This is a genomic window from Bacillus sp. FSL R5-0712, from assembly GCF_038593285.1.
Classification (GTDB): Bacteria; Bacillota; Bacilli; order Bacillales; family Bacillaceae; genus Bacillus; species Bacillus safensis.
Window position 1 is genome coordinate 3,216,634 of sequence record NZ_CP151981.1, and the last position, 57,671, is coordinate 3,274,304.

The 57,671-nt window shown below is 41.8% G+C and carries 55 protein-coding genes and 1 tRNA gene (2 of these 56 only partly in view); 17 read left to right on the top strand and 39 right to left on the bottom strand.

The genetic code is table 11. From position 1 onward, the window contains the following. Positions 1-298, bottom strand: partial view of a macrolide family glycosyltransferase gene (locus NSU11_RS16670; RefSeq protein ID WP_342493679.1) — the 5' end (the start) only. 872 nt of this gene lie to the left of the window's left edge; the window shows 298 of its 1,170 coding nt (coding positions 1-298); its start codon is at positions 296-298; its stop codon lies off the left edge, out of view. A 599-nt stretch (positions 299-897) separates the two neighbouring features. After that, a tRNA-Arg gene (locus NSU11_RS16675) sits at positions 898-973 on the bottom strand. Between the two features lie 253 nt (positions 974-1,226). On the opposite strand from NSU11_RS16675, the gene clpP reads away from it, so the two are divergent. Then, positions 1,227-1,823: an ATP-dependent Clp endopeptidase proteolytic subunit ClpP gene (clpP, locus tag NSU11_RS16680; protein ID WP_024427684.1), complete on the top strand. Its 597-nt coding sequence runs from the start codon at positions 1,227-1,229 to the stop codon at positions 1,821-1,823. A gap of 60 nt (positions 1,824-1,883) precedes the next feature. Here the strand turns inward: clpP and NSU11_RS16685 are convergent, their stop codons facing one another. Further along, positions 1,884-2,462: a TIGR00730 family Rossman fold protein gene (locus tag NSU11_RS16685; RefSeq protein ID WP_149126253.1), complete on the bottom strand. Its 579-nt coding sequence runs from the start codon at positions 2,460-2,462 to the stop codon at positions 1,884-1,886. A 137-nt stretch (positions 2,463-2,599) separates the two neighbouring features. On the opposite strand from NSU11_RS16685, the gene NSU11_RS16690 reads away from it, so the two are divergent. After that, complete coding sequence (locus NSU11_RS16690; protein ID WP_149126252.1) at positions 2,600-2,941, top strand: MazG-like family protein; 342 nt, start codon at positions 2,600-2,602, stop codon at positions 2,939-2,941. A 26-nt stretch (positions 2,942-2,967) separates the two neighbouring features. Here the strand turns inward: NSU11_RS16690 and NSU11_RS16695 are convergent, their stop codons facing one another. Both NSU11_RS16695 and NSU11_RS16700 read right to left on the bottom strand, forming a co-directional pair. After that, a complete protein-coding gene (locus NSU11_RS16695) occupies positions 2,968-4,590 on the bottom strand; it encodes a SulP family inorganic anion transporter (protein WP_024423544.1) in 1,623 nt (540 codons plus the stop codon). A 37-nt stretch (positions 4,591-4,627) separates the two neighbouring features. Beyond that, a complete protein-coding gene (locus tag NSU11_RS16700) occupies positions 4,628-5,209 on the bottom strand; it encodes a carbonic anhydrase (protein ID WP_024423545.1) in 582 nt (193 codons plus the stop codon). Between the two features lie 553 nt (positions 5,210-5,762). On the opposite strand from NSU11_RS16700, the gene NSU11_RS16705 reads away from it, so the two are divergent. Further along, on the top strand, positions 5,763-6,740 hold the full coding sequence (locus NSU11_RS16705; protein WP_151862869.1) for a D-glycerate dehydrogenase: 978 nt from the start codon (positions 5,763-5,765) through the stop codon (positions 6,738-6,740). Between the two features lie 177 nt (positions 6,741-6,917). After that, a complete protein-coding gene (locus tag NSU11_RS16710; protein ID WP_024423547.1) occupies positions 6,918-7,406 on the top strand; it encodes a ribonuclease in 489 nt (162 codons plus the stop codon). Between the two features lie 53 nt (positions 7,407-7,459). On the opposite strand, the gene NSU11_RS16715 is transcribed toward NSU11_RS16710, so the two are convergent. The 17 genes from NSU11_RS16715 to NSU11_RS16795 form a co-directional block, all read right to left on the bottom strand. After that, positions 7,460-8,203 carry an arylamine N-acetyltransferase gene (locus tag NSU11_RS16715; RefSeq protein ID WP_024423548.1) on the bottom strand — a complete coding sequence of 248 codons (744 nt, stop codon included), beginning with the start codon at positions 8,201-8,203 and terminating at the stop codon, positions 7,460-7,462. Between the two features lie 38 nt (positions 8,204-8,241). After that, positions 8,242-8,499 (bottom strand): HPr family phosphocarrier protein, encoded by a 258-nt coding sequence (locus tag NSU11_RS16720; protein ID WP_024423549.1) that lies wholly within the window; start codon positions 8,497-8,499, stop codon positions 8,242-8,244. Between the two features lie 26 nt (positions 8,500-8,525). After that, positions 8,526-9,476, bottom strand: coding sequence for a DNA-binding protein WhiA (whiA, locus tag NSU11_RS16725; RefSeq protein ID WP_024423550.1), 951 nt, complete (start codon positions 9,474-9,476; stop codon positions 8,526-8,528). Between the two features lie 17 nt (positions 9,477-9,493). Continuing rightward, entirely contained in the window at positions 9,494-10,453 is a 960-nt protein-coding gene (locus tag NSU11_RS16730; protein WP_024427676.1) for a YvcK family protein, read from the bottom strand. Next, positions 10,454-11,341 carry an RNase adapter RapZ gene (rapZ, locus tag NSU11_RS16735; RefSeq protein ID WP_024423552.1) on the bottom strand — a complete coding sequence of 296 codons (888 nt, stop codon included), beginning with the start codon at positions 11,339-11,341 and terminating at the stop codon, positions 10,454-10,456. Positions 11,342-11,380: 39 nt separating this feature from the next. After that, complete coding sequence (locus tag NSU11_RS16740) at positions 11,381-11,845, bottom strand: 8-oxo-dGTP diphosphatase (protein WP_024423553.1); 465 nt, start codon at positions 11,843-11,845, stop codon at positions 11,381-11,383. Between the two features lie 361 nt (positions 11,846-12,206). Continuing rightward, positions 12,207-13,157: a thioredoxin-disulfide reductase gene (trxB, locus tag NSU11_RS16745; RefSeq protein WP_024427675.1), complete on the bottom strand. Its 951-nt coding sequence runs from the start codon at positions 13,155-13,157 to the stop codon at positions 12,207-12,209. A 234-nt stretch (positions 13,158-13,391) separates the two neighbouring features. Further along, positions 13,392-14,780: a C40 family peptidase gene (locus NSU11_RS16750; RefSeq protein WP_098677520.1), complete on the bottom strand. Its 1,389-nt coding sequence runs from the start codon at positions 14,778-14,780 to the stop codon at positions 13,392-13,394. Positions 14,781-15,144: 364 nt separating this feature from the next. Then, on the bottom strand, positions 15,145-16,602 hold the full coding sequence (locus NSU11_RS16755) for a tetratricopeptide repeat protein (RefSeq protein ID WP_024423555.1): 1,458 nt from the start codon (positions 16,600-16,602) through the stop codon (positions 15,145-15,147). Between the two features lie 131 nt (positions 16,603-16,733). Beyond that, positions 16,734-17,363: a bifunctional phosphoribosyl-AMP cyclohydrolase/phosphoribosyl-ATP diphosphatase HisIE gene (gene hisIE / locus NSU11_RS16760; protein WP_024423556.1), complete on the bottom strand. Its 630-nt coding sequence runs from the start codon at positions 17,361-17,363 to the stop codon at positions 16,734-16,736. Next, positions 17,360-18,118, bottom strand: a complete 759-nt coding sequence (hisF, locus tag NSU11_RS16765) for an imidazole glycerol phosphate synthase subunit HisF (RefSeq protein ID WP_024423557.1) — start codon at positions 18,116-18,118, stop codon at positions 17,360-17,362. The genes hisIE and hisF overlap by 4 nt, the downstream gene beginning before the upstream one ends. Continuing rightward, a complete protein-coding gene (gene hisA, locus NSU11_RS16770) occupies positions 18,115-18,852 on the bottom strand; it encodes a 1-(5-phosphoribosyl)-5-[(5-phosphoribosylamino)methylideneamino]imidazole-4-carboxamide isomerase (protein WP_149126247.1) in 738 nt (245 codons plus the stop codon). Before hisA ends, hisF begins: the two co-directional genes overlap by 4 nt. Continuing rightward, positions 18,849-19,487 carry an imidazole glycerol phosphate synthase subunit HisH gene (gene hisH, locus NSU11_RS16775; RefSeq protein ID WP_149126246.1) on the bottom strand — a complete coding sequence of 213 codons (639 nt, stop codon included), beginning with the start codon at positions 19,485-19,487 and terminating at the stop codon, positions 18,849-18,851. The genes hisA and hisH overlap by 4 nt, the downstream gene beginning before the upstream one ends. After that, entirely contained in the window at positions 19,487-20,071 is a 585-nt protein-coding gene (gene hisB / locus NSU11_RS16780) for an imidazoleglycerol-phosphate dehydratase HisB (protein ID WP_122631966.1), read from the bottom strand. Before hisB ends, hisH begins: the two co-directional genes overlap by 1 nt. Continuing rightward, a complete protein-coding gene (gene hisD, locus NSU11_RS16785) occupies positions 20,071-21,357 on the bottom strand; it encodes a histidinol dehydrogenase (protein ID WP_024427669.1) in 1,287 nt (428 codons plus the stop codon). The genes hisB and hisD overlap by 1 nt, the downstream gene beginning before the upstream one ends. Further along, a complete protein-coding gene (gene hisG, locus NSU11_RS16790) occupies positions 21,354-21,998 on the bottom strand; it encodes an ATP phosphoribosyltransferase (RefSeq protein ID WP_024427668.1) in 645 nt (214 codons plus the stop codon). The genes hisD and hisG overlap by 4 nt, the downstream gene beginning before the upstream one ends. Continuing rightward, positions 21,991-23,166 carry an ATP phosphoribosyltransferase regulatory subunit gene (locus NSU11_RS16795; RefSeq protein ID WP_044334248.1) on the bottom strand — a complete coding sequence of 392 codons (1,176 nt, stop codon included), beginning with the start codon at positions 23,164-23,166 and terminating at the stop codon, positions 21,991-21,993. Before NSU11_RS16795 ends, hisG begins: the two co-directional genes overlap by 8 nt. 234 nt (positions 23,167-23,400) lie before the next feature. Between NSU11_RS16795 and NSU11_RS16800 the strand changes: the two genes are divergently transcribed. Beyond that, complete coding sequence (locus NSU11_RS16800) at positions 23,401-24,189, top strand: C39 family peptidase (protein WP_024427666.1); 789 nt, start codon at positions 23,401-23,403, stop codon at positions 24,187-24,189. A gap of 40 nt (positions 24,190-24,229) precedes the next feature. Here NSU11_RS16800 and NSU11_RS16805 read toward each other — a convergent pair whose 3' ends face one another. The 8 genes from NSU11_RS16805 to hprK form a co-directional block, all read right to left on the bottom strand. Next, positions 24,230-24,862 (bottom strand): DsbA family protein, encoded by a 633-nt coding sequence (locus tag NSU11_RS16805; RefSeq protein WP_044334247.1) that lies wholly within the window; start codon positions 24,860-24,862, stop codon positions 24,230-24,232. Between the two features lie 45 nt (positions 24,863-24,907). Continuing rightward, on the bottom strand, positions 24,908-25,549 hold the full coding sequence (locus NSU11_RS16810; protein ID WP_206534292.1) for an NAD(P)-dependent oxidoreductase: 642 nt from the start codon (positions 25,547-25,549) through the stop codon (positions 24,908-24,910). An 87-nt stretch (positions 25,550-25,636) separates the two neighbouring features. Continuing rightward, on the bottom strand, positions 25,637-26,065 hold the full coding sequence (locus tag NSU11_RS16815; protein WP_024423567.1) for an Rrf2 family transcriptional regulator: 429 nt from the start codon (positions 26,063-26,065) through the stop codon (positions 25,637-25,639). A 69-nt stretch (positions 26,066-26,134) separates the two neighbouring features. Then, complete coding sequence (locus tag NSU11_RS16820) at positions 26,135-26,653, bottom strand: acyltransferase (RefSeq protein ID WP_024423568.1); 519 nt, start codon at positions 26,651-26,653, stop codon at positions 26,135-26,137. A 1-nt stretch (position 26,654) separates the two neighbouring features. Further along, a complete protein-coding gene (gene ppaX / locus NSU11_RS16825; protein WP_024423569.1) occupies positions 26,655-27,305 on the bottom strand; it encodes a pyrophosphatase PpaX in 651 nt (216 codons plus the stop codon). After that, on the bottom strand, positions 27,302-28,246 hold the full coding sequence (locus NSU11_RS16830) for a nucleoside recognition domain-containing protein (protein ID WP_024423570.1): 945 nt from the start codon (positions 28,244-28,246) through the stop codon (positions 27,302-27,304). Before NSU11_RS16830 ends, ppaX begins: the two co-directional genes overlap by 4 nt. A 20-nt stretch (positions 28,247-28,266) precedes the next feature. Next, a complete protein-coding gene (lgt, locus tag NSU11_RS16835) occupies positions 28,267-29,091 on the bottom strand; it encodes a prolipoprotein diacylglyceryl transferase (RefSeq protein ID WP_103131662.1) in 825 nt (274 codons plus the stop codon). An 11-nt stretch (positions 29,092-29,102) separates the two neighbouring features. Further along, entirely contained in the window at positions 29,103-30,035 is a 933-nt protein-coding gene (gene hprK / locus NSU11_RS16840; protein WP_024423572.1) for an HPr(Ser) kinase/phosphatase, read from the bottom strand. A gap of 177 nt (positions 30,036-30,212) precedes the next feature. On the opposite strand from hprK, the gene nagA reads away from it, so the two are divergent. The 3 genes from nagA to NSU11_RS16855 are packed head-to-tail and all read left to right on the top strand — an operon-like array spanning position 30,213 to position 32,872. Then, a complete protein-coding gene (gene nagA, locus NSU11_RS16845) occupies positions 30,213-31,403 on the top strand; it encodes an N-acetylglucosamine-6-phosphate deacetylase (protein ID WP_171464713.1) in 1,191 nt (396 codons plus the stop codon). Further along, positions 31,403-32,128 (top strand): glucosamine-6-phosphate deaminase, encoded by a 726-nt coding sequence (gene nagB, locus NSU11_RS16850; RefSeq protein ID WP_171464714.1) that lies wholly within the window; start codon positions 31,403-31,405, stop codon positions 32,126-32,128. Before nagA ends, nagB begins: the two co-directional genes overlap by 1 nt. Positions 32,129-32,146: 18 nt before the next feature. Further along, complete coding sequence (locus NSU11_RS16855; RefSeq protein WP_171464715.1) at positions 32,147-32,872, top strand: GntR family transcriptional regulator; 726 nt, start codon at positions 32,147-32,149, stop codon at positions 32,870-32,872. Positions 32,873-32,902: 30 nt separating this feature from the next. On the opposite strand, the gene NSU11_RS16860 is transcribed toward NSU11_RS16855, so the two are convergent. The 5 genes from NSU11_RS16860 to NSU11_RS16880 form a co-directional block, all read right to left on the bottom strand. Further along, entirely contained in the window at positions 32,903-36,757 is a 3,855-nt protein-coding gene (locus NSU11_RS16860) for a metallophosphoesterase (RefSeq protein ID WP_342493680.1), read from the bottom strand. A 94-nt stretch (positions 36,758-36,851) separates the two neighbouring features. Further along, complete coding sequence (locus NSU11_RS16865) at positions 36,852-37,238, bottom strand: phage holin family protein (protein WP_024423577.1); 387 nt, start codon at positions 37,236-37,238, stop codon at positions 36,852-36,854. Beyond that, entirely contained in the window at positions 37,239-37,433 is a 195-nt protein-coding gene (locus NSU11_RS16870; protein WP_024423578.1) for a PspC domain-containing protein, read from the bottom strand. A gap of 6 nt (positions 37,434-37,439) precedes the next feature. Next, complete coding sequence (locus tag NSU11_RS16875) at positions 37,440-38,531, bottom strand: DUF4097 domain-containing protein (RefSeq protein ID WP_024423579.1); 1,092 nt, start codon at positions 38,529-38,531, stop codon at positions 37,440-37,442. Between the two features lie 11 nt (positions 38,532-38,542). After that, a complete protein-coding gene (locus NSU11_RS16880) occupies positions 38,543-38,878 on the bottom strand; it encodes a hypothetical protein (protein ID WP_342493681.1) in 336 nt (111 codons plus the stop codon). 197 nt (positions 38,879-39,075) lie between these two features. Here NSU11_RS16880 and NSU11_RS16885 point away from each other — a divergent pair, with 197 nt between their 5' ends. Beyond that, positions 39,076-39,306: a hypothetical protein gene (locus NSU11_RS16885; protein WP_024423581.1), complete on the top strand. Its 231-nt coding sequence runs from the start codon at positions 39,076-39,078 to the stop codon at positions 39,304-39,306. A gap of 230 nt (positions 39,307-39,536) precedes the next feature. On the opposite strand, the gene uvrA is transcribed toward NSU11_RS16885, so the two are convergent. The 3 genes from uvrA to NSU11_RS16900 form a co-directional block, all read right to left on the bottom strand. After that, positions 39,537-42,413 (bottom strand): excinuclease ABC subunit UvrA, encoded by a 2,877-nt coding sequence (gene uvrA, locus NSU11_RS16890; RefSeq protein ID WP_224426740.1) that lies wholly within the window; start codon positions 42,411-42,413, stop codon positions 39,537-39,539. Between the two features lie 7 nt (positions 42,414-42,420). Beyond that, complete coding sequence (uvrB, locus tag NSU11_RS16895; protein WP_024423583.1) at positions 42,421-44,406, bottom strand: excinuclease ABC subunit UvrB; 1,986 nt, start codon at positions 44,404-44,406, stop codon at positions 42,421-42,423. A 279-nt stretch (positions 44,407-44,685) separates the two neighbouring features. Then, entirely contained in the window at positions 44,686-44,931 is a 246-nt protein-coding gene (locus tag NSU11_RS16900) for a CsbA family protein (RefSeq protein ID WP_025093987.1), read from the bottom strand. A gap of 281 nt (positions 44,932-45,212) precedes the next feature. Here NSU11_RS16900 and NSU11_RS16905 point away from each other — a divergent pair, with 281 nt between their 5' ends. The 8 genes from NSU11_RS16905 (at position 45,213) to NSU11_RS16940 (ending at position 56,478) form a co-directional block, all read left to right on the top strand. Continuing rightward, complete coding sequence (locus NSU11_RS16905; protein ID WP_342493682.1) at positions 45,213-47,744, top strand: PEP/pyruvate-binding domain-containing protein; 2,532 nt, start codon at positions 45,213-45,215, stop codon at positions 47,742-47,744. Between the two features lie 90 nt (positions 47,745-47,834). Continuing rightward, the gene (locus NSU11_RS16910; RefSeq protein WP_151039854.1) at positions 47,835-48,407 is read left to right on the top strand and encodes a TetR/AcrR family transcriptional regulator; all 573 of its coding nucleotides are present in this window, start codon (positions 47,835-47,837) and stop codon (positions 48,405-48,407) included. 40 nt (positions 48,408-48,447) lie between these two features. Further along, positions 48,448-49,782 carry an MFS transporter gene (locus tag NSU11_RS16915; protein ID WP_044334231.1) on the top strand — a complete coding sequence of 445 codons (1,335 nt, stop codon included), beginning with the start codon at positions 48,448-48,450 and terminating at the stop codon, positions 49,780-49,782. A 272-nt stretch (positions 49,783-50,054) separates the two neighbouring features. Next, entirely contained in the window at positions 50,055-51,038 is a 984-nt protein-coding gene (locus NSU11_RS16920) for a YncE family protein (protein ID WP_171464718.1), read from the top strand. Further along, complete coding sequence (locus NSU11_RS16925; RefSeq protein ID WP_024423590.1) at positions 51,035-51,721, top strand: response regulator transcription factor; 687 nt, start codon at positions 51,035-51,037, stop codon at positions 51,719-51,721. Before NSU11_RS16920 ends, NSU11_RS16925 begins: the two co-directional genes overlap by 4 nt. Further along, the gene (locus tag NSU11_RS16930; protein ID WP_185853877.1) at positions 51,718-53,133 is read left to right on the top strand and encodes a HAMP domain-containing sensor histidine kinase; all 1,416 of its coding nucleotides are present in this window, start codon (positions 51,718-51,720) and stop codon (positions 53,131-53,133) included. The genes NSU11_RS16925 and NSU11_RS16930 overlap by 4 nt, the downstream gene beginning before the upstream one ends. A gap of 206 nt (positions 53,134-53,339) precedes the next feature. Continuing rightward, the gene (locus NSU11_RS16935) at positions 53,340-55,454 is read left to right on the top strand and encodes a glycosyltransferase family 39 protein (RefSeq protein WP_342493683.1); all 2,115 of its coding nucleotides are present in this window, start codon (positions 53,340-53,342) and stop codon (positions 55,452-55,454) included. A 31-nt stretch (positions 55,455-55,485) separates the two neighbouring features. Further along, positions 55,486-56,478, top strand: a complete 993-nt coding sequence (locus tag NSU11_RS16940) for a glycosyltransferase family 2 protein (RefSeq protein ID WP_216099898.1) — start codon at positions 55,486-55,488, stop codon at positions 56,476-56,478. A 44-nt stretch (positions 56,479-56,522) separates the two neighbouring features. On the opposite strand, the gene NSU11_RS16945 is transcribed toward NSU11_RS16940, so the two are convergent. Next, a protein-coding gene (locus NSU11_RS16945) for an amino acid permease (RefSeq protein WP_342493684.1) crosses the window boundary here: on the bottom strand, positions 56,523-57,671 show its 3' portion. Its footprint extends 201 nt past the window's final position; the window shows 1,149 of its 1,350 coding nt (coding positions 202-1,350); its start codon lies off the right edge, out of view; it ends in the stop codon at positions 56,523-56,525.

Here is a 57,671-nt window from a genome sequence, read left to right on the forward strand (position 1 = left end):
AATCAAATGAATGCTTCTCGGAAAGTGTTTCCACCACCTCTAAAATATCATAGGATGTTTGCAGCATGGCATGAAAGAACGGCTGCATAGAATCTAAATTTCCTTCTTCCACATGTAATGTCCGAATATAGTCTGGATGTATATGTACGTGAGCGCCTAAGCGTTTGATCCGTTCCTCATAATGTACAGTTGTGACCGCATGCACTTCATCGCCTCGATCCGCCCATGCTTTGATCATTCCTAACATAGGGTTCACATGTCCTTCAGCTGGAAACGTAATCAATAAAATCTTCGCCACAAGAAATTCCTCCTCATTGTCAATTCCCTTCCATGTTAATCATATACAGCGAACTGGCTCAACAAATACGCCTGAAAAGGGAAGAAATGAGTCTTACGTCCAGTATTTCATGGAGGGACATGAACATAACGCCTTCTCACGAGCAAACATCCAATATTTTTGTATAATTAGTCATAATATTATTTTCAGCTTCATATTGGAGGGATATTTTATGAAAGTCTTGGAGAAATACAGTTATTTAATTATCATTCTTTGTCTAGCGGCAATGATCGTGACAAACTTCACTGTGAATGACAATACAATAAAAAATACTGTATCCGTGATTGGATTTATCATTGTTCTCCTTACAATTATACCTGCGGCTATTTACAGGAAAGGCCAGAAAGGCAGATAACTCCTTTATAGCAATAACCCCCACTCTTATGTTAAGAATGGGGGTTATTTTATTATATTCGGATAGATGTTGCTGGCTTGCAACCAGATCATTTTTTCACTTCCCTCACCCTAGTGAACGATAAACCCGAATGAACACAAAAAACCCCTCTCCATATGAAGAGGGGTTCATGACAGACCTTTAACATCGTAAGCAAGGTCAGATACGCGCTCGGAGGGATTCGAACCCCCGGCAGACGTGGTACCGGAAACCACCGCTCTATCCAACTGAGCTACGAGCGCACGATATGTTTTTTGAACGTCAGCAAATCAAATTATAAGGGAAATGCTGCAAGAAAGCAATGATTAATCATTCGTCATGATGATGTATTTTCTTACTTTGTATTCATACACTAATATGATGGTTTGAAGTGGAATGATTTTGGGGAAAATGGATAGGGGTATTTGAATTTAGGTCAGCGTTTTGTTTGACCTTTATTGACCAAAAATGTATCATTGAATTACATACTTACCTAAAAGGTGAAGGAGGAACATTATGAATTTAATACCTACAGTCATTGAGCAAACAAATCGTGGGGAAAGAGCTTACGACATTTATTCTCGTCTTTTAAAAGACCGTATTATCATGCTTGGTTCTGCGATCGATGACAATGTTGCCAACTCCATCGTGTCACAGTTGCTTTTCTTAGAAGCTGAAGATCCAGAAAAAGATATTTCTATCTACATTAACAGCCCTGGCGGTTCAATCACAGCTGGTATGGCCATTTACGATACGATGCAATTTATTAAACCAAAGGTATCAACTATTTGCATTGGTATGGCTGCATCTATGGGTGCGTTCCTGCTTGCTGCTGGAGAAAAAGGTAAGCGTTATGCTCTTCCAAACAGTGAAGTCATGATTCACCAACCACTCGGTGGTGCCCAAGGTCAAGCAACAGAAATTGAAATTGCGGCAAAACGAATCCTTTCTTTACGCGATAAACTGAACCAAGTACTTGCTGAACGTACTGGTCAGCCAATTGAAGTCATTGAGCGCGATACAGATCGTGACAACTTCAAAACAGCGGAAGAAGCACTTCAATACGGACTCATTGACAAAGTCTTGACCCGTAATACAGAAGACCAAAAATAATGATCACAACACAAACCGTCTGTTCCTTGAACAGACGGTTTTTTGTCATTGACATATACTTTAAGACAGCTCCGTCCATTTCTGCTGAAGAGACGGTGTTTGATAAGAAGTCATCTGCGTGATTAATTCCTCCGGTTCACTCGAAGCATGTAACAATTGAAGGTGTGATTCATTCGAAAAACCTTCTTGTATACTAAATTTCACCATGTCTATGAGCGGGTTGAAGTAATCATTTACTTGATACAATCCAATCGGCTTTTGATGGATGCCGATTTGTGCCCAGCACAGCACCTCAAATAATTCTTCATATGTACCAAAGCCGCCTGGCATCGCAATAAACCCATCGGCCAGCTCGCTCATTTTTGCTTTTCGTTCATGCATGCCTGTTACCTCAATTAGCTCTGTCAGCTCTTGATGCACGACTTCTCCTCTAAAAAGTCCCTTAGGCATGACCCCGATCACTTGCCCGCCATGTCTCATGACCTCATCGGCAATTGCGCCCATTAACCCAATACGCGATCCGCCGTAAACAAGACGAATGCCCTGCTTCGCCATATAAGCACCCAGCTCTACAGCCTTTTGTTTATAGACATCATTTACACCTGGATTCGAACCAGCAAACACACAAATCGTTTTCATCAAAACAGCCCCATCTCTCTCTATGATTTCTTCACCCACTCATTCTACTATAATGATTTGTAAAGAAACAGCCGTTTCTTCTATATATAGTGTAAAATCAAAAGAGTGAACACCATATAAGGAGCTGTATAGAGAGAATGCAAACAACTGAGATGGAGAAGTGGATCAAAAATTTTTATCAAACGAGAAATTGGACAGAATATGGACCGTTTATCCGGTTAGGCTTCTTAATGGAAGAAACGGGAGAACTCGCTCGAGCTGTTAGAGCAATAGAAATCGGACGAGACCGGCCTGATGAGCAGAGACAGGAATCATCTGAGCTGAAGAAAGAACTCATTGAAGAAATGGGAGATGTTTTAGCAAATCTCCTCATTTTAGCGGATCAATATGATGTCACAGTAGAAGAGGTCTTCAGCGCTCATCAACAAAAACTCACAAAGCGTTTTTCTGGAGAAAAAGAGCCAGTAAAAAACACGTGACCAAGCTGTCACGTGTTTTTTACGCCTTAAAGATGCTGTGGTGAAATGTCATCCGTTCGTTCAAAGAAATGCTGTTTTCCGATATGATGGAATAGTCCCGTTCGATGCAAAAGCTCCTTAGGCTGTGATTGAAGTCCAACGATCATCAGCTTTCCATTATGATGCTTTAACCGATTGGAGATATTCATGAGAACCGCTTCTGCCGATGTGTCCATGTAATTGACTTTATTCATAAGCAGAATGAGCGTTTTCGGTTTTGTTTGAACATGATCCAATATCGAATTTTCTAATGAATCTGTTGTGCCGAAAAAGAGCGGCCCTTCAATGGAATACATACTGATCCCTTTCTCCTCTGTCTGTTTTTCTAAAGCAGCTGCTGTTTCCATTTGAGGAACGGCGACATTTGTATGGATATTGGTCGTCTGGCTCATTTTTTTGATAAAGGCGATAAACGCTAAAATGAGACCAGCAGTGACGCCAATAATCAAATCACCGATCACTGTGAGCAGGAAAGTCACGACCAGTACAAGCGAATCAGCATTTTTCACTTTCAAAATATTGATAAACTCTTTTCTCTCACTCATATTCCAAGCAACAAACATTAAAATCGGTGCCATAGCAGCAAGTGGAATCATCGACGCATACGGCGCAAATACCATTAAGATCAGCAAGACGACAACGCCATGCACCACACCAGAAATCGGACTTGCCCCGCCATTTTTTATGTTCGTGGCCGTTCGGGCAATAGCTCCCGTCGCTGGAATTCCTCCGAAAAGCGGTGCCGCCATATTGGCAATTCCTTGCCCCACAAGCTCTTTATTGCTGTCATGCTTAGAGCCTTTCATATTATCAGCGACCATTGCGGACAAAATCGATTCCACGCCGCCTAAAAGCGCAATGACAATTGCTGGAGGCAGGAGGTATATCATTTTTTCAATCGTCAATTCAGGAAAAGCGAAGGTTGGCAGCTGACGAGGGATTTCACCATATGCAGAGCCAATCGTTTCAACTTGTCCTTGAAAAAAGAGAACGGCTAGAAACGTAGAAGCCAATAAACCTAATAGAGCACCAGGTATTTTGGGAATGTATTTTTGTGCCGCCAAAATCACGATGAGCCCGATGACGGCTGTGATAATGGCGAGACTGTTTGTGGTACCAAGATGGACCACGATTTCTCTCATATTGAGGAAAAAGCTTTCATGTTTTTCAACACCCTTTAATCCGAGGAAGTTGGCAATCTGTCCTGAAAAAATAATGACAGCAATGCCAGCAGTAAAACCGATGATAACCGGACGAGGAATAAATTTCATGAGCTTTCCTAGTTTGAATATTCCGAATAATACAAGCATACAGCCTGCCATAAAACCGGCAATGAGCAAGTTTTCAATACCGTACTGGCTGACGATCCCGAATAAAATTGGAACAAACGCCCCGGTCGGCCCGCCGATCTGATACTTTGAACCACCAAACAATGAAATCAAAATGCCGGCAACGATGACTGTGTATAATCCATATTCTGGTCCGACACCAGATGCAATGGCAAATGCCATGCCTAAAGGAATTGCCACAACGCCCACGACAAGCCCAGCGATTAAATCGCGTCTAAACTTTGATGAATTGTACCCTTCAAATCTTCCATAAAAACGCATGGTATGTGTTGGCCTCCTTCAAGTATGTGTAGATGATTTAGGTATACTGTGGGTCAATTTGTTTGTCTTTCACTACGACATCCAGCTTTCCTGTCGCTGGGTGAATCACCAGTCCATGAACTGCCACATCACTTGGCATCAGTGGATGCTCTTTCACTAATTTCACACTTTGGGCCACGCTTTCTTCAACTGAATCAAAGCCTGTCAGCCAGCCCTTTAAATCAACTCCTGAGTTTTTCACAATGCTTAAGCATTTCTCTTCGATTCCGCGTGCTTTCGCCTTTTCAAGTAAAGGGTCCGCCGCAAGACCTGCCATTCCGCATTCATGATGCCCTACAATGCATACTTCCTCTGCCTTTAGTTCATAGATAGCTAGCAGGATACTCCGCATCACACTGCCGAACGGATGTGTCACGATGGCGCCTGCATTCTTAATGATTTTTGCATCCCCATTGCGCAGACCCATAGATTGCGGCAATAATTCCAAAAGACGGGTATCCATGCACGTTAAAATAACCAGTTTTTTCTCAGGAAATTTACCCGCTTTGTAAGGCTCATAATGTCTCTCATTCACAAACTCTGAATTGTGCTGAAGAATCTGTTCTAATTTTGACTCCATTTTGCCATCTCCCATCTTTTTTTAAGTAACGTAAGCTCGTGTCTGTCCTCCTTTTCTTTCTTGTGTTCTCAAGAATAGAGAAGAAAAATGATAGAAAAAAAAGAAAAAAATGAGAAAACGATGAGAAGAAATATCATCATTTTCTCTATTTTACGCTGCATCCCAACGGCTTCGCGGGTTTGTTTTCAATCTATTGTTCTCATCACACCAAAAGACAATAAAATGGTTTAGTAGAAAATGATCATCCCGTTTAATACATTTCAAATATAATAAATTTTCTATCAAAAAGTCTCGATCTATTTTCCAGTTTGTCAGATAATCTCTCGTAAATTTTTGCAATTTCACATGTCTCATCTACTATCAGCTTATTTTTATATAGATAAAAAATGCATCAGATGGCATAAGAATCTACTTTTTCACTAAGAAAACGTCTTTCTTTACCGTTATTTCAGTATATTAAATATTGAGCTGCTAACATTCAAACGTGTTCTGCCGAAATCGTTGCTTTATAATAAAAGGAGTAAGATGACCAAGTGAAAGGAGCGAATTGACTGTGACACCACACATTTTTGTCGCCAAACCCTTGCCTGCCTCTTTTGAGGAAATGCTAAAGGAACATTGTACATACGAGGTTTGGCAATCCAAAGACCCTATTCCAAGAGACATGTTGTTTGAGAAGCTGCAGCACGCTGATGGTCTTTTAACGTCTGGAACAAAAATCGATCAAGAGCTGTTAGATCACGCACCAAAACTCAAGGTGGTGAGCAATAACTCTGTCGGCTATGACAATTTTGATATAGAAGCGATGAGGCAAAGAGGCGTGATTGGTACGCATACTCCTTATACGCTCGATCATACCGTGGCTGACCTTGCCTTTTCGCTCATTCTCTCCTCTGCACGAAGAATCGCCGAGCTTGACCGTTTTATCCGTGAAGGAAAATGGACGAAATTCGTACAGGAAGAAGAGATCTTTGGCATCGACGTCCATCACCAAACGCTCGGTATTATTGGCATGGGACGTATCGGAGAACAAGTGGCCAAACGGGCAGCACATGGTTTTGATATGAACGTTCTTTATCATAACCGAAGCCGGAATGAAAAGGCTGAATCGGCGTATGGCGCTGTCTATTGTGCACTTGATGATCTTTTAAAACAAGCTGATATCATCGTGTTGATTACACCGCTGACCGAGGAAACATATCATATGATTGGGGAACGAGAATTGAAGTTAATGAAGCAAACGGCTTTATTTGTAAACATTTCCCGCGGGAAAACAGTGGATGAAAAAAGCCTCATTCAAGCACTTCAGGAGGGATGGATCAAAGGTGCTGGTCTTGATGTGTATGAGCAGGAACCGCTTCAAGAGGATCATCCTTTCAAAGAGATGAACAATGTCACCCTAGCTCCTCACATCGGTTCCGCTACTGAAACAACAAGGGATCTCATGCTGAAACGAGCCATTCATAATGTGATTCATGGAATAGATGGGAAGGCGCCTGTTGATGTTGTGAAGGAGCTTGCTTCATCTTGAACTGAAAAGACGCAGAAACTGCGTCTTTTTATTTATTTCTTCAGTAGACATCAGGAGAAAAGACTCATTTTAGCAAAGATCCTGATTCTTTACATTTCCTTCATGTTCGGGTGCTATAATATGAGCTAGACAAGCATCAAGTGGACGGCATCCGATTTCCTTAATAGGAGGATGAAGATGAAAAGATTGAGTTCGGTTTTTACTATGTTCGCTCTGATCGCTGCTATTCTGTTTTCTGGATTTGTCCCGCAGCAAGCTCATGCAGAAACACCTCTTACACCAACAGCCACAACTGAAACTGCTTCTATTCAGCTCACGCCAGATGTGCGCACCCTTGCCGTCATTAATACGTTTGATGGTGTAGCAGATTATTTAATTCGCTACAAACGACTGCCTGATAACTACATTACGAAATCACAAGCAAGTGCTCTCGGATGGGTGGCATCTAAGGGAAATCTAGCAGAGGTGGCGCCAGGTAAAAGCATTGGTGGAGATATTTTCTCAAACCGGGAGGGACGTCTTCCTTCAGCAAGCGGCCGAACATGGCGTGAGGCAGACATCAACTACGTTTCAGGCTTCCGCAATGCAGACCGTCTTGTGTATTCAAGCGACTGGCTCATTTACAAAACAACAGACCATTATGCGACTTTCACACGTATTCGATAATCAATAAAAAAGACAGCCCTATTTGATCTGGGGCTGTCTTTTCTTATGGTGGTTTACGGTATAAGCTTTTTTACGTAATCCTCAAAAGGAAGCGGCAGCGGCTTTTTCGACACTTCTTCGTGTTCATGTGTGGTGACATGATCCTCAGTAACGATCACACGTCCTGTTGGCGTGAGCTTTGACGCAAGCGGTCTTTTGTTAAATGGAGAGGATTCATTTTCATAAATCTCGTGTCTCATTTGGGCTAATACAGACTCGTCCACCTCGTTCAATGTGAAAGCATAGCCTGTTTCAGCGCCATCTCCCTTATCTAATTGGAACAGATGTGTCCCTTTTTCGGTTTCCTCAGCTTTGACGCGAAACCTCATTGACGCTCCTTCCACCCAATCTCCTGTAAAAGGCACAGGCTGAAGAGGTAAATTCACACCAAATCCCGCATCAATGAGGAAGCGTTCGTTGTGATGCTTCAACATGATGGCTACGTGCGTGCCATCAATTGCCCACGTATCCGCTTCTTTGTTATACACTGTGCCTTGAAGAAGCTGTACAGAGAGCCCTGCCTCTTTTAACACATAGTATAAGAGAGGATTGAGATCGTAACAAAGACCTCCTCTGTTTTCTTCAAGAAGATGCTGCTTCAATCCTTCTTGATTCAAAGCGTAGGATTGTTTGTTCAAAACAGATCTATTTTCGAATGGAAAGGTATAGGCCATTTTTTTTAATAATACAGGCAAGTCTTTAAAGGTGATGGACTGGCCTTCATATCCGACCTTCTGTAAAAAAGCTGATTGAATCATGACATTCCCTCCTAAAAAAACTGAGCCTTTGAAGAGACTCAGTTTTCTTGATTGATAAAATCTGTTAACGCCTCAATGGCTTCTTGTTCATCTGCACCATCTGCAATCAGTGTGACAGTAACCCCAGAGCTGATCGCAAGACTCATGAGACCCATAATGCTTTTCGCATTGACTTTTTTCCCATCTTTCTCTAGAAAAATATCAGCACCAAAGCGATTGGCTTCTTGTACGAACAAAGCAGCTGGACGTGCCTGCAAGCCTGTTTTCAGCTGGATGGTGACCGTTTTTTCCACCATATGATCTGCCTCCCTTTTTCATTCTCCTATTTGAGTGTAACAGCTTGTCCGTTTCGTAATTGTTCTGCGATTTGATCTAGCTTTCTTAAACGGTGGTTAATCCCTGACTTGCTGATCTTGCCGCTTTCCACCATTTCTCCAAGTTCCTTCAGCGTGACCTCTTGATAGTCGACTCGCAGTTTGGCAATTTCACGAAGCTTTTCCGGCAGGGCATCAAGCCCAATTTTTTCATCAATGAATTGAATGTTCTCGACCTGACGCAGTGATGCACCTATCGTTTTATTCAAGTTTGCTGTTTCACAATTGACGAGCCGGTTGACGGAGTTCCGCATATCTCGGACGATCCGCACATCTTCAAAGCGAAGCAGTGAGTTATGAGCACCCACAACGCTTAAGAATTCCGTGATTTTTTCTGCTTCCTTCATGTACGTAATGTACCCTTTTTTGCGCTCAAGTGTTTTACTATTGAGATGAAATTGATTCATCAGCTCACAAAGGGCATCATTATGTTCTTTATATAGTGAAAAAATCTCAAGGTGATAGGAGGACGTTTCTGGGTTATTCACAGAACCGCCTGCTAAAAAAGCACCTCTCATATAGGAGCGCTTGCAGCATCTTTTCTTCACAAGTTCTTCTGAAATATTGCGCTCAAATACAAATTGCTCACCTAATATTTTTAAATCCTCTAAAATGGTTTTCGCTCGTTCTACCAGTCTGACAATATACACGTTATTCTTTTTCAATCTCATTTTTTTACGGACGAGCAGTTCGACTGTCACATCGTATTTCTTTTTGAGCAGCGTATAAATCCGTCTTGCAATGGCTGCGTTCTCTGTCTGTATATCTAAAATCAATTTTCGATTAGAGAAAGATAATGAACCGTTCATACGGATGAGGGCAGAAAGCTCTGCTTTTGTGCAGCAGTCCTTCACGTCCAGATTAGTCAGCTCTTTTTTTGTTTCGGATGCAAATGACATCCTTGCCACCCCCATTCCTATTTTTTCTGTTGCAGCAGATCGACAAGCAGCGAGGCTACTTTCAGCGTGTCATGACGAATGACATGCTGGTCATATGTAATGATTTCTCCAGGAATCACTTCTAGTCCCATTGCTTTTAGTGCATCTGTGTCGAATTGGACAGGCTGTGCCTGTTCTTCTGCATATTTTGCTTTGATTTCTTCTGGAATTTCTTTATTGTTCACAAAAATCGTATCGATAAATGGACGATCCATATGATCATTTAATGCCTGCACATGATCAGCTGCACTGTAGGAAAGCGTTTCCCCCGGCTGCGTCATGACATTGCATATATACACTTTTTTCGCCTTAGAGCGAATCACTTCTTCTCCAATATGCGGGACAAGCAAGTTTGGCAAAATACTCGTATACAGGCTGCCAGGCCCAATGACGATTAAATCCGCCTCACGAATGACTTGAATGGATTCTGGCAGCGGTTCAATCGTATCGGGTGTGAGGAACACTCGTTTAATTCGCTTACCATAGGTAGGAATTTTCGATTCTCCTGTCACCATTTGCCCATTTTCTAATTCCGCATGAAGAACAACACTTGAGTTCGCTGCTGGCAATACTTTTCCTCTCACATTTAAAACCTTGCTCATTTCAGTGACGGCATGAAAAAAATCACCGGTTATATTTGTCATGGCCGCAAGAATGAGGTTGCCGAGTGAGTGGCCTGTTAAGTCATTCCCTTTGTTAAAACGGTGCTGAAATAAATCTTCTACAAGCGGTTCAACATCAGAGAGAGCCGCAAGGACATTTCGAATATCACCTGGAGGGGGAATATTCAAATCATGCCGCAGTCTGCCTGAGCTGCCTCCGTCGTCAGCAACCGTTACTATAGCGGTAATGTCCACCGGCTTCGTTTTAAGCCCTCTGAGCAAAACAGATAAGCCAGTGCCGCCGCCAAGAATGACCACCTTTGGTAGTGTCGTCATCTATTTTCTGCTTCTCTTTTCAATGTCCCGGTGAGTGACATGTGTATAGTAATCGTTTTTAAAATACTCCGATAAATAGTTGGCCAGTGTCACAGATCGATGCTGTCCGCCTGTACAGCCGATGGCAATCACAAGCTGGCTTTTTCCTTCTCGTTTATAGGACGGAAGCATAAAGCTGAGGAGATCGATTAATTTCTCTGTGAATTTTTGTGTTTCAGTCCATTTCATCACATAGGAGCGCACTTCTTCATCGTTTCCAGTCTGTGGACGCATGCTCTCAATATAGTAAGGATTCGGCAGGAATCTCACGTCAAAGACAAGATCAGCATCAATCGGCAGACCGTATTTAAAGCCAAAGGACATCACGTTTACTGTAAACACCTGCCCTTGATTCGTGGCAAAGTGCGTGACAATTTTTTCTCGCAGCTGTTTTGGTTTTAAATCCGATGTATCAAAAATCATTTGAGACCGGCCTTTTAACTCCTCTAACAGCTCGCGCTCCATTGCAATTCCTTCAAGCGGCAAACCTGTTGTCGCAAGGGGATGCGAACGTCTCGTTTCTTTGTATCTTGAGACAAGTACCTTATCATTTGCATCTAAAAATAGAATCCTTGGCGTGATCCAGTCAAGATCACTCATTTCATCTAACGCGGCAATTAAGCTGTCAAAAAATTCGCGTCCGCGTAAATCCATCACAAGAGCGACCTTGCTCATCTTGGAATTCGATTCCTTCATGAGCTCTAGGAACTTCGGTAAAAGTGATGGCGGCAGGTTATCAACACAAAAGTAGCCTAAATCTTCAAAGCTTTGAATGGCGACGGTTTTCCCCGCACCTGACATTCCTGTAATAATCACAAGCTGAATATCTTCTTGTTTGTGTGTATTCATGCCTGCTTCCTCTCCTTCTTTATGAAAACGGTTCATGTATTATTCTCCCTGAGGATCTAACCGATAAGCAATCAGCTCAAAATCGGGTGTATACGTAAAAGTGCCGTGCAGAAGTCCTTTTCCTTTAAGCATGAAATCAAGAATATGGGAATCTCCTGGGGCCATCGGCAAATGAGGCACATCCTTTACGTCATGCCACTTTAAAATACCTTCCTCTGACTCTGTTACGTTTTTTCCGGTAAATGAATCTGCCATAAAGGTGAACATCATCCACTCTTGAACGATTTGATCGCCTTCTTTTATGATAAAGGTAAAAACACCTTTCAGCTGCGGATTTAAAATATAAATACCTGTTTCTTCTCTATATTCTCGAACGACTGAATCCTTGACCGATTCTCCGCTTTCCATTTTGCCGCCCGGTGCTACCCACCAGCCCCGTCTTGGCTTTTGCAGCAAGAGAACTTGATCTTCGTGATGCAGCACACAATTCGTTACTCGTTGCATCAGCTGTCACCTACTCTTTTATGTCTTTAACTTATTATACAGGTTCAACCTGACTCCCACAATGAACATGCCCGTTCTTCCCCGAAAACAGACCGGTTTTCGTTTGAATCGTGTAACGGGCAATTTCTCTACTCTTTATTTTACAGCATCTAACGGTTCTCCATGCGTCATTTGTGAACATCTCGTGAATTTCTGATTTTAGGCAAAAAAAAGGACACGGATTCATTCACATCCGTGCCAAACATGTATTCCTTATAAAAGGGGGTCAATTACTAGTTTCATCATAACGGAAAATTATTTCACCCGTGTTACATTCCAGTTAAAAGCCCATGACGCTATATTAAGGATTTACGACAGCCTTTTATTTCGTTGCTTTGAGTTTTTCAGCAAGCTCTTCTACATAATGCTGTGCGCTTTGTGCTGCAATACTTCCGTCACCTGTTGCTGTCACAATTTGACGAAGTGTTTTTTCTCGAATGTCACCAGCGGCAAAAATACCTTCCACTCTTGTTTCCATTCTTTCGTTTGTCTCGATGTAGCCTTCTTTATTTGTAATGCCGAGATTTTCAAATGGTTTAGACAGTGGCAGCATGCCGATATAGATAAAGGCACCGTCTGTTTTAAAGTCTTCTTCTTCACCAGTCACCGTATCAACCAATGTCACACTGCCGACTTTCCCGTTTTCTTCATTGATCTGTTTGACGGTTTTGTTCCACTTGAAGTCAATTTTTTCATTATCAAAGGCACGTGCTTGTAAAATGCTTTGTGCACGAAGTTTATCGCGTCTATGGATAATCGTTACTTTAGAAGCGAAGCGTGTGAGATACACACCCTCTTCTACCGCAGAATCACCGCCGCCGATGACGACAAGCTCTTTGTTTTTAAAGAAAGCCCCGTCACATACTGCACAATATGATACGCCGCGGCCGCCAAGTTCTTTTTCACCTGGTGCACCGATTTTTTTGTATTCAGCCCCTGCCGCGATAATGACAGAGCGTCCTTTATATTCTTTTGAGCCGGCTTTAACGATTTTATATTCTTCACCGTTCACGATTTCTTTAATATCGCCATATGCATACTCTGCACCGAATTTCTTCGCATGCTCAAACATTTTATTTGAAAGTTCCGGCCCTAAAATACTTTCAAAGCCAGGATAGTTCTCGACATCTTCCGTATTCGCCATTTGTCCGCCTGGAATTCCTCTTTCAATCATTAATGTTGAAAGATTTCCCCGTGATGTATAAACAGCGGCTGTCATTCCGGCAGGACCCGCTCCAATGATGATCGTATCGTAGATTTTTTCTTCTGACACAACTGTCACTCCCTCTTCAATTGCTGCTCGCATTTCTTATTAGAATGCCCTTGGGTGATGCTTCCATTCATGACAGATAGCATCATTTCCACTCTTAGCTTTTATTCCTTACCCATATCCTATTAAATCTGCGGGGAATAAGCGAATCATTTGCTCATATCTTCAAAAAAAGAAAAAGCTTCCTTAAACTGCTGTTTAAGGAAGCCTGTTTACGGTTATATAAAAAGTAATGATTTATTCAACGACTCTTCTTACAACGCCATTGAAAGCTTTTTTCCAGTATACGTTGTTCATTGAGTCAACTGAAACACCGCGAGAGCTGTTATCGTTCAAGAATGAACCGTTTCCTAAGTAAATACCAACGTGTCCATTTACTTTATACGTATCAAAGAACACAAGGTCTCCGCGTTTCATGTCAGATGCACTTACAGCTCTTCCTTTACCTACAAGCGTATCTGTTGTTGTACCGCCAACTGGTCCAAGGTTGATGCCTGCTGATGCAAATGCCCAGCGAACGAATGAAGAACAGTCAAAACGACGTGCGTCAATATCGGCTTGTGATCTGCCGCCGCCCCATTTATATGGAGATTGTCCAACAATCGTAGAACCTGTGCTGATTGCACCTTCAATTCCGCCTACGTTACTGCTGACAGGTGATCCACCGCCAGAAGATGGCTTCTTGCTTGGTGCACTGCTGTTGCTGTTATTGTTGTCATTAGAAGGTGATCCACTATTACTTGAAGACGGGCTGCTATCGTTATTTGAGCTGTTGTCTTCCGCTTGGACACTAGCTTGACGCTGCTGCTGTTGTCTTTGCGCTTTTTCTTCTTTTGCTTTTTGAGCTGCTTCTCTTGCTTCTTTTTCAGCTTGTTTTTGTGCAGCGATTGTTGCGTCTTTTTCAGATGCAATGCTGTTAGCCTCACTGTTTAACTCGCTGATTTCAGAAAAAGCACTTCCTTTTTGCTTTTTCACTTGCTTGAATAGCTTGTCTTTTTCATCAAGCTGTTTATTCAAGTCTGATTGAAGCGTTTCAAGCTTTGCAAGTGTGTTTTGCACATTTTCAAGCTTTGTGTTTAATTCGTTTTCAGACTTTTGAAGTTCTGCTTTGTCTTTTTCCTGCTCTTTAATGATTTCACTGTCTGCGTTGATCAGTGTAGATACTGCACCTGCACGGCTGATGAAATCGCTAAAGCTTTTTGCTCCTAGTAATACATCTATGTATTTCGTAGAACCGCCGCTCTCTTGAAGGGCACGTACACGCTTTTTCAAGAACTCGTTTCTTTCTTCAATACGTTTTTCTGTATCAGCAATTTCTTTTTTCAGTGCTTTGATTTCTTTTTTTGTTTTTTCATTTTCTTTTTGTTTTTCTTCGATTTGATCACTTGTTTTTAAAGCTTTCTCATCAATATCTTTAAGCTTTTGAGCAAGTGCCTCTTGTTTTGCTTCAAGCTTTGAAAGCTCTTCTTTTTTCTTTTGAAGATTCTTGTTTACCTCAGATTGCTTGCTGTCTAGTTCTTGTTTCTTTTGTTCAAAGTTCTGTGCGTTTGCTTCATGCGTAAATGGAATAAATAAACCGCTCGCTCCGATCACCGAAGCTAAACCGAAAGTAATAAACTTTTTCACGAATAGTTCCTCCTTTGACAATTTCCCAAGCGACATTAGAAAGCAGCAAATTCTCTGCGATCAATCTGTGCTCTCTATGTCTTTCTTCCTGATTGTTCAGTCAGTTGTTGACCAGATTGTTTCTATCACTAGGTGTTTCATTATGTATAGTAAAATATTTAAATATCTATCTTTATTTTAATCCACGAGTTTCATTATACATGAGACATCGACAAAATGAGCTAATATTTTTATTACATTTATGTTTCAAAAACATGTCGTGATTGTCATACTTCGCCAATTCCTTGCAAATCCCACCTTTTTATCCAAGAAAAAAGCATGACCTTTTCGGCCATGCTCGGATGTTCTGAATCTATTTACCTATTTAATCGATTAACGTACAGATCTCGCGTTCGTATTTAGACAGTGTTTGAACACTGATCTGAAAAGCGGACGCAACATCTTTTTTGCTGACAGCTGCTTCTTGTTCATTCATCCATAGATAATAAGATGCTGCTGCCCAGGCAGGTGCATTTTTCTTATCAATACCAGAAGCACGTGCCTGCTGAATAATATGGAATAACCAAAAATAAGGCATATGGCTGTCAGGCTGAACCGCTTCCTCCAGACTAGATGCCGCCTGTTTTGCAAAAACTGCATCTTCTGAAAAAGACTTTTCTTTCATTTCATCTTCATATAAAAGCAGTTCTATGAATTGCTGTTCAAAGGCCGTTTTCGCTGCGCGTGCATCAAGGACAGACTGCAGAACGTCACGTTCCCCTTTTTGTTTACTGACATAGTACGCAGTCAGCCGTTCCTCAATCGAGACCATTGGCTCAGTCACCTCAGGTTTATCCTGCCACGGCTTGATTTCATCTGCATCGATATCTTCTTCGACCATCTTATCCCAAACCGTTTGGGCGAGCGTCTTGTGGCCTGTATGATAGGCTGCGCTTGCAAGCCAGTATAAAAATGTACTATCTCCTTGAAAACCTGTTTTGTACAAAGAATAAAGCCATTTAAAGGCCCATTCAAATTCTCCCACAAGGGCAAATGTTGCACCAAGCTTATAACGCTGTTCACTTAGTATTGGATACACGTGCGTTAATTGCTTTGCTAACACATTGACCTTTTCTTCTTCTTTTTCATAATGGTAGAAGACTAGCTGGTTGCAAAGGGCATGCAGATTACCGGGATTTTCATGAAGGACCCGGTTCAACATTTCTTTCGCCTGATGGATTCGGCCAGAATAAAAATAGGCCAAAGCGAGATTATTATACGCCGACCAAAATTCTGGATACTCAACAATCATCTGCTCCAGCATCTCAATGGCTTCATCGAGTCTGCCGCTTTCTAGCAAATGGTTTGCTTGATCCTGCTTCACAATCAGGTCATCCTGATCATAAGGAAAATCTTCGTCCTCTTCGTCGCTCATGTCGAGCAGGTCAAGAAGGTCGTCATTTTCATCCGCAAATTCCCCGTTCTCTTCCAGCGCGGCATAAGCAGTAGCTGATTTATATGCCTCTTGAAACAGTCCGAGATTCGCATAATTATTGGCTTTAAAATAGTGGCACTCAGACATGTTTTCATCGATGTGTTCAAGGATGAAATCAAGCAGTTCGTTTGATTGCTGGTAATGACCCATTTCAGTATAAATAATGGCAAGCTGTGACAGCATTTCTACATTTTCAGGCTCAAGTACGATGGCCCGCTGTATCAGCTTACTTGCCCTAGACAGATTTCTTTCTCTATATGCTTTAAGACCTTTATGAAAAAAGTAATGCCCATCTTGAAATAGCTGGACGACTTGTGTGTGATTATTTTGAGAAGTGTATTTACTCACCGATACCCTCCATTTCGAACAGTGTACCGTGTGTAGTATAACATACTTCACCAGTCGTCACATAGAACAAAAGGAAAGGAAGGATTTGTTTTTCATTTAAAAATAAAAAGCCTGGGATATCCCCCGGCTTTTCATTCACCTTGATGACGTTTTTTTAATACCTTTAATACATCATCAAGCGGCAATTGCTGTTCGCGTAATAATACAAGAAGATGATAGAGGAGGTCGGCAGTTTCCCATTTCAATTCTTCTTGATCCCGATTTTTCGCTGCAATGATCACCTCAGACGCCTCTTCCCCTACCTTTTTCAGGATTTTATCGACCCCTTTTTCAAATAGATAGGTTGTATAAGCCCCTTCTGGCATTTCCGCCTGACGCTTTGCAATGACCTGTTCAAGTTCATTTAATATTGCAAAACGTTCCTGCTCTTCGCTCAGGCGTTTCACGCCTTCTTCCGAAAAACAGCTATAGCTGCCAGTATGGCAGGCTGGGCCGCTTGGCGCGACAAGGACAAGCAGAGCGTCCTTGTCACAGTCATATCGAATAGAAATCACTTGCTGGGTATGTCCAGAGGTGGCGCCTTTGTGCCAAAGCTCGTTTCTCGACCGGCTATAAAACCATGTTTCACCGGTCTCCAGCGTTTTTTCATAGGATTCTTGATTCATATATGCAAGCGTCAATACTTCCTTACTTTGAGCATCCTGTACAATCGCAGGAATCAGGCCTGCTTCATTAAAGGTTAATTCATTTGCCTGTTTCATCTGACCTTCACCCCGTATTCTCTCAAATATGTCTTCACCTCTTGAATGGAGGTTTCTTTATAATGGAAAATAGATGCTGCTAATGCTGCATCAGCTTCTCCTTTTGTAAAGGCCTCGAGCATATGCTGAGCATTGCCAGCGCCGCCAGAAGCGATCACTGGCACATTGACCGCCTCTGATACAAGCTTTGTCAATCGATGATCAAAGCCTGTCTTTTCACCATCAGCATCCATACTTGTCAGCAAAATCTCTCCTGCCCCTCTCTGCACAGCTTCCTTCGCCCAGTCGCTGACCTCTAAATCTGTTTGACGGCGTCCTCCGTGTGTATAGACCATGTATGCTTTTTTCTCTTCATCGTATTTTGCATCAATTGCAACAACGATACACTGGGAGCCAAAAAAGTCAGCACCTTCTGAAATCAGTTCCGGTCTTAACACAGCTGCTGTGTTGACAGATACTTTGTCTGCACCCGCTCTTAATATACGCTTCATGTCATCAAGGTGGTTAATCCCGCCTCCCACTGTAAATGGTATCGCAAGCGTAGACGCGACTTGTTTGACTACATCCACCATCGTTTTCCGGCCTTCATGAGAAGCAGATATATCAAGAAAGACGAGTTCATCCGCCCCTTCTTCATCATAGATCTGCGCCAATTCAACCGGATCACCAGCATCTTTTAAGCCAAGGAATTGCACCCCTTTGACAACACGACCTTCCTTCACATCAAGACATGGGATGATTCGTTTTGTCATCATATACGGTCAAGCCCTTCAAATGCTTCTGCTAAAGTAAACTGGTTTGTGTAAAGTGCCTTTCCAACGATCGCACCAGACACACCAGACTGTTTTTGCGCTGACAGCTTTTGAAGATCAGCTACTGCGCTGACACCACCTGAAGCAATCACTTGTTTGCCGGTTGCTTCTGCTAAGCGAACCGTGCTTTCTACATTGGGACCAGACAGCATGCCATCCATTTGAATATCGGTGAAAATAAAGACCTCTGCGCCTTCCTTTGCCAATTCCCTGCCGAGTTCCTCTGCCTTCACTTTAGACGTTTCAAGCCATCCTTCAGTCGATACAAAGCCGTTTCGCGCATCAATCCCAATTGCGATTTTCTCTCCATATTGCGCCAGCATTTTTTTCACAAAGGCTGGGTTAGATACAGCTGAGCTGCCGAGAATCACTCTATCTACGCCGCTCTTTAAATAAAAGGCAACGTCTTCTTCTGTCCGAATACCGCCGCCGATTTGTACCTTCACATCTAAAGAAGAAGCAATCGCCAGCACATGCTCATGATTGACACGTTTCCCTGCTTTTGCACCATCTAGATCCACAAGATGAATCCATGCTGCTCCATCCTTCGCAAATTGCGCGGCCATGTCGAGCGGTGAATCTCCATAAATGGTTTCTTGATCATAATCTCCTTGCACAAGACGTACACATTTGCCATTTCTCATATCAATCGCTGGATATAATGTAAACTCACTCATTTGCTCACCCTCTGTTCGTTTGCTAATTGAATAAATTGTTTGAGCAGCGCCATTCCCGTTGTACTGCTTTTTTCAGGGTGAAACTGTGCTCCAAGCACATTTCCCTTGCCAACAACAGCTGGTACTTGAACACCATAGTCCGCGCTTGCTAATTGCTCATCTGGATTCATATCGCTCACATAATACGAGTGAACAAAGTACGCAAATCCTTCTGGTACACCGTCAAATAATGGGGAGGGCTGATGAAATGTGAGCTCATTCCATCCCATATGAGGTACCTTCAGCCTTTGCCCGTCCTGATCACGGTCCTTTAAAAGAACGACACGCCCTTTTAACAGCCCCAATCCTTTTGTGAGGCCTGCCTCTTCACTTTCTTCAAATAACAGCTGCATGCCAAGGCAAATGCCGAATAACAGCTTTCCTTCCTGCACGACTTGGTGAATAAACGCCTCAAGTCCAGTCTCTTTTAACAGCTCCATTGCATCACGAAACGAACCTACTCCGGGCAATATATAAGCATCTGCTTTTTTCAGCTCCTCCACATCAGAGGAGACGATATAGCGGGCACCTGCTCGTTCCAGTGCTTTTGATACGCTGAACAAATTTCCCATTCCGTAATCAATAACTCCGATCATTAGAGCATCCCCTTTGTTGAAGGAATTCCTTTCACACGTGGATCAATGGTTGTTGCTTCATCTAAGGCACGTGCCATCGCTTTAAAAATGGCTTCAATCATATGGTGTGTATTGGTTCCGTAGTGAACAATGACATGAAGGTTGATCCGGGCTTCAAGTGCAAATTTCCACAGAAACTCATGTACTAGCTCTGTATCAAAGGTACCAACCTTTTGACTCGGAAAAGCCGCTCTCATTTCCAAATGAGGACGGTTACTTAAGTCGACCACGACCTGGGCAAGTGTTTCATCCATCGGAACAAAGCTGGAGCCATACCGCTTAATCCCTTTTTTATCGCCTAACGCTTCCTTAAACATTTGCCCAAGTACAATGCCGATATCTTCTGTTGTGTGGTGATCATCAACATCCGTATCTCCTTTCGCATCGACGGTCAAATTAAAGTGTCCATGCTTCGTAAATAAATCAAGCATGTGCGTCATGAAAGGGACATCTGTTTGAATATCCGCTTTTCCTTCTCCATCAATTTCTAGCGTTAATGAAATGTTCGTTTCATTTGTTTTTCTCGCTGTTTTCGCCTGTCTCATTACGATTCCTCCCGCTTTCTCGCTTCAATCGACCTTGCATGTGCTTCAAGCCCTTCTAATCTGGCAAAAGCCGCAATGCTTTCCCGGTGTGTTTCAAAGGCTTCTTGACTATATGAAATAATGCTCGTTTTCTTTTGAAAATCAGTCACACCAAGCGGACTGGAGAATCGAGCTGTTCCGTTTGTTGGCAGCACATGATTCGGCCCTGCAAAATAATCGCCCACCGGCTCTGGACTATAGCGTCCCAAGAAAATTGCCCCAGCATGCTTGATTTGACCAAGAAGTGATTCTGGGTATGCTGTCAGCACCTCTAAGTGCTCTGGTGCTAATTGATTGATGACGTCTACTGCACGATCGATTGATTCTGTCACGTAAATACGGCCATGATCTTGTATAGATTTTGCTGCGATTGATTTTCTCGGCAAAGTATCAAGCTGCTTTCTTACTTCAGCCTGCACGCTTTCAGCAAGTGTCTTAGACGGTGTTACCAAAATACTAGATGCCAGCGCATCATGCTCTGCCTGTGAAAGTAAATCCGCCGCTACCTCATGTGCGACTGCTGTTTCGTCTGCTAGAACTGCAATTTCACTTGGACCTGCGATCATATCAATGTCTACCTGACCAAATACTTCCCTCTTTGCCAGCGCGACATAAATGTTGCCTGGACCTGTGATTTTATCAACAGGCTTGATGCTTTCCGTTCCATAGGCAAGTGCAGCAACCGCCTGTGCTCCGCCCATTTTATACATTTCTGAAATACCAAGCTCCTTCGCCGCAGCCAGTACAGCGTCTGAGAGACGGCCATCTTTCCCAGGGGGTGTCACAAGTACGATTCGTTCAACGCCAGCGACTAGCGCAGGAATCACATTCATTAATACAGATGATGGATAAGCAGCTGTTCCGCCGGGGACATACACACCTACTGCATCAAGCGGTGTTACCTTTTGTCCAAGCATTGAGCCGTCCTTTTGGTGATAAAACCAAGAGGATGTCAGCTGGCGCTCGTGGTATGTGCGAATATGCTTGATAGCCGTTTGAATAATCTGAACCATCTCTTTATCCAAGCGGTCGCAGGCTTTTGCCATTTCATCCTCTGTGACAAGTGGATCTTCAATCAACACACCGTCAAATTGCTTTGTAAAAGACCGTACAGCTTCATCACCATTTGTTCTCACTTCTTGTATAATGCGCTGAACAGCCTGACGCTGCTCTTCTGTTCCTGTATCTAAGGACCGTTTGAGTGAGAGAGTATCTGTCTCACCTTCTTGTAGATAGGTGATGTTCATGATGATTCCTCCCCTTCTCCAATGATTCTTGCAAGACGCTGCGCCATTTCATCGATCACCGTATCCTTCATCCTATAGCTCACAGGATTGACAATAAAACGTGACGTGATATCACAAATATGTTCCGTTTCCACAAGTCCATTTTCTTTTAGTGTTTGACCTGTAGAGACAATATCTACAATGCGATCGGCAAGCCCAATGAGCGGTGCTAATTCTATGGAACCATTCAGCTTAATGATCTCCACCTGCTCCCCTTGCTCTCTAAAATAGGACGATGCGACATTTGGGTACTTTGTTGCCACACGCGGTGCGACACCACCCCAGCTCGCTCCTGGCAAGCCAGCAACAGCTAAATGACATTTACTGATGTTTAAATCGAGCACTTCGTACACATCACGAGCTTCTTCGAGCATGACATCCTTCCCTGCAATGCCAACATCCGCCACGCCGTGCTCTACGTAGGTGGTCACATCCATTGGCTTGGCTAAAATAAAGCGGAGGTTTTCTTCTGGTACATCAATGATTAATTTTCTTGAATCCTCGAATTCCTCTGGCAGCTGGTACCCCGCCTGTCTTAACAGCCCTGCTGCTTCTTCAAATATCCGGCCCTTTGGCATCGCCATCGTCAACACTTTACCCATTCCGCTCTTCCTTTCTAGCGCCGATAAAATAAGTCACCTGTTCAAATGCCTTGGTCATCGCGTCAATATTTTCAATCCCCGCTAAGTCTTGCAGGACGATCTTTTTCCCTTTTGACCGCTCCTTTTCTGCAAAAGCAAAGGCTTCCAGTCTTTGTTCTTTACTAAAAATCACAGCCTCCTGCGGCTCAATGATTTCTTTTGCATCGAGCGCTTCAAGAAGACGGTCTAGTCGAAGTCCGAACCCTGTAGCTGGTGCAGGTGCATCAAAGTGAGCAAGCAATTGATCATATCTCCCGCCGCTTCCGATGACCGACCCAACATGATCTGCAAATACTTCAAACAAAATACCCGTATAATAGCTCATATGACTCACCATGCTTAAATCTAAACGGATATATTCTGTACAGCCGTAATCTTCAAGTGTCTCCCAAAGCGACTTTAACTGTGCGAGCACCTCTTTTCCTTCTTGTGAAACGACGATTTCCTCTGCCCGCTCTATAACCTCTTGGCCGCCTCTTAACTCTAAAAGCTGTAACAGCCTCGTTTTATCGATGGAGGAAAGCGGTAATTGTTTCACATGCTGACGGTATCCCACATAATTCTTTTCATATAAGAAGCGGCGAAGGACGTTTGCACGCTCTGTATTTCCGAGTACATCAACAAATAACGTTTCTGCTAAAGCGACATGCCCGATCGCGATTTTGAAGGACCTTAGCCCGGCATTTTTTAAGGCAAATACGGCAAGCGCGATGACTTCAGCATCTGCACTAATCGAACCATCACCAATCAATTCAATTCCGACCTGCTCAAATTCTGACGGCCTTCCGCCTTCTCTTTCCTGGGCGCGGAACACATTGGCTGCATACCCAACACGAAGCGGATACGCCTGTTCATGAAGCTTAGAAGCCGCCACCCTTGCAATCGGACCTGTCATATCAGGTCTCAGCACTAGAGTTTGCCCGTTTTGATCAAGAAGCTTAAAAAGCTGTGTATCAGTAATCGCCGATTGAACACCGACTGTATCGTAAAATTCAAGCGTTGGTGTCTCCATCAAACGGAAACCCCAACCAGTCATGACCTCTGTTAAGGAATGCCTCACTTTTTTTTTCGTCTCATACAATCCAGGTAATGAATCCCGCATTCCATATGGTTTCTCAAACATAAACATGTTTCTTCCGCACCTCCAACACATTAAAACAAAAAATTCCGAATCCTTTAGTTCGCTAATATGATAATATGCTAACAAAATAAAGTGATTAAATCAATCATTTTTATTTCTCCCTATTTTCATCAACATATTCTGGAATTATTACATTCAAGTGACACCTGTGCCTTTTCTGTATGTTCGATGAAGGAACGTGCTATAATACTTAAAAATATTGAATAACACAGGAGATTAACAGTGAAGTTCATCCAGACATTCATCTTAACTTTGTTGTGCGCATGTCTTGTTTATTTCGGCTTTATATACGTTTCACAAATCGATCAAGTCAAGAAAACAGCTTCGCCGCAAAAAGCAGCAAAAGAAAACGATACAGCACTTGCGGCTGAAGAAACTCGTTCAACGAAAAAAGCAGAAACCACACATCATTCATTAAAAGGAAGCAAAAAAGCCATGGACGTCATTCTCTACAATCAAATGGATGCGCCAAGGCTTTATAACGGATGCGAAGTCACGAGCTTAGCGATGCTGCTTCATTACAGCGGCTATGAGCAAGTAACGAAAAACACATTGGCAAATGAAATCAAACGCGTTCCGCTCAATTATGAAAATGGCTTAAAAGGAGACCCTCATGACGGGTTTGTAGGCGATATGGAGAATGGACCGGGTCTTGGGGTTTACCACGAACCGATTTATCAGCTTGCGAAAAAATACGCGGGCGATCAAGTAGTCGACTTAACCGGAAAGCCTGTTAAAAAGGCCATCTATCAATCCCTTGAAAAAGGCTATCCTGTCTGGGTGATTACGACATCCACCTTTGACAAAACAGATAACATCGAAACATGGAATACACCAAATGGCAAAATAGATGTAAGCTTTAATATGCATAGCGTGGTCATCACAGGCTATGACAAGGAGCATGTCTACTTGAATAACCCCTATGGAGAAAAGAATCAAAAAGTCGACCGTGATCAATTTGAAGATTCTTGGGAACAGATGGGCAGTCAGGCGATTATCATTAAAGCGTAAAAAAACAACCTCTATTCACGTAGAGGTTGTTTTTATTGCTTCATTTTCCTAGTAATTCCTTCAGGCGGTCTTCAAGCTTTTCAGCTGTCATCGCACCTCCGCCCAGGCTGAAGTATTCATCCCCTCTTTTTAATAAAAGTGTAGGATAGCCGTTCACATGAAGTTGATGAACCTTCGCAAAGTCGGCATACGCATCATTCATCGCTTCTTTTGTTTTCATGCGTTCTATGACTGCGTCAGGATCAAGATGATGCGCCAAAGCGATCTCCCGATACGTTTCTTCATCACTCAGGCTTTTTCCGTCTTGATAAAAAGCCTTTTGCATCGATGAAGCCAAGTACAATGCGTGCTCAGGTGCGATGGATCTTAATGCAGAAAAACCAATGGCCGCAGCCTCAGAGTCTAAAAGAAACGTTCCGTTTGCTAACAGCTTCTGATAACGTTCACCAAACTCGGCACCAGTCAGCTGACTAATACGCTGATTTGCTTCTGGAATGTGTGGATAATCCTTTATTGGAAGACTTCTTTCTCCTACAAATAAACCACCCGACACAAGTGTTAATGATATCTCCGGATGATTTTCATGCAAAGTGCGGATACTGTTTGAAAATCCATAACACCAGCCACAATACGCATCCCATACATAGATGAAAGACAATTCTTGCTCATTCATACGTTAGACTCCCTATTTATCGTTTTTAGGCGGCCATGAAACTGCTTATTCAGCTTCAGATACAACGGTAAAACGTTCTCCAACATGGGCTGCCTGCTCCACCTCATCAACGAGCGCAATGGCGTAGTCAGCATAGCTCACATAGCTGTCACCTTTAGAATTGACAATCAGATGGTCTTTCCCTTTCACGTAAGAACCTGTACGTTTGCCAGCTGGATTAAAGAATGCAGCTGGGCTGAGGAAGGTCCATTTTAATCCCTCTGTCTGTTGAAGATCTTTTAGGTTTTCTCCTTGCTGTGAAGCCGTAGCAGCATATTCTTTAGGAAACTCTGGTGTGTCCACTAGTCTTGTTGTTTTCGCCTCATCTACAAATAGACTTCCTGCTCCGCCCACAACGATCAAACGAGTCTCAGGTGCCTCTTTTAAAATATCGATCAGCTTTTTCCCAGCTTCTACGTGAAGATGCTCTTTTCCAGCAGGTGCGCCAAATGCATTTACAATCACATCAAAGCCTTTGATGTCTTCTGCTTGCAAGTGAAACACATCCTTCTCAAGAACAGATAGAGATGAATCTGTCACCTTTTGTGCATCACGGACGATTGCCGTTACTTCATGTCCTCTTGATCGAGCCTCTTTCACAATTTCTTGTCCTGCTTTACCTGTTGCGCCAATAATTCCAATTTTCATGTTAACTCCTCCTGCAATATGATTTTATGTTGATAAAGAAAGGTGTAACTAATACGGTTACAACAGAGGTAAAAAAAATTGAATTGATCATCCAATTTTTTTGATTAGCACATGCGTTAGTTCACTTAATTTGATCTCAGCAAGCACTTGCTCCATCGCACTTTGAGCGCGGCATAAAATTAATTCAAGCACCGCTTGAATATTTGCACCGATCGGACAGTCAGGATTTGGGCTTTCATGAATTTGAAACAATTCTCCCTCATCCACGACTTCAACCGCTTTATACACATCGAGCAGTGTGATGTCGTCTTCACTGCGGTTCAGCTGAGAACCACCTTTGCCAAGACTCGTTGAGATTAGACCTGCTTTTTTTAATTTACTCATAATGCGGCGGATGACCACTGGGTTTGTATTCACACTTCCCGCGATATCCTCCGATGTCTGTAATGATCCTTTTTCAAGTGATAGCAAGGCCAGAATATGGACAGCGACAGTAAATCTGCTGCTGATTTTCATGTTTTCTCACCTCTGTTGTAATCATTATAGTTACACCATGTCACATTGTCAACAAAAAAGTCTGCCGAGCTACTCAGCAGACGTAGATTGACGTGCTTCCATTTCTTCTTTCGTATAAATCATGCGCATTGGATTACCTCCAACAAATGAGCCTGCTGGGACATCCTTATGAACAAGTGTACCAGCCGATACGATCGCTCCATCCCCAATGGTCACACCAGGTAAAATAGTTGAATTAGCTCCAATTAAGACTTCATCACCAATATAGACTTCCCCAAGTCGGTACTCTTTAATCAAATACTCATGGGACAAGATGGTTGTGTTATAGCCGATCACACTATTTCGACCGACAGTGATTTTCTCAGGAAACATCAGATCAACCATCACCATTAAGGCGAACGCCGTATCCTCGCCGACCTTCATACGAAGAAAGGTTCGGTAAATCCAATTTTTCATTCCCATAAAAGGCGTGTACCTTGCCATTTGAATAAAAATGAAATTTTTCACCACTTTGAAAAAGGGAACTGTCCGATAGACTTGCCGCAGCGAATTGACCCCTTTTACAGGATAACGATCTGTTTTTCTCAACTTAATCAGCTCCAACAATCGCCAGGAGATCACTCATTTTCTTCAGCATGAAATCAGGGCGATGCTTTAAAAGGGCCTCTTCTCCCTTAATCGACCAAGCAACACCTGCCGTCTTTGTCCCTGCCGCTTGACCAGACAAAATGTCGTGATAATTATCACCGACCATCACCGCTTCATGCGGATCACTGCCGAGCTTTGATAATGCCAGCTGAACAGGCTCCGGATGCGGCTTCTCATTTTGGACATCATCGAGCGTCACAATGACCTCAAAGAACGGCTCTAAACCGGTCAGCTTCAATCCCATTAAAACCGTATCCCGTATCTTCGTTGTGACAATACCGAGCTTAAATCCTCGATCCTGCAGGACTTTCAATGTGTCGATAACGGTCTCATATTCAGTCACAAGCAGATCATGCTGCTTATGATTAAACGTGCGGTACATCTGAATCATGTCATCTGTCAAATCAGGGTCCATCGCAGAAAATGTATCAAACAAGGACGGACCAATGAAATGAAGAATATCCTCACGGCTGTACTGACCAGGATAATAATGGTCCAGCGTATGCTGAAATGAAGCAATAATTAATTCATTTGTATTGATTAATGTGCCATCTAAATCAAATAGCACTGTGTTGATCGTTGATTCGTTCATATGGCTTCCTTTCTAACAGCTGCATGTTCCCGCTTCCGCCAAATATAGCTAATGGCAGCTGTCAATAAAATTGCAGAAATCAGGCGGATCACAAGAAGCGGCCATACCGGAATACCAAGTGGAATAAAAACCAGCGTATCTTCGACCACCGCATGGCAGGCAACAAGGAAAATAAAAGCAAGGGTTAAGTCCTTTTTACTCACACCGTCCTCTTCCACTGCCTTCATCATCACACCGGCTCCATAAGCGAGACCAATCGTTAATCCAGCCACCATCGTCATAGACGTATTTTCTTTCATTCCAAGCATTCTAGTAAAAGGTGACAGCCACTTAGACAGTGTATGGAGCCACCCTAAATCTCTCATGAATTGAATGATGATCATGAGCGGGATAACGATACAGGCAAGCTGCAGCACACCGAGTACTGCTTTTTGTAAAGCAAGAAGGACGATCATGTACCAGCTGGAAGGCACATCAGCCGCCTGAGCTGCACTCAAAAGTCCATATTGCGCCGGCTCCTCGCCTCCCTGCCAAACGAGATGAATGACAATAGCAGAAATAACAGCAAGACTGATTCTGACCAGCAAAATCACAGATACTCTCAGTCCAACCTTTGCTGCCACTGTTGATTCGATGATCAAGTTATGGCAAAAGGACAGCATCACTGCCAAAATAAACACTTCCTTCACAGGAAGCTCTAATGTCAAAATGGCAGCAATCCCCGCATACAAATTCAGCATATTTCCTAATACAAGCGGAATAGCCGCTTCCCCCGAAAGACCAAACAGTCCCATAAATGGCTGAATGAATCGGATGATCCAATCCATGACAGGCGTATGCTGCAAGATACTGACGAGAATGGTCACTGGAAAGATGACTTTACCAAGTGTCCAAGTTGTCGACAGCCCTGCTTTCAAGCCGTTTTTCCATGTCTCTCCCATCTTCTTCTGATCCCCCCTGCTTAATTCGATGAGTTGTTCTCTTTATACGGAATCGATGCGTATCCTTTCATTCTTCTAAAGAAAATCAGTAGAACAGCCACTGCGAATATCGCAATCGAAATCATCTGTGCGATTCGAAGATGCTCTGTCAGCATTAAGCTGTCTGTTCTCATCCCTTCAATGAAGAAACGGCCGATTGAATACCAAATTAAATAAGACAAGAAGATTTCGCCTCTGCGCAGCGAAGTTCTGCGTAATAAAATCAAGATGACAACACCAACAAGATTCCATAATGATTCGTATAAGAACGTCGGGTGATAATAGGTACCATCAATATACATTTGATTAATGATAAACTCAGGCAGATGCAAATTTTCTAAAAAGGTTCTTGAAACCGCCTCACCGTGTGCTTCTTGGTTAATAAAGTTCCCCCAGCGTCCAATTGCCTGCCCTAGTAAAATACTAGGTGCTGCGACGTCAGCTATTTTCCAAAAGGATACCTTTCTCACTTTTGTAAAAATGATGGCTGTCAGCACGGCACCGATCAGCCCGCCGTGAATCGCAATTCCACCATTCCAAATCTTAATGATTTCGTTTGGGTGCTGCTGATAGTAATCCCATTCGAAGGATACATAATAAATTCGGGCACAAATAATCGCTATTGGAATGGCAAATAAGATTAAGTCAATAAACAGATCTTTATTGATTCCTCTTTTTTCACATTCTCTCAAGGCGAGCCAAAGTCCAAGCAAGGCCCCGACCCCAATAATCACACCATACCAATGAACCGAAATAGGTCCGAGGTGAAAAGCAATCGGATCAATTGGCTGAATTGCTTCGTTCATATAGTCAACTCCTATTCATCCTGGCCATTGTCTTCAATGACATCAGCAAGTTTACTTGTAAATTGTTCTGCTGCATTATGTCCCATACGTTTCAGCCTGAAGTTCATCGCAGCCACCTCAATGATGACCGCTAAGTTTCGTCCTGGCCGCACAGGGATCGTCAGCTTCGGCACATCTGTATCGATGATGCGCATTTTCTCTTCTTCAAGTCCTAAACGATCATACTGTTTGCCTTGTTCCCAAAGCTCAAGGTTCATTACAATCGTAATTCTCTTATAGCTTCTGACAGCGCCTGCTCCAAATAAGGTCATCACATTAATAATGCCTAACCCGCGGATTTCTAAAAGATGTTCAATCAGCTCAGGTGCGCTCCCGACTAACGTATCCTGATCCTCTTGACGGATTTCCACGCAATCGTCTGCAACCAGCCGATGTCCCCTCTTCACTAATTCTAAGGCTGTTTCACTTTTCCCTACTCCGCTTTTCCCAATTAATAATACACCTACACCATATACATCTACGAGCACCCCATGAATGGCAGTCGTTGGTGCAAGCTTACTTTCTAAAAAGTTGGTCAATCGACTCGAAAGTCTTGTCGTTTTTAGACTAGATCGTAAAACAGGCACGCCATTTTCATTTGATGCTTCGATTAATTCCTTCGGGACATCACGATCTCGTGACAAAATAATGGCAGGGGTAATATCTGTACAAAGAGACATCATTCTCTGCTTTCGTTCGCGTTCTGGGAGCTGTTCAAAAAAAGAAAGCTCTGTTTTCCCTAAAAGTTGAACTCTTTCTTTTGGATAATATGTAAAATAACCAGCCATTTCAATACCTGGCCTGGAAAGATCACTGATTGTAATGGGACGATTAATCCCTTCTTCCCCACTTACCAGTTCAAGATGAAATTGTTCCATTATGTCCTTCGTACGAACTTTCGGCACGCTTCTTCCTCCTTTTATCACAGGCGATTCAGAAATACAGCTCTATTTTATCACTTTCAATGATGAACCCAAAACAGTATTTTATCCTGTTCCTGTTTCACCGCCCTAACTGGTATAGACAACTATACTTAAAAAGAGTAAACTTAAATGAAAGATAACGAATAAGGGGGCTCAAACATGAGCGGTTCTTTATTGCTCTCCAACATTCATATTGTGACAAAGACAAAGGTCATTGAAAACGGTTTTGTCGGTTTACGCGATGGCAAGATTGACTATATTTCAACATCACCACCGACAGGAAATTATGAAAAAGTATATATTTCCCGGGAAAACTTTTATTTACTCCCTGGAATGATTGATATTCACATCCATGGCGGATATGGTGCAGACATGATGGATGCGACGGCAGAAGCGATGAATACACTCGCTGACAACCTACCGTCAGAAGGAACGACAAGTTTTTTAGCGACAACCATCACACAAAACCATCATGAAATTGAGCATGCACTTAAAAATGTCGCTCAGTGGAAACAAAGTAATGAAGCACAAGCAGGAAATCAGGCACAATGTATAGGAATCCACCTCGAAGGTCCATTTATTTCTAAAGATAAGGCAGGAGCACAGCCTGTTCAATGGATTAAACAGCCTGATATTCCGCTTTTTAAAAAATGGCTGGATGCTTCTGATCAGCTCATTCGAATTGTCACGTTTGCACCTGAGGAAGACACAGATTTTGCATTTCTTTCTCTATTACAGGAAAAGAACATTATCCCTTCTATTGGACATACGAATGCCCATCATGACATGATCAATTTAGCAGCTAAGCATGGTGCACGCCATGTAACGCACCTTTATAACGCAATAAGTTCGTTTCAGCACCGTGAACCGAACGCTGTAGGTGCTGCTCTTACGAACGAGAATCTTCATACTGAGCTGATCACAGATGGGATTCACTCCCATCCTCTTTCCATCAAGCTTGCGTATTTGGCAAAAGGAAGTGATCGTTTAATCATGATCACAGACTCGATGCGTGCAAAAGGGCTTGGGAATGGAACGTATGAATTTGGCGGTCAGACGGTCACAGTCAGCGGCGAAAAAGCATTGCTGGACGATGGTACACTTGCAGGATCGATTTTGCGAATGAAAGATGGCGTCAGACGGATGAAACAGCTCACTGATTGTGATTGGACAGAGATTGCGAAGATGACCTCAACCAATGCGGCCGCTCAGCTGGGACTTGATCAACAGCTCGGTTCCATCGAAGTTGGAAAACTAGCAGATCTGGTGATTTGGGATGAATCTGGTGAACTGATGATGACGATCTGCCGTGGACAAATCGTCTTTGAAAAAAAGGAGGCCAACCACTAATGAACATCATCGAATTTGAAAGCAAAGATCAATTAGGAAAAGAAGCAGCTGCCATTATTGCAAGGACAATAGCTGCTAAACCTGATGCCGTACTCGGCCTAGCAACGGGCGGTACACCTATTGAAACTTACAAAGAGTTAATTCAACTTCATCAAGCGCATCAATTGTCTTTCAAGCAAACAAAAACAATCAATTTAGATGAATATGCAGGACTTGATCCAGAACACGAAAATAGTTATATGACCTACATGAAACGTCATTTATTTGACCATATTGATCTCCCTCACGATCAGTATTTTCTTCCAAATGGCAATGCAGCTCATTTAGAAAAGGAATGCTTAAGATATGACCAGCTCATTGAGGATGTAGGCGGCATCGATCTTCAGCTCCTTGGAATCGGTCAAAATGGGCATATCGGTTTTAATGAACCAGGTACCCCTTTCAACTCAAAGACTCATGTCGTGCAGTTAGATGAAAACACGAGACAGGCTAACGCAAGATACTTTTCTTCTATTGATGAGGTACCTACACATGCCATCACAATGGGAATCGCGAGCATTCTTTCAAGTAAAAAGATTCTCCTTCTTGCTTCGGGAAAATCAAAAGCGAAAGTGATACAATATTTAGAACAGGCAGAAATTCATCCGGACTTCCCAGCGTCTGCACTGAAACTTCATGAAGATGTAACGGTCTTGATTGATCGAGAAGCTGGATCACTACGCTAAAAACGAGAGGATTTTCACATGTTTATTGATAAGCAGTCACCTATTCCGATGTACCATCAGATTATGGAGAACCTGAAAAAACAGATTGAGGATGGAACATTAGCACCTGATACACTCATTCCTTCTGAAAGAGAATATGCCGAACGCTTTGGTATTAGTCGAATGACTGTCAGACAAGCCTTATCGAATCTTGTGAACGAAGGATATTTGTATCGACAAAAAGGAAAAGGCACCTTTGTAAGCCGAAAAAAATTTGAACAGCCGCTTCAAGGCTTAACAAGCTTTTCAGAGGATATGCGCCAGCGAGGGCTCAAAGCATCAAGCCAGCTGATTGACTTTAAAAAAACCGCATGTCCAGAGCACTTGCTGCCAGTCTTACACCTGTCAAATAGTGATGCTGTATTTGAACTAAAACGAATACGCCTTGCAAATGATGAACCGATGGCGATTGAAACGAGCTATATACCTGAAAGATTTGCCGGAGATTTAACAAAGGAACATTTAACGGGCTCTTTATATGAATATATAGAAACTCACACTGGACATGTCATTGCTCATGCCAAACAGGAGCTTGAAGCCAATGTTGCCTCAAAGGAAGAAGCACACTTGCTGTCTATTTCAGCAAGCGATCCTGTGCTGTCCATAACAAGAACGACTTTTTTTCAACAAGACATTCCATTTGAGTATGTTGTTTCCGTTTATAGAGGGGATCGTTACAAGCTCATTCATACAATGGAAAGATAAACAGTGCCCCTGACACGGAGCACTGTTTTTTTATTTCCTAAGAAATTTTGTTTCGTCATCATTTTTTGTATGAATTTTCCATATTGGTGAAATGGCTTTTCCTTGAAAACGATCTTTTGCTACAGTGTACCAATAATAATCTTCATTTGGCTTTAAGCCCTTCCACTCAAAGCTTGCTTTTTTGCCGCTTTTTACGCCGCGCGCTTCTCCTAGAAGAACATTCGTATACACATTGAGTTCAAAATAATTGGTTTTGACAGATTTCATTTTCGGTTTCAAATCTACATCGATTGAAAATTCATCCTGATCTCCATACGTTTTAGGATCATAAAAATGCTCTTGATTCAAGTAAGGAGAGTATGTCGTAAAATGAAGTTGATTTTTTTCTTGATCGGCTGTTATGACCCTCATAAACCCTTGACCACCTTCAGGTCCTGACTGATAATCGGCGAGTATTTGATATACTTTCCTGTCGACTTTTCCATCATGGTCATCATCAAGCTCATCTACTTTCCTGCTTGCTCCATGGTAATGGCCGCTAAATACGGCCACAATATTAGGATGGCGTTTCACCACTTGATGGAAGATGAGGTCGCCAATCGGGCTTCGGTTGCCGCTCACTAACAAATACTCATGGAAATTTAAAATGACGATACGATCTGGATGCTCAGAAATTACACGGTTTAACCAATCAATTTCATCTTGCTTAATCCCCCAGCCCATGTACACCATCATATAATCATTGCCACCGGCAGAGATGAGATCATAATGACCTTTATTGTTACGATAGGATTCACCATAGTAAGGCTTATCAGCAAAGCGTTTTTTCCCGAAATATTTCCCGTATTCCGCATATAAACCGTCCTTGTGTCTAACATCATGATTTCCTGCTAAAACCCCATAAGGAATGTGATTCTGATCCAATACACGCATAAATGTATCAGCACGGTGCCATTGCTTATCCTTTGAATCATCTACAATATCGCCTGTATGGAACACATATTGAATGTTTAATTTTTCTCTTTGATCTCTGATCCATTCAACCATTTGTTTAAAGATATGAGGATAGCTCTTTGCATAATATTGAGTGTCAGACATCCATACCATCTTATATGGCTTTTGCGATTTGCTGATTTCATCCTGTACTAGCAAATCAAACGTTTGATTCTTCATGTACTGTCTCACTGACAGCAGCCCTTTCAGGTAAAATTCCTTTTGATCCTTGGCAAAGTGATGAGTGATTTTATCCCACTTTTCCTGCTGGTGATTCCACGCGTACATTGTCACCTTTCTCCCTGACAATGAACTCCCTTTCCATACAGCTTCGACGACATCCTTTTCACGTACACCATGATGAACCTTAATTTGAAAACGATGATAAGGAAAACGCTGTAAATCCTTCGTTTCAACAGACTTCCCATCAACAAATGCAATGCGGTTCCTTTCTTGATCAGAAAAAATCATTTCTCCTTTTTGGAGATAACTCTTAGGCGGTTCTGTCTCTGCTGCATACTTAAAAATCTTCATTGAAGGATGCAGCGATGTATATTGATAGGCACGATAAAAAGAGTAATCTAACTTATCATTCGTTGGATCCTTGGTTAGCACAGTTTGTTTTGATGATTTCATTTTTGTCTTATCTGCCACCCGCTCTGGTGTTTCAGGATGCTCATGTACCGTCTTGAACTCTTTTTTTAACGTCGACATGTTGCCAGCTGCGTCTTTTGCTTTGATCGTAAACGTGTGCTTCCCAGGCTTTAATTCACTAGAGGACGTCTGATATGGCAAAGAAACTGGTTTGCCATCTACATATGCCTTCAACTCCTCTATGTCACTCCAGCGATCCGTTACTTTTGCTTTTAATGTAAAGGCGCCTTTATATTGATCCTTTGCTTGTACGTTCGTCTTTATTCTCGGCCCAGTGTTATCAACTTTCACACGTACTGAAGCGTGCTCGTCTGAGGTTTTGGCCTCAATCAGGTGCGGCCCTTCTTTCAGCCTTTTTGTGTCCCACTTTATATAGGTTGAGACATACGCCTCTTTTGGAATTTCAAATTGAAACGTTCTCACCTTTTTTGCGTTCCCGCTGTCTCCCATTCTCCATTCTTTTAGCGGCTTTGCATTGATTGGCGGAATTTGTGTTCCATTTGATAAGATCATCCTGACGTTTTTCAATTCAAAATCATCATGATTCTCTCCAGGCAGCCGGTCCACCGGAGAAGACTTTGTGCCAGCGTGAAAAGAGATCGTTTGGAGACCTGCCTTTTTTATCTCTTCTTCGGGTATTGGCATTGTATAGGTACGGTACACTTTTGTCGAATCATCAAAAATAGAAAGTAAACGCCTACCTATAGATACACCATTTTTAAAATATAAATTTGTTCCTTTGACATCAAATGCGATATATGGATCTGCTTCAAGGGCAGAGGATACTTGCTGATTCCGTTTTCCATCTATCCGCAATTCGATGCTTTTTTTCTGATCAGACGTTGCCTTTAATGAAAATAAACCTGATACCGTATCTCCCTCTTCTACATTGAATCGTAGACCGTGGGCTTTGCTGACCTGCTCCACATCAATCGTTTTTTTCAACGTCTTGGCTTCATTTTCGCCGTCTGACGCTTCAAGCTGATATTCCAATTGTTCTTTCCCAATCAACTCAGGTGAATAAATAATATGATGAAATAACCGGTCATTATGGTCTTTTTGCAGCAGGATTTCCTTGAACGGATCTTTTCGATTCGTTCGATAGCGCAGCTTGACGGTTTTTACAGCCTGATCATCTTGGACATCTGCCTTAATCTCTACACTTTCAGTTGGTTTCACCGGCTTCCTTACCGTCATATCTTCAATCACAGGTTTATGGATATCTTGAGAAATTTCCTTTTTCTCAGATGGAATTTGTGCTTTTAGTACTTTACCTGGAGTGGGTTCTTCCTCAATTTTCGAAATCAGCTTCGTCTGCGTCGTACCATCCATTGGATACTTAAACAGCAAGGATTTATGCTCGCTAAACCATGATGGCTTCAAACGAAAAGCGGCAGAAGAAATTTCTTCACCTATATTTGTTGTGATCGAAACAAGACGAGATTTAGAGTTGGACAGCCCTTTGCTCTCGATAATAGATAGATGCTCGCCCTCTTTTAATTGGCTTTTGTACATGGCATTAAAGTCCGCTGTCGTTAAATGCTCCTGCCCTTTTTTTCTCAGCCAGAATACATAAGGTTTTCCAGGTGAAATGGTGACTGGATTTGTGTGAAAGGAATATACATCATCCATTTCAATGCCCTGTGCAGGATTGCGGTAGCGGAGCTGATAATGTTTAAGAGAGATAGGCGCATGTGTCGTGTTATACACTTCGATAAACTCAAAAGCATCTTTGCCTTTTCGGTTTTTTGAATTGACGACAATTTCTGTGATGAATAAATCCGGAATATGTGAAAGATCTTCTTCAAATCCATTTAAATGAACCGATTTCTCTGCCGTTTTGATTACTGATTTTTGCGTAAGGAACTCTGTATAGTAACGAACGGTTGGATTCCATAATTGATCTGGCGGAATTTTCGCTGTGAATTCTGGCTTCATCCCTGGCAGCCGTTCCATTGGAATCAAGCGGTACCCCAGTTCATCACTTTGTTTATAATACAAGTTCGCAGACAAAATCTGTTCTTGGTCACTAATGGACGCACGAAACTGTAGATCATGGCTTTTTCCTAGAACCGGGCGGACGTCCACATGAAATTGGTCAAAGATAAAAGGCGAAAAAGGCTTGTCCGGTACATTCACTTCTGTTTGAAGAAAAGGGCCTGCTGAAGCAGGCTGACTGAAACAAAAAAGAATGATAAAAAAACATAAAAGCATGATTTGTCTGCTCACGTTCACCATCTTGCACCGCCTCCCTTCGGATATTGTGTCTCCTGAAGGTCGTTTTTATGTCAGATGGAACGGAGAAACGATGCAAATTTGCACAAAAAAACCGTTAGCTTTTTTTCGCTAACGGCTCTACAATTCCTTTTTGTATCAACAGATGGAAAATGGATAAAATGACAGCCATCCAAATGGCCGTTCCGAATCCATCAATGTTAAAGCTATCTCCCATAAAGCTCGATGTCATCATGAGTGTAATCGCATTGATGACAAATAAGAACAATCCTAGTGAAAGAACGGTCACTGGAAGCGTTAAAATGATCAAAAACGGCTTCACTAAAATATTGAGCAAGGACAAAATGATACTTGCCACAATGGCTGCGCCAAAACCTTCAATATACACGCTCCCGAGCCCAGGCAGAATGCCCGAATCAAAATATCCAGCAATGACGATTAAAAGTAATGCATTTACTAAAATACTGACGATCCATCTAAGCATTTATTTAGTGCCTTCTTCCGGAACAACAAAATACCAGATGAAGTAGATCAGGAAGATCGGCATAAATGCTGTCAAAAATCCGATGATGACGGTTAAAATGCGAAGCAGGGATGCATCCACACTTAAATATTCCGCAAGTCCACCAACAACACCCGCTATTTTTTTATCCGTTGCTGAACGATAAAGCTTCTTCATGTAGAATCACTCCTTGTCTGATTGGTGCTTTACTTGTATTGAGCCTGTTTTTGTTTCTGCAAAAATGGATATACTGTGCACCGCTTGTTGATTTGCTTTGATCATTTTCTCTTTTTGTAATGTTTCATTTTTTTCTTTAATCATCTCTGCATCAAGTAAATCGTGAGAGATAGACCCAAGATTGCTTTTCAGCTCAGCGGTCACTGCACATGCACGCGGAATCTGAACGTCCACACTGCCTGTTGTCGTTTTCGCATAGATGGAACGGCACTTTTCATCTGACAGCTGAACAGCAATATTTCCATTAAAGCTTTGAGCATCAATTGATTCACTTTTCCCGCGCAGGTCTATGAGCCCATTGATGGTTTCTACTTCAATCATACCACACTCGTGATCTGCCAGTTTGATTTGTCCGTTTGCTGTTTCTATTCCGACTTTTTCTGCTTGTAACGAAGCAAACGAGACAACACCATTTGTCGTTTTCGCGGCAAGTTCTTTTGTCTTTAGCTTTTCCCCGCGAATCGGTCCATTAAACAGCTTGACCTTGATCTTATCGTATTGGATACGCGGTACGTATAATGTAACATTGACTTTCATCGTCTTCTTTTCGGTTCGAATAAAAAATTTATCTCCTTCAAGCCCGCAGTCCAATTGATTGAGAAATTGCTGTCTTGCCTGCTCTCCATCCTCTGCACGGTAAATTTTTGCATGACACTCTGCTCGAATATCTCGATCGTCCCAAGGCATCACGTTGAGGCTGCCGTTCGCCAATTGAATATCTAAATGGGAAAGCGATGCGTCCTTGAACTGAAAAATGTGCTCAACATCAACGGACTGTCCAAAGTTCAAATCAAGATCCACGTCTTTTACCTTTTTCACCGCAGAGTCTAACCAGCCAAACAGCTTTGCCCCAAGATTTTCGGTGCCGTTTCCTTTGCTCTCTGCTCCAGCTTTTTCTTCATGAAAGGTGTGATCAGCCGTAGACTTTTCTAATGAGACTGACTGACCTTCTTCTAGTTTTTCCAGCAGCGTAATTGCTTCTTTTGCTGATAATACTCCGTCTTCTACTAATTTTAAAATTCGTTCTTTTTCATTCATACAAAGCCCTCCTAAGATTTGATGGATTGAAGTACTTTAATACCTTGAATGATATTCCAAATGACAGAGATCAAAAAGCCAATGACTACTAAAAAAGACAAGATGAACACCATCATGACTAGAATGAGCGAGTCACCTGCCTGTGTCGTCAATAAAAATGGGATAGACCCAAAAATCAACAGAATGCACGCTGCGACCGGCAAAAGATGTGACCATAATGCCCGCAATGCGTGCCGCTTCGTTTCCTTTTGATCTACTACAAAAAACGCCACGATCGGTACGATAAACGGCATAAATAATACACTAAAATAACAAATAGAAGCAATAATCGACTGATCTCTATTCATATATATTCGCTCCTTCATAACGAAAATTCCTTTCTAACTCATACGTTTATTGCGTATAAAAAGTTTCAAAATCATTCGATTTACATATGACCTTAGACACAAATTATTTCTTTTTGCACCTAAGAGTAGATTCTTCACAGATTACCCTTTAAAATATGTTGAAAAGATGGTGATTATCAATATAGGGGGTAATTATTTTGACAGATCATCATAATACAAAACAAACGGCTCAAACGCTTTTAGACCTTATACAAAAACAGAAAAGCATGAACAGCGATATGATCAAGGAGCTTGAGACCATTCATCCGTCTCATCCAAAGTATGGTGATATCCGTTATTTAAAGGTACTGCTCGACAGCAGCAGCACCCATATTTTAAAGGATTTAACGCACCTCAGTAATTTAATGCCGAAGGAAGATGTGCAATAAAAGAAAAACCCCTCTTATTGAGGGGTTTCAGACTGTTGACAAAGGGCTAAAATGATCTTGATTTTAGCCCTTTGTCTTCTTTTCAGCGTGATAGAAAACCTTTGCAGCCCTAGGAAGGACGAGTACCGGAGCGGAGCGAATTGAAACATTCGTGAGCACCGGAGCGCAGAACTGACAAAGAATGCGAGGGTTTGTCTACACGCTGACCCCCTCTTATCGAGGGGTTTTCTTTATGAAGAAGTCACACTTTCCGTTTCTTTAACCAACTGTTTCATGCGTTTACGGTCACGCTCTAAAATAGGCTTCAAGTATTTTCCTGTGTAAGATGCTTCTTCTTTTGCAATGTGCTCAGGAGTGCCAGAGGCAATGATCGTTCCGCCGCCTGCACCACCTTCTGGTCCGAGATCAACGAGATAATCAGCAGCCTTGATAATATCAAGGTTGTGCTCAATGACCAACACCGTATCTCCGTTTTCAACCAAACGCTGAAGCACTTTTAATAAACGGGCAATATCATCCACATGCAGTCCTGTTGTCGGCTCGTCCAAAATATAAAGGGACCTTCCGTTTGAACGGCGGTGAAGCTCAGATGCCAATTTCACGCGCTGCGCCTCTCCTCCGGACAATGTCGTTGCAGGCTGTCCAAGTGTAATGTATCCTAGCCCCACATCATAAATCGTTTGAAGCTTCCGCTTTATTTTCGGGATATTCTCGAAAAATTGGAGTGCGTCCTCCACAGTCATTTCAAGCACGTCAGCAATGTTTTTCCCTTTATATGTGACCTCGAGTGTTTCGCGGTTATAACGTTTCCCGTGACACACTTCACAAGGCACATACACATCTGGCAAAAAGTGCATTTCAATTTTAATGATGCCATCCCCGCGGCACGCCTCACAGCGGCCGCCTTTGACGTTAAAGCTGAATCTGCCTTTTTTATAGCCTCGTACCTTTGCTTCGTTTGTTTGTGCAAACACATCCCGCACATCATCAAAGACACCTGTATACGTGGCAGGGTTGGATCTTGGTGTACGGCCAATTGGAGATTGATCAATATCAATGACCTTATCCAAATGATCCATTCCTTTGATTTCTTTGTGCTGCCCTGGCTTCGCCTTCGCTCTGTGCAATTTTTGTGAAAGTGATTTTAATAGAATTTCATTCACAAGCGTACTTTTTCCTGAGCCGGATACTCCGGTCACAGCTGTAAAGACGCCCAGAGGGAACTTCGCATTCACGTTTTTCAGGTTGTTTTCTTTTGCACCTTTTATCTCAATATAGCGGCCGTCAGGCTTTCTTCTCTCAATTGGCAGCGGAATAAATTTCTCACCTGATAAATATTGGCCTGTTAAGGATTTCGGATCCTTCATGACTTCTTCTGGCGTTCCAGCTGAAATCACTTCTCCTCCATGAACTCCTGCTCCAGGTCCAATATCTATTAAATAATCAGCGGCTAGCATGGTATCTTCATCATGCTCCACGACAATCAGTGTGTTCCCGATGTCACGCATATTTTTCAACGTCCCAATCAACCGGTCATTATCGCGCTGATGCAGACCAATGGATGGTTCATCTAATATATAAAGAACACCTGTCAGCCTTGAGCCGATTTGAGTTGCCAGGCGAATCCGCTGCGCCTCTCCGCCTGATAGTGTGCCAGCGGACCGGCTCAAATTCAGATAATCTAAGCCCACATTATTTAAGAAGGACAAACGCTCTTTTATTTCACGTAAAATGAGCTGGGCAATCTGCAAATCTTTCTCAGACAACTCGATTTTTTCATAGAAATCAAGGGCATCAGAGACAGACATATCGGTGATTTCTCCGATATGCTTGCCATTGATGAGAACCGCCAGCGTTTCTTTTCTCAGACGATACCCTTTACATGTTGGACATGGCTGATTGGCCATATATTTTTCCATTTGCTCACGAATATAATCTGAGCTTGTTTCCTTATAACGCCGTTCAATATTACGAAGAACGCCTTCAAACTCAATTTCATTTTCACGTACCTGACCAAAATCATTTTCATATTTAAAATAAATCCGTTCAGATCCGCTTCCATATAAAATTTTATCGAATAAATGCGATGGGATATCTTTCACTGGAATGTCCATGTCGATGCCATAATGTGTACAAACAGCCTCAAGAAGCTGCGGATAGTATTGCGAGCTTTGCGGCTCCCATGGTGCAATGGCATGCTGCCGTAAAGTCAGATCCTTATTAGGAATGACAAGCTCAGGGTCGACTTCCAGTTTTGAACCGAGCCCATCACAGCTCGGGCAGGCACCAAAAGGACTATTAAATGAAAACATTCTCGGCTCAAGTTCACCAATAGAGAACCCGCAATGCGGACAAGCATGATGTTCGCTGAATAACAGCTCTTCTTGTCCAATCACATCAATCATCACTCGGCCTTCGCCCAGCCGCAGCGCCGTTTCAAGGGAGTCAGACAGCCGAGCAGCAACGCCTTCCTTCACGACAATTCGATCAATGACTACTTCAATGGAATGCTTCTTGTTCTTTTCAAGCTCGATATCTTCTGAAAGATCCTCCATCTCTCCATCGACTCTCACTCGTACATAGCCCTGCTTCCGAATTTGATCAAGCACTTTCACATGTGTTCCTTTGCGGCCGGATACAACTGGCGCAAGCACTTGTAATTTCGTTCTTTCAGGATACTCTAAAATACGATCTGTCATCTGCTCAATCGTTTGTGACGTAATTTCAATTCCATGTATAGGACAAATAGGTTTTCCGACTCGAGCATACAAGAGACGCAAGTAATCATAAATTTCAGTGACAGTACCAACTGTTGATCTAGGGTTTCGGCTCGTCGTTTTCTGGTCAATACTAATCGCCGGAGAAAGACCTTCAATGGCATCTACATCCGGTTTATCCATCTGCCCAAGAAATTGGCGTGCATACGCTGAAAGAGATTCAACGTACCTGCGCTGACCTTCTGCATAAATCGTATCAAAGGCAAGCGACGACTTTCCTGAACCAGATAACCCCGTAATGACCACTAGCTGGTCACGCGGGATATTCACATCAATATTTTTAAGGTTGTGGGCTCTAGCACCTTTCACCTCTATTCGTTCCATAGCCATCAGGCAATCATCCTTCCGCTTTTAGCTCTAGCAATAGATCTCTTAATTCTGCTGCTTTTTCAAAATCAAGCGCTTTTGCTGCATCTTTCATTTCCATCTCGACTTTTTCGATCACTTTTTCTCGTTCTTTTTTGCTCATTTTTGAAAGTTTTGGTGCTGCTTTTGTTTCGTATTCTTCTGAATCCTCATGTATCTTTGTTGCCTTAATGACATCTCGAATTTTCTTATGGATCGTTTGCGGTGTAATCCCGAATTTCTCGTTATATGCTTCTTGCTGTTCTCGTCTTCGCTTCGTTTCTTGAATCGCAATGTCCATCGATTTCGTCATATTGTCTGCATACATAATGACCCGGCCTTCTGCATTTCTCGCTGCACGGCCAATCGTCTGGATGAGGGATCTTTCAGAGCGTAAAAAGCCTTCTTTATCCGCATCTAAAATGGCCACAAGCGACACTTCTGGAATATCCAGTCCTTCACGAAGAAGGTTGATTCCAACAAGCACATCATATTTACCGAGACGCAGATCACGGATAATCTCAATCCGCTCAAGGGTCTTAATCTCGGAATGCAGGTAATTCACCTTGATTCCGATTTCTTTTAAGTAATCTGTGAGATCCTCAGACATTTTCTTCGTCAGTGTGGTCACGAGCACACGCTCATTTTTCTCAACTCGTGCATGAATTTCTCCAATTAAGTCATCAATTTGTCCTTCAATCGGACGGACTTCAATGATTGGATCAAGTAATCCTGTTGGACGGATAATTTGTTCCACAACCTCTGGTGTTTTCTCAAGCTCATACGGACCAGGCGTTGCTGATACATGCACAATATGATTGATATGCTTTTCAAACTCATCAAAGGTGAGCGGTCTGTTATCAAGTGCTGATGGCAGGCGGAATCCGTGATCAACCAACACTTGCTTTCTAGCTTGGTCCCCGTTGTACATGGCGCGGATTTGCGGAATCGTCACATGCGACTCATCGACAACAATCATAAAATCATCTGGGAAATAATCAAGCAGTGTGTAAGGTGTTGAACCAGGCGGACGCAAGGTCAGATGTCTTGAATAGTTCTCAATTCCTGAACAAAAGCCCATCTCTCTCATCATCTCAAGGTCATATCTTGTCCGCTGCTCAAGGCGCTGCGCTTCAAGCAATTTTCCATTTTCGCGAAGCTTTTCAAGCTGTTCTTCTAGCTCTTGTTCAATATTGATAATGGCTTTTTCCATTTTTTCTTCTCTTGTGACGAAGTGAGATGCTGGGAAAATCGCCACATGATCTCGATCACCAAGTATTTCTCCAGTCAGCGCATCCACTTCACGAATACGTTCAATTTCATCACCGAAAAACTCCACTCTGATACAATGCTCATCTCGTGAAGCGGGAAAAATCTCAACAACGTCTCCTCTGACTCGGAAGGTTCCGCGCTGAAAATCTATATCATTACGAGAATACTGAATATCCACCAGCTTACGAAGAAGCTGATTGCGTTCAATCTCCATTTCAGTACGCAAAGACAGCACAAGCTCTCTGTATTCCTCTGGCGAACCTAAGCCATAAATACAGGACACACTGGCAATGATGATGACATCCCTTCTCTCAAATAACGAGGACGTAGCCGAGTGTCTCAGCTTATCAATCTCATCATTGATGCTGGCATCCTTCTCAATAAATGTATCGGTCTGAGGCACATATGCCTCTGGCTGATAATAATCATAGTAACTCACAAAATATTCAACAGCGTTATTCGGAAAAAATTCCTTGAATTCGCTGTATAACTGACCGGCAAGTGTCTTATTATGCGCAATGACAAGTGTCGGTTTGTTCACTTCTTTGATCAGGTTGGAGACAGTAAAGGTCTTTCCCGTACCTGTAGCACCTAACAGCGTTTGATGCTGTTTCCCCTGATGGATCCCCTCAACAAGCTTTTCAATCGCCTTTGGCTGATCTCCTTGGGGCTGATAGTTAGAAACTAATTCAAAGCGGTCACTCACATCAAAGCCTCCGTTTCGTTACGAAATCTATCTAATGAATATATTATCATAAAAGAACACAAAAATACGAACTAAAGTTCGGCTCTTACTTGATTTTTATTTCCAATACAGTCATACCCTCTCTCCCATGGCAAATAACCCTCTTAAGAAAACCTTCCTTTCAGTATGGAACATTTTGGAGTGAGATATTCGATGAGCAGAAAAAGAAAGCTGTGCTTACTAGAAATCGTAAGCACAGCTCTTGTTTAAAACATGTCAATTTTCAGCATTGAGATAACATCATTGATGTTTTTCAGCTTTTTCTCTCTTTTCGATTTCTTTCTTAGCCATAAACAAAGCCCCAGCTACTAAAGAAATAATATCTAATCCCACAATAAAGTAGGTTTCTGTATAGCCTTTCATGTACGAAGCAAATAAAAGCGCTGCTGTTAACGCAATGCCCACATAATGATTATAAGTAACCTTTGAAAATAAAATAACGAGCAAGAAAGGAAAAACTAGTGCAAATATGGCTTTTGTAATCACAAAAACCCTCCCTCTTCATGGTCTACTTCCTTGATTATAGTAAAGATTGGCATATTGAACAATTCACAGTTTTCAATTTCGCCTTTTTTCTCCATGTTCGGAGACTTTTGTTTTAGAAATAGAAGGAAATTAGTGAGATTGTCCCCTTTGTAAAGATAGGTCTTTCCGTCTTTGACAATAACATCCAATCAATCCTATGATTAAAATGATAGTGCGCACTATCATTTTAAAAAATAGAGAGACATACAAACTATTGGCTATTTGGATAAGGGGGCATTCCCATGTATTCAGTTTTATTTCATGCGGCTGAAGAATCCGCATCACTCGCAGGGGCAAAAGGCCTGAATTTAATCAAATTAAACAATCACGGCCTGCCAGTCCCAGATGGATTTATTATCAAAACCAACAGCTTTGCAAGCTTTCTTTCATATCACAATCTGCAGCCAGCAGAACAAAACCTTTCTCAAAAAATCAAAGAAGCATCGTTTCCTTTACAAATGGAAGCAGAGCTGCTTTCGTCCTTTCAATCCTTGCGGAAGACTTACCCCTCAGTTGCAGTCAGGTCCTCTTCTGTTGCTGAAGATCTCGAAGGCGCCTCATTTGCAGGACAGTACGAGACTTATTTAAATATCAAAACAAATGAAGAGTTTTTACAGGCAGTCAAAGAATGCTGGTCTTCTTATTTTGCAGCGAGAGTCACAGAATATAAGGAAGAGATGAATGAAAATGAGGAAGAGATGCCGCTCATGGCCGTTGTCGTTCAAGGATTGATCCATTCTGACGTCTCCGGTGTCATCTTTAGTGAGAATCCCGTATCGGGGAAAACAAATGAAATGATGCTGACCGCAAGCTACGGATTGGGAGAAGCAATTGTCTCCGGCCTTGTGACACCAGACACGTTTATTGTAGATAAAGAGAACTTTTCGATTGAAAAAACACTTGGGGCGAAAGAGCTACAAATTGTTCCTTTGCAAGAGGGTGTCATCGAGGAGCCAGTATCGGAGGAAATGGCTGGTCAGTTTTGCCTGAACGATGATCAATTGAAGGAAATCACACAAATCACGAAACAAGTAGAAGAACTTTACGGACATGGAGTCGATATCGAATTTGGAATTGCAGATGGGTCGTTTTATCTACTTCAAGCAAGGCCGATTACTACAGCTCTTCCAAAAGCAGTAAATGAAACAGCAGGTGCTTCTTTTCAAATGAAGCCAGAAGAGCTGCAGGATTTCTGGATTTCAATGGATGATCATATGCCTGGTCCAACGAGCCCTCTTTTCTCAAGCCTGATCATACCAGCCTTAAAAAGCGGGATGAAGAAAAATGGAGAAAAGTATCAAGTACCTGATATGAACATCAAAGATATTAAGCTTTACAGAGGCCACCTATACTCAGCACCGGATCTGCCAGAAGCGCAAGAAGGAGCTGCACCCGTTTTTGATGAAAGCATATTTGAGTTATTTCCGCATTTAAGTGAACGGATGTATGAGATTCTAGAGAAAAATTTCTTTCCATTTTACGAAAAACTCGATCGCCAAATGAATGAACCTATGACCATTGAAAAAGCCATCATTGGCTTTGAAGAATTAAAGGATTTTTATATTCAAGCATATGATGATCATTTTGATATCGTCATACCACAAGTCATTCTATCAGCCATCATTGAAGACATGCTTGTAACGTATACTGGTGATCAAACCCAAGTCGTCTTGCTGCACGAAATGATGATAGGCGTGATGAACAAATCTCTTGAAACAGACAAGGTGCTATCTGATATCGCAAAGGATGTCCTTCAAGATCCAGAACTTCATCAAGCATTTATTCAACATGAAAAGAACTCGGAGCTGTTACATGCACTCAATCACTCGGAAAAAGGAAGGCATTTCATTTCGAAATTGGAGGATTTTCTCCAAGTTTACGGCTGGCGATCTGTTAAAAGTCATGACCTTACAGATGAGACTTGGGCAGAAAACCCGGAGTTTATATTAGATATCATCAGAAATAACATCCATTGCCATTGTGATTTTGATGAAGAATTTGCAAAAGCAGTGATCAAAAGACAAGAGACATATAAACATTTTATGAGTCAAGTGAAGGATGAATCGTTTAAAACAAAATTTGAGACACTGTATCAATTTGCCCTTCGAGCAGCGAATATCCGAGATGACCACCACTTCTATATTGATGCCATGTTAGATGCAAAGGCCCGGGTATATCTATTAAAAATAGGTGAACTTCTTGTACAAAAAGGAGCCATTCCTCATCAAGAAGATCTTTGGTATCTCTACGATGAAGAGGTACAAAAAGCGCTCACAACGTCTATCTCATTTGATTCGGTTATCCAGCAAAGAAAGATAGAAATGAAGGAAAATGAAGATATTCAACCACCGGCTTACATTGGTACACCAACTGAAGCGGAACTGCAGCAAGTAGAAAGAATGCTTGGTTCATTAAGAGAAAATGAAAACAACACACACGATGTGATCCATGGAATTGGCGCATCCAGCGGTATTGTTTCTGGAAGAGTAAAAGTCATTACATGTGCTGACGAATTCTCACAATTTCAAAAGGATGATATTTTAGTTTGTAAAACGACCACACCTTTATGGACGAGCTTATTTAGAGATGCGAAAGCAGTCATCACCGATGCTGGAGGCATTTTATCTCATTCAGCTATTATCGCAAGAGAGTATATGATGCCAGCTGTCTTAGGTACTAGAATAGCAACTGAAACACTTCAATCCGGTGACCTTGTGACAGTAGATGGCAGCAATGGACGCATTCAGATATTAAAACAGCATTCGCGTGCATAAACTTATCATTTTGGATGATATTGGCGGTCATAGGTTTTATCGGTATACTTACTTTGTTGCAAACACATTCATAACCTGAGGTGAGTATGCTTGTTAAAATCTACAAATCAACGAATCATTCGCGCAACAATGGATTTATTAACTGAAAAAGGCTATCAAAAAACAACAACCAAAGAAATAGCGACAAAAGCGAATGTGAGTGAAGCAACTATTTTTCGCAACTTTAAAAACAAACGCGGCGTGATTGCTGCCATTATGAAAATGAAATCAACACCGACAAAAACCCTAGAAGCAGAATTCAAAGGCGATTTATACACCGATTTGAAGTTTCTCGGTACCTATTTCCTTGAAGATTTGACTTCCAAAAAAGAATTTATTTATATCAGTATGCGAGAACCGGCTATGTATAAGGATTTAACCAGTCACGAAAAGATTTATCCTCAAGAATTGAGAGAAATGCTCATACAATATTTCAAAAAGATGGGTGCCCAGCATCATGTATTAAAAGGAAATGAAGACATTTATGCAGACATTTTCATTAGTACGTATTTCGGATTTTTCATTCAGCAGCTAGAGCAAGATTTTCAACTCGTTCTCACACAAAAAGAAGATTTTATTGAAACATGCACACACATTTTCATGAGAGGAATTTCTCCCGCTTAAAGGGTGGAATTCTTCTTTTTTACAAAAGGTGGTATACACATTGAGGTTAAAAAAAGAGAGTTTCGTCATCTATTCTTTGTTGCTTGGAGCTATACTAGTTCCAGTCAATTCAACGATGATCGCTGTCGCTCTATCATCCATATCAACTTATTATGATCAATCCCTTGCAAACATCACTTGGGTTGTCACAATTTATCTTATTGTCATGGCAGTCACTCAGCCTATCGCTGGTAAGTTAGGAGATATATACGGACACAGGCGAATGTATTTAATTGGGGTCATGCTCTTTTTAATTGGCTCAATTGGATGTGCTTTAGCTCCAAATCTAGCTTTTCTCATCACTTTTCGTTCCATTCAAGCAGCTGGCGGTGCTATTTTAACACCGAATAGCATTGCATTGATTCGTGCAACAGTATCCCCCGAAAAACTGTCTAAAACAATGGGGTATTTTGGGTTTGGAGCCGGTATTGGTGCCGCACTTGGACCTTTTATTGGTTCGATTCTTATTCAGAGTTTTGATTGGCATTCTATATTCTTTGTCAATATCCCATTCTTGTTCCTTACACTTGTTACCGGCGTATTACTCATTCCAAAAACAAAGCATACACGCTTACAAGCAAATGTAGACATCACTGGTTCACTATACTTAACCATCGGGATTGCCACACTCATTCTATGCACTAAAAGCCAATTGCTAAATGAATACTTGATCTATGGAATTCTAGCGTTGATCGTCATTCCTTTATTCTTTAAACATGTACGAAAAGTAAAGAATCCGATCATCGATTTGTCGCTTTTTAAAAACAGTTCATTTACAAACGCAAACCTGTCGATCATGCTAAGTAATTTTGTGATGTATGCCATTCTTCTAATTATGCCGCTGTTTATGGAACAACAACTTGCACTTTCTCATACACAAAGCGGTATTATTCTATCAGTATTTTCTCTTTGCATGTCTATTAGCGGCTTGTTAGGGGCAAGACTCCATCCGAAAAAAGGCGCGAAAAAAATGATTGGCTTTTCATTTCTCTGTCTGACTTTATCAGGCATCATGTTAATCACACTCAGTCAGTTCCCTACCTTACCACTGCTTATAGTGACACTTGTCGCAGGTGGAATTTCATCAGGTATTGGAATGACCAGTATGCAGATGGCTTCTTTAACGTCTGTTGATCAAAGCTTATCTGGTTCAGCATCTGGTATTTTCTCTACCTTTCGATATTTTGGCAGTATCATTTCGTCTACATTGATTGGGATCATGAGTGGTTTTCAATCTTTATTTATTGTATTAATGGGTGCAGGCATTCTTGGTTTCCTTTTATCTCAACGTGTAAAAACCAAATCAACCTCCCCATCATCTGAACATTCCGCCTAATGACTCCCTTGCTCTATGTTTAGTTAGAGCGGGGAGTTTTCATCATTTGTATCACTGTAAACTATAGCGAGTGCATCCATCAAATCCTGAAAATCATCTTTTAAAGAAGAAAAAATGGCATATGTCCAGACAAAAAAGGAACTTCAGGTACAAATGGTCTCCCTCACTTACCTAAAAGCTTTTTTTCATTCTTTCAGCATGGATAACTTCAATTTTTTTTCACAATTTTTGTGGTATGATTTTGAAAATAGAGAACGCAAAGGAGCGGAAGAATGGAACGTGTGAAATATGTTTTGATCTGTTTATCAGCTCTACTTTTATTCCTGACAGGCTGTGGAAAAGAACAGCAATTTACGCCGCCAGGCAGCTCTCAATCCATCGCTGTCATCTCTCAATTAAAAAAAGCCTCCTTTTCAATAGTTGATATACAAAAAAATAAAATGCTCTCTTCTGTGGATTTAAAACACCCACTCACTGATCTTATTCAAATCAATAAAGACGTCATCATCGCTACAAGTAAAGAGGGAGAATCCCTTATCGAAATTAATCTAAAACACGGCACAGCAACAGATTATATGAATGTGGATAAAGGACTGACTTCCCTTACATATGATGCAGCTTCTCATACATTAATCGCTGCCAACTCACAGAAAAATGTCGTTTATTTTATTGATACGGAGCGCAAAAAAATAAAATCGACTGTGAAAACTGGAAAATTACCTTCTTCTATGACTCTTTCTTCATCAGGTATTTTATTTGTTTTAAATGCAGAAAGTCATACTGTCTCCGTCATAGATATTGAAAAGGAAAAAAATATACGTACGTTTTCTGTACTTGAACGGCCTTCTGGAATTCATTTTGATGGACAGTTCATTTGGATCGGCGGCCACGGTAAACAAGGCACCTTAAATAAGAGTATTTTTGCTTATGACCCTAAAACTGGAAAAAAACAGCGAGAAATAAAGCTAGGCGTTATGCCTGTTGCATTTTTTCCAGAGAAAAATTCTTCTACTTTATATGTACTATGTCATGGAGATCATACGCTATACAAAGTAGATACCAAAACAAATAAACAGCTTGCTTCTGTTGAAACTGGTCAAAATCCGAATTATATCACTGCTGATAAGACATCAATTTATGTGAGTAACTTGGATGACAACTCAGTATCCATCATCGATAAACACTCACTTATCATGAAAAATCAACTGAATGTCCCATCAGGACCTTATGCTATCGTGTTGGAGGAAAAGAAATGAAGGAACAAATGCGTATTTTAATCGTAGATGATGAGCTTGATATGCTTGAGTTAATCGGGTCTTTTTTAAAGAGACATGGCTTTCACATTATCTCTGCGAATAATGGAAAAGATGCCTTGCATCAGCTTGAAAAGGAATCTGTTGACCTTGTTGTATTAGATATCATGATGCCTGACATGGATGGATTTGAAGTCTGTCAGCGTATTCGACAAACATCTCAAATACCGATTTTATTTTTAACAGCGAGGAGTTATGAGGAGGACCGAATTAGAGGACTTGAAATTGGAGCGGATGACTATATCATGAAGCCTTTCAGTCTGCGTGAGCTTGCAGCAAGAATCGAAACCACTCTGAGACGAATTAGAGGTCTTTCGCTAAAGCGCAGCCGAATACAGATTGGTGACATGGAGATTGATCAAGATGGCAGACAAGTTTACCTCCATCAACAGCCCGTTAATTTAACAAGAAGAGAATTTGATTTACTCATGTTTCTTTTGCTCAACCAAGGACAAGTGTTTTCACGAGAACACCTTTATCAAAAATTGTGGGAATCACATTCAACGAGCGGCTCTTTAAGAACTGTCGATACACATATCAAAACGCTGCGACTGAAATTAAAGGAAGCAGAACGATATATTAAAACCGTTTGGGGTGTCGGCTATAAGTTTGAGGAGGCAGAATGAAGCCATTATCGATTAAAAAGAAAGTACTCTTCTTAATCCTTGCAGTGATCGGAATCGTTGCAGCCTCAGCGCTTGCCCTTACCTTTTACTTATACCAGCATTTATATATTGATAAACAGATCGATTCCTTAAGTTTGCAAGGTAAGAAGCTGGCAGAAATCTATCACACACATGGGAAAGACAAGTATTTTACCGACAGAATGAAATGGGCAAATGACTCAAGTCAGGCAAGCATTATTTTTACAGATGATCCAATGGAGCTTTCAAGTGGACTTCCTTTTGATACGGACACAAATGATAATCTCATTACGTTCAAAGAACGCCAAAAGCTCCTTCAAGGTGAAACCGTCGTGTTAATTAGAGAACACCCAAAGTTTCACCAAGATATTCTTGGCATCGCCATCCCTGTTTTCTCAAGCAATGATGATCTATCGGGAACTATTTTCCTCTCCATGCCCTTATCAGATGTATATGAACCCTTTGTCCAAATTAGATTGACGCTTGGCATATCCACCTTAATGATTCTGCTCCTGATATTCGTGATTGGATATAAGAGCTCCAATAAAGTAGTGCAGACAATTAATAAAATGAAAGAAATTGCAATGGAAATGGAATCTGGTGATTTCTCAAAACGAATGGCCGTAACCAAAAAAGGAGATGAGTTAAACCAGCTCAGCCGCTCCTTTAATAAACTGTCTTCAACCCTCGAAAAAGTTGAACAGCACCGCAGGGAATTTCTTGCGAATGTCTCTCACGAACTTAGAACGCCTTTAAGTTATATGAAAGGCTATGCAGAAGGAATTGAAGAAGGGATTATTGATCAAAAAAAAGGAATGCAAATCATCCAAGATGAGGCCACACGTTTAAGCCGGCTTGTACACGATCTTTTAGATCTTGCACAGTTAGAAGGTGACTCCTATCCACTTACGATGGAGCCAATCGTTTTTGCACAGCTCATTCACGATGTTCTTGATCAAATGGCATTCATCGCTGACAAAAAAAGCATTACTTTCAAACAAACGCTTGAAGAGGATTGTATTGTTTATGGTGATAGCGACCGTCTCCAACAAGTGATACGTAATTTACTGGACAATGCCATTCATTACACACCATCTGGAAAATCAATATCGATTGAATTACAAGTTCACCAAGGTGTTGCTGAATTGAAAGTGACCGACGAAGGCAGCGGTATTCCAAAAGAAGATCTCCCACATGTTTCTGAGCGATTTTATCGTGTAAATAAAGCACGAACAAGAAAGGATGGCGGCTCTGGCCTTGGACTAGCCATTGTCTATCAAATCATTAAAAAACATCATGGAACATTCGACATTCAATCTGAACCTGGCTTTGGTACGACAGCCATCATTCAACTTCCCAATGCTCCATTCAATGAGAGCTCACCTACACTATAGCTACTCACATATTTTAAAATATCATTTGGAATTACTATTTTATCAATAAATTCAGCAACCATATGATTTTCTACAACTTGAACAGCTCTTTTCACCAAGAGCTGTTTTTATTTCTAAAAAATAAAAAAATGGTCTTTTTTTATTAACATTTTATTCATATTTGCTTGTTACACTTTTTTCAAGTGAAAAAAAGGAGTGACTTGCTTTTGATCAGACGTTTTCAGAAATTTGATATTTATTTATTTTTCATATTGATCTTATCTGCCATCTTAAACATTTATAACATTTGGGAAGATGACACGGTGAATGCGTATTATACTGCGGCTGTCACAAGTATGATGCAAAGCTGGCATAATTTCTTCTTTGCTTCATTTGATCCAGCAGGATATGTCACGGTGGATAAACCCCCGCTCACCTTCTGGCTGCAAACGATCAGTGCCAAAATTTTTGGTCTGCATGGATGGAGCGTCATCTTGCCTCAAGCTTTAGCAGGCATTGGATCTGTTTATCTGATCTACCGTCTTGTCAAACCAACTTTTGGTCAAGCAGCGGCGAGATTAGCGGCACTTATCATGGCGTGTACACCTATTGCGGTTGCTGTATCTCGCACAAATAATATTGACAGCTTACTTGTCTTTATACTTTTACTAGCAACAGGAATGATGTTCAAGGCTGTAAAACAGCAAAAGGTGCTTTGGGCGATTGCTTCGTTTGCGATGATTGGCGTCGGCTTTAATACAAAAATGCTGCAAGCCTATATGATCGTACCAGCACTCATTCTTTTTTACATCATTGCCTACCGAACGACATGGAAGAAAAAATTGTTATCACTGATGATTTCAATGATTGTTCTTTTAGGTGTATCTGTTTCCTGGTCTATAGCGGTTGATCTCACTTCCAAAGACAATCGTCCTTATATGGGATCTAGTCAATCGAACTCAGCACTAGAATTAGCCTTTGGTTACAACGGTCTTCAGCGGTTGACTGGTCAACAGTCTGGCGGGGGAGGCGGCACAAATCAGGGTGAGGGACAGCCGCCTTCACAGCAGGGTGATCAGCAAAATGACAATGATTCATTCACCATGCCTCAGCCGCCATCTAATGGAAATCAAAACAACTCAGACAATTCAAACCAATCATCCAGTCAGAAACAGCCTTCAACGCAAGGACCACCAAGCAATGCAAACGGCACAACACCACCTGATATGCCTTCAGGCGGTAATGGTGATGGACCGCCAAATGGCGGGGGCGGAAAAATGGGAAATGGCTCCGGCATGTTTGGTACAGGAACCAAGGGACCGTTACGTCTGTTCCAATCTGAACTGTCCGATCAAATCAGCTGGCTGCTTCCATTTGCGATATTCGGTGCGATTGGTATCTTCTTCTCGACTGCCTTTGAAAGAAGACGTCTCAATACAAAACAAAAAGAAACACTATTTTGGTCAGCATGGCTTATTCCTGTTGCTGCATTTTTCAGTGTAGCAGGATTTTTCCATCATTATTATTTGATCATGCTGGCACCGCCAATTGCTGTATTAGCAGGAGCCGGATGGGTTTCTATGACACAATTATTTCAAACAGGAACTGGCTTTAAAAAATGGCTGCTTCCATTTGCGATATTCGTCACAACCGCATTTGAAATCTTTATTCTATCCACTTTTACAAGCACGATCGGTCTTGGACTAAGCATTGCAGTCGGTATCATTGGTGTTGGAACAATCCTTTCTCTGCTTTTGGTAAAAGGAAAAGAAAAACTAAAACAATTCGTGTCTCTCATTGCCATCCTTGGCATGCTGATTGCACCACTATACTGGGCAAGCACACCTCTTCTTTATGGGGGAAACAGTATGCTTCCAGAGGCTGGTCCTCAGCTTGCAACTTCAAGTGGCAGCATGAGTTCACAAGTCAATGAAAAGCTAATCAGCTATCTTGAGAAAAACAATACGGGAGAAGAATTCCTATTCGGGACAACAGATGCAACCACTGCTTCACCTTACATTATTAAAACAGGAAAAGCTGTTATGGCATTAGGTGGATTTAGTGGATCTGATAACATTCTCACGCTTAGTGAATTCAAACAGCTCGTCAAAGACGGCAAAATCAAGTACTTCTATCTTTCTGGTATGAGAGGCGGCAGCTCTGACATTCTCACTTGGATTCAAAAAAATGGCAAAGAAGTATCTGCTTCTAAATGGCAGAACAGCTCTACATCCAAAACGAACCAGCAAACAGACAGCCAACAATCAGAACAAAATGATCAGTCAAATGGAAGAATGGGCGGAATGGAGAGCGGCACTCTTTATGAACTATCCGTTGATTAATTCATCTATTAAAAGGGAGGAAGGATGACTGATGGAAAAGAACATACGATATTCTATTGTAGTCCCAGTCTATAATGAAGAACTTGTGATCCATGAATCCTATCAGCGACTGAAAACAGTCATGGATTCGACAGGAGAAGCATACGAACTTCTCTTCGTCAATGACGGTAGTATGGATCGAACAGCTGAACTAATTAAAGGGTATTCCCAAAACGATCCGAATGTAAGACTCATTGATTTCTCACGTAACTTCGGACACCAAATTGCCATTACAGCTGGGATGGATTATGCAAAGGGAGAAGCGGTCATCGTGATAGATGCAGACCTACAAGATCCGCCTGAATTGATATTAGAGATGATCGCAAAATGGAAAGAAGGCTATGAAGTCGTATACGCCGTGCGCACCAAACGAAAAGGCGAAACTTTTTTCAAAAAGCAAACCGCTTCCCTTTTCTATCGCGTTTTACGTCAAATCACCGAAGTAGATATCCCAATCGACACCGGTGACTTCAGGTTAATGGATCGTAGAGTGTGCCATGAAATGAGAAAAATACGAGAAAAAAATCCATTTGTTCGCGGCCTAGTCAGCTGGGTAGGTTTCAAACAAATTGCAGTAGAGTACGTTCGAGATGAACGTCTAGCAGGAGAAACAAAATACCCGCTCAAAAAGATGCTCAAGCTCTCGATGGATGGAATCACTTCCTTTTCCTATAAACCTTTGAAGCTAGCGAGTATAGCAGGAATTGCCCTTTCCGCTATCGGATTCATTTCAATGTTTCTTGTACTTTACTTAAAGCTTTTTACAAACAGCACCATTACAGGATGGAGTTCATTAATTGTCATACAGCTGTTCTTTAGCGGCATCATCCTCTTTATGCTGGGAATGATTGGAGAATACATCGGCCGAATCTACGACGAGGCAAAAGATCGACCACTTTACATCGTAAGAGAGAGCTACGGGCTTCAGTCAAAGCCACAGCCTGTTCAACCCCCTGTTCATTTCAAGCAATACAAACAGCATTAAAAAAGCGTGTGAGACCTCTTTAAAGGTCCCGCACGCTTTTTATATTAAGCGGCTGTGTCAAACCGCTTTTTGTTGATGAAGAAAGAAAGAGTAATTATCAAATAAATGCCCATTGTGACCATCGTTTGGATAATTGGAGTTGTTGACACAACGCCGATGAAAATGGCAATGATCGCAATCACAGAAAACCATGTTGTGAAAGGATACAGCTTCACGCGATATCCTCCTGGTTCTGCTACACTTCGAGATTTTAAATGCCCGACAGCAATAATAAACCAGATGAATAAGACCGTATAGCTTAAAGATCCCATTAAATAATTAAAGGTTTGACTTCCTACAAAAAGAGAAATCAATACAGCGGCATACAATGTAGATGTACACACTAGGATCGCTCTAACAGGCACCTGCTGTTTTGATAGCTTTGAGAAGCCCTTCCATATACGTCCATCCATCGCTTGCGTATAAAGTACCCTTGAGGATGCGTACAGCCCAGAGTTCATAGAAGACAAGATCGCTAGTAAAATGATACCGTTCATGATGTCACTCGCGTATGGCACGCCAATTGTTGCAAACACGGTGACGAATGGACTCACTTGCTCATTGTTTACTTGATTCCAAGGAATCAAGCTGACGATGATGAAGAACGGCAGTACATAGAAACCGATGATTCGTACAAATGTACTTTGGATGGCCTTTGGGATGACTTTTTCAGGGTTTTTTGTTTCTGCTAATGTGACCCCGATCATTTCAGTCCCGCCATATGAATACACCACAACAAGCATGGCCGCAATTAAGCCGCCTGTTCCATTCGGGAAAAATCCTCCGTGGCCGGTTAAGTTGGATAATCCCGGTGCTGCATGCTGACCAAATGAGACAAACAACATGGTTAACCCAATGATAATAAATAAAAGAATGACAGCAATTTTAATAGAAGCTAACCAGTACTCCGTCTCAGCAAACATTTTAACAGAACAAACATTGATCAATGTCACAACAAGTGAAATGATTAACACAAGTATCCAAATCGGCACTTGTGGGAACCAGTACTGAATAAAGATCGCAGATACGATTGCTTCTGCTGCAATGTTCAACACCCACATTTTCCAGTATATCCAGTCTAAGAAATAAGCCGGATATTTGCCTAACACCGGTTCAATTAAATCACGGAATGTTCTTGCGCCAGGTCGTGCAAC

What these genes read in the sequence shown, in the direction of transcription:
- clpP (WP_024427684.1), top strand. Translation starts at nt 1,227, where the DNA reads ATGAATTTAATACCTACAGTCATTGAGCAAACAAATCGTGGGGAAAGA.
- NSU11_RS16685 (WP_149126253.1), bottom strand. Translation starts at nt 2,462, where the DNA reads ATGAAAACGATTTGTGTGTTTGCTGGTTCGAATCCAGGTGTAAATGAT.
- NSU11_RS16690 (WP_149126252.1), top strand. Translation starts at nt 2,600, where the DNA reads ATGCAAACAACTGAGATGGAGAAGTGGATCAAAAATTTTTATCAAACG.
- NSU11_RS16695 (WP_024423544.1), bottom strand. Translation starts at nt 4,590, where the DNA reads ATGCGTTTTTATGGAAGATTTGAAGGGTACAATTCATCAAAGTTTAGA.
- NSU11_RS16700 (WP_024423545.1), bottom strand. Translation starts at nt 5,209, where the DNA reads ATGGAGTCAAAATTAGAACAGATTCTTCAGCACAATTCAGAGTTTGTG.
- NSU11_RS16710 (WP_024423547.1), top strand. Translation starts at nt 6,918, where the DNA reads ATGAAAAGATTGAGTTCGGTTTTTACTATGTTCGCTCTGATCGCTGCT.
- NSU11_RS16715 (WP_024423548.1), bottom strand. Translation starts at nt 8,203, where the DNA reads ATGATTCAATCAGCTTTTTTACAGAAGGTCGGATATGAAGGCCAGTCC.
- NSU11_RS16720 (WP_024423549.1), bottom strand. Translation starts at nt 8,499, where the DNA reads ATGGTGGAAAAAACGGTCACCATCCAGCTGAAAACAGGCTTGCAGGCA.
- whiA (WP_024423550.1), bottom strand. Translation starts at nt 9,476, where the DNA reads ATGTCATTTGCATCCGAAACAAAAAAAGAGCTGACTAATCTGGACGTG.
- NSU11_RS16730 (WP_024427676.1), bottom strand. Translation starts at nt 10,453, where the DNA reads ATGACGACACTACCAAAGGTGGTCATTCTTGGCGGCGGCACTGGCTTA.
- rapZ (WP_024423552.1), bottom strand. Translation starts at nt 11,341, where the DNA reads ATGAATACACACAAACAAGAAGATATTCAGCTTGTGATTATTACAGGA.
- NSU11_RS16740 (WP_024423553.1), bottom strand. Translation starts at nt 11,845, where the DNA reads ATGCAACGAGTAACGAATTGTGTGCTGCATCACGAAGATCAAGTTCTC.
- hisIE (WP_024423556.1), bottom strand. Translation starts at nt 17,363, where the DNA reads ATGAAACAGGCAAATGAATTAACCTTTAATGAAGCAGGCCTGATTCCT.
- hisF (WP_024423557.1), bottom strand. Translation starts at nt 18,118, where the DNA reads ATGATGACAAAACGAATCATCCCATGTCTTGATGTGAAGGAAGGTCGT.
- hisA (WP_149126247.1), bottom strand. Translation starts at nt 18,852, where the DNA reads ATGAGTGAGTTTACATTATATCCAGCGATTGATATGAGAAATGGCAAA.
- hisH (WP_149126246.1), bottom strand. Translation starts at nt 19,487, where the DNA reads ATGATCGGAGTTATTGATTACGGAATGGGAAATTTGTTCAGCGTATCA.
- hisB (WP_122631966.1), bottom strand. Translation starts at nt 20,071, where the DNA reads ATGAGACAGGCGAAAACAGCGAGAAAAACAAATGAAACGAACATTTCA.
- hisD (WP_024427669.1), bottom strand. Translation starts at nt 21,357, where the DNA reads ATGAACATCACCTATCTACAAGAAGGTGAGACAGATACTCTCTCACTC.
- hisG (WP_024427668.1), bottom strand. Translation starts at nt 21,998, where the DNA reads ATGGGTAAAGTGTTGACGATGGCGATGCCAAAGGGCCGGATATTTGAA.
- NSU11_RS16795 (WP_044334248.1), bottom strand. Translation starts at nt 23,166, where the DNA reads ATGTTTATGTTTGAGAAACCATATGGAATGCGGGATTCATTACCTGGA.
- NSU11_RS16805 (WP_044334247.1), bottom strand. Translation starts at nt 24,862, where the DNA reads ATGAATGAGCAAGAATTGTCTTTCATCTATGTATGGGATGCGTATTGT.
- NSU11_RS16810 (WP_206534292.1), bottom strand. Translation starts at nt 25,549, where the DNA reads ATGAAAATTGGAATTATTGGCGCAACAGGTAAAGCAGGACAAGAAATT.
- NSU11_RS16815 (WP_024423567.1), bottom strand. Translation starts at nt 26,065, where the DNA reads ATGAAAATCAGCAGCAGATTTACTGTCGCTGTCCATATTCTGGCCTTG.
- ppaX (WP_024423569.1), bottom strand. Translation starts at nt 27,305, where the DNA reads ATGAACGAATCAACGATCAACACAGTGCTATTTGATTTAGATGGCACA.
- NSU11_RS16830 (WP_024423570.1), bottom strand. Translation starts at nt 28,246, where the DNA reads ATGGGAGAGACATGGAAAAACGGCTTGAAAGCAGGGCTGTCGACAACT.
- lgt (WP_103131662.1), bottom strand. Translation starts at nt 29,091, where the DNA reads ATGAACGAAGCAATTCAGCCAATTGATCCGATTGCTTTTCACCTCGGA.
- nagA (WP_171464713.1), top strand. Translation starts at nt 30,213, where the DNA reads ATGAGCGGTTCTTTATTGCTCTCCAACATTCATATTGTGACAAAGACA.
- nagB (WP_171464714.1), top strand. Translation starts at nt 31,403, where the DNA reads ATGAACATCATCGAATTTGAAAGCAAAGATCAATTAGGAAAAGAAGCA.
- NSU11_RS16855 (WP_171464715.1), top strand. Translation starts at nt 32,147, where the DNA reads ATGTTTATTGATAAGCAGTCACCTATTCCGATGTACCATCAGATTATG.
- NSU11_RS16860 (WP_342493680.1), bottom strand. Translation starts at nt 36,757, where the DNA reads ATGGTGAACGTGAGCAGACAAATCATGCTTTTATGTTTTTTTATCATT.
- NSU11_RS16865 (WP_024423577.1), bottom strand. Translation starts at nt 37,238, where the DNA reads ATGCTTAGATGGATCGTCAGTATTTTAGTAAATGCATTACTTTTAATC.
- NSU11_RS16870 (WP_024423578.1), bottom strand. Translation starts at nt 37,433, where the DNA reads ATGAAGAAGCTTTATCGTTCAGCAACGGATAAAAAAATAGCGGGTGTT.
- NSU11_RS16875 (WP_024423579.1), bottom strand. Translation starts at nt 38,531, where the DNA reads ATGAATGAAAAAGAACGAATTTTAAAATTAGTAGAAGACGGAGTATTA.
- NSU11_RS16880 (WP_342493681.1), bottom strand. Translation starts at nt 38,878, where the DNA reads ATGAATAGAGATCAGTCGATTATTGCTTCTATTTGTTATTTTAGTGTA.
- uvrA (WP_224426740.1), bottom strand. Translation starts at nt 42,413, where the DNA reads ATGGCTATGGAACGAATAGAGGTGAAAGGTGCTAGAGCCCACAACCTT.
- NSU11_RS16905 (WP_342493682.1), top strand. Translation starts at nt 45,213, where the DNA reads ATGTATTCAGTTTTATTTCATGCGGCTGAAGAATCCGCATCACTCGCA.
- NSU11_RS16920 (WP_171464718.1), top strand. Translation starts at nt 50,055, where the DNA reads ATGGAACGTGTGAAATATGTTTTGATCTGTTTATCAGCTCTACTTTTA.
- NSU11_RS16925 (WP_024423590.1), top strand. Translation starts at nt 51,035, where the DNA reads ATGAAGGAACAAATGCGTATTTTAATCGTAGATGATGAGCTTGATATG.
- NSU11_RS16930 (WP_185853877.1), top strand. Translation starts at nt 51,718, where the DNA reads ATGAAGCCATTATCGATTAAAAAGAAAGTACTCTTCTTAATCCTTGCA.
- NSU11_RS16940 (WP_216099898.1), top strand. Translation starts at nt 55,486, where the DNA reads ATGGAAAAGAACATACGATATTCTATTGTAGTCCCAGTCTATAATGAA.